The following is a 57,671-nucleotide window of genomic DNA, read 5'->3' as shown; positions in this document are numbered from 1 at the left end:
CGCGCGTCAAATAGCCGTTAATTGTTCGCGTGTATGATGGCGTATTCGCAGCTTGTTTTAGAGAAGAAGGTTAGCTATGGGTGAGATTAGTATTACCAAACTGCTGGTTGTCGCAGCACTGATTATTTTAGTGTTTGGTACCAAAAAATTACGTACGCTGGGTGGAGACCTGGGGTCCGCTATCAAAGGCTTCAAGAAAGCCATGAACGACGATGACGATAGCGCGAAGAAAACCAGTGCGGAAGAAGACGCTCCGGCACAAAAGCTCTCTCATAAAGAGTAATTAAAGGCGCTTTCCCCGACAGCGGGAGGGCGTAACCGACAGGCGAGAGTCTGGACGTTGAAGAGGCTGCAGCGATAAGCGTTGCGGCCTCTTTTTGTTGCCTGCTCGCGAAAATACGGAAAAAATGCAACCAGTTGTTACCAGCGGGCAGGGAAACATCAGACGGGCGGGATAAAAACAGATCGCCGCGCGAAAGCGTTCACGCGGCGATTGGCGGGCAGTGAGATTTACTTCACTTCCATCCCTTTGGCTTGCAAGTCGGCATGATAAGACGAACGAACGAACGGACCGCAGGCGGCATGGGTGAAGCCCATCGCCATCGCTTCGGCTTTCATCTCTTCAAACTCATCCGGGCTAACGTAGCGCTGAACCGGCAGGTGATGACGGCTTGGCTGCAGATACTGGCCCAGGGTGAGCATAGTCACGCCATGGCGACGCAGGTCGCGCATAACTTCGATGATCTCTTCATTGGTCTCGCCGAGACCGACCATCAAACCTGATTTCGTCGGGATCTCCGGATGCGCTTCTTTAAAGCGCTCCAGCAGCTTCAGCGACCAGTTGTAGTCGGCGCCTGGGCGAACCTGACGATACAGACGCGGCACGTTTTCCAGGTTGTGGTTAAACACATCCGGCGGCGTCACCGTGAGGATATCCAGCGCGCGATCCATACGGCCACGGAAGTCAGGGACCAGGGTCTCAATCTTAATCGTCGGGTTTTTCTCACGAATAGCGCTGATGCAATCGGCAAAGTGCTGTGCGCCGCCGTCGCGAAGATCGTCGCGGTCAACGGAGGTCACGACGACGTAACGCAGGCCCATATCGGCGATAGTTTGCGCGAGTTTCTGCGGTTCGTTGGCATCCGGGGTCACCGGACGACCGTGCGCAACGTCACAGAACGGGCAGCGGCGGGTACAAATCGCGCCGAGGATCATAAAGGTGGCCGTTCCGTGGTTGAAGCATTCCGCAAGGTTTGGGCAAGAAGCTTCTTCGCACACGGAGTGCAGACCGTTCTTACGCATCGCTGCTTTGATTCCCTGGATACGGGACGAGTCAGCCGGAAGTTTGATTTTCATCCATTCCGGTTTTCTGAGCAGAGCTTCACGCTCAGTTGCCACGTTTTTCACCGGGATAAGGGCCATTTTATCGGCGTCGCGGTACTTAACACCGCGTTCCATCACAATGGGTTTACTCATAGCGTGCGTGTTCCAGTTGCGAGTCACGAAGGAAAGCGAATCAATTCAAGGAAATGTTGTATTTATCAACTATTTTTGAATTAAGGACAGGCAGTATACCATTGATATGGGACAGAAAGCAGCCTACCTGTTCGGCAAATTGTAAAATAGTTGTTGTTTTATGCTTATCCTCACGTGCTTTATTGTTTAAACGACTGGCAAACGACCTCGATGACCTGATTCAGCAACGGTTCCTGCGCGCTCTGCCGGTTGTAATGCAGTGCAATCTCAATGCGCTCTTCGGGTAATTGAGCGTAGTCGAGCCTTGCCAGCGACCACGTTTGCGCCAGCAGAGAAAACATTCGCTCCGGTATCAGCCCGAGCATATCGCTTTGGCTGATCAGCGCAGCCTGGGCAAACAGGTTGTCGCTGCTGAAGCCACAGCGGCGTTCTCCCTGGCGTTCCTGCCGCTGCCGGTATATTGCCGGATAGCGTTGGCCCGGCGGTAGCTTCAGCGCAAACTCATACTGGCGGAGATTCTCTTCGGTTAACGGCCTTTGCAGCGCCGGATGTTCTTCGCGGCAATACATCACCAGCCGCTCTTCAAACAGCAGGTGATACGCGATGGTCTGGCTACTGTAGGTATCGCTGTCGATCACTAAATCGACCTGGCGTTGGTTAAGCTGACTGCTGGCATCGGTAATGGCGATGTTGTGTAACCGGATCTGGGGGAAACGCGGTTTGAGCGCGTGCGCAATCGTGGGGATGACCAGCGCCCCGATGAGAGGGGAGGTCGCGATGGTGAGGGCGCGTGGCTGAGCCGCCCCGCAGGCCAGGTCAAGGGCGCTGAGGAAGGATTCCATTCCCTGGCTGATGTACTGGTGAAGATGGGTTGCGTAGGCCGTAGGCCTCACCCCCTGGCCTTTACGAATAAACAGTGGGTCGGGGAATACCGCACGCAGTTTGTTAAGCGACTGGCTGATCGCCGATGGTGTAATGTTCAGCACTTTAGCGGCATTTACGATGCCCTTGTGAACATACACCGCTTCAAAAATGGTCAGCAGGTTCAGATCCACATTGCGTAGAATACGCAACACCTGGCGGTCGTGGTGCGGTTCCTGCGGTGCGGGCGACTCTGATGACGGCGTGTTATTTTCCACTCAGCGCTTCCTGTTATCGGAAATAGCGCAAGTATAGCGGCCGGCGGCAGCGTCGTGCGTGACGTTTAATTGCAAATATAATGGCTTAACTATCGATAATGCGAATGTCGCGCCCCGGAGACAGGGGCGCGAGCGGGCGGGAGCTAAGCGGCAGCAATCATCTCGTGGGGCGGGTTGCCGAGCAGGGCCAGCAGGTTGGCAACCAGATGTGGCGCCACCATCTGCGGTTGAATATCCGGCTGCCACTGGCGCATTTGGGTCATCTCCATCCCGGCATAGCCGCAGGGGTTAATCCGCAGGAACGGCGACAGGTCCATCGCAATATTCAGCGCAAGCCCGTGAAACGAACAACCTTTCCGGATACGTAAACCCAGCGAACAGATTTTTTGCTCGCCGACGTAGACGCCGGGCGCATCGGCGCGTGGATGTGATTCAATCGCGTATTCCGCCAGCGTATTGACCACGGTCTGTTCCAGCAGAGTAACCAGTTCGCGCACGCCCAGTTTCCGGCGCTTGAGGTTCAACAGAACATACATCACCTGCTGCCCTGGCCCGTGGTAGGTCACCTGGCCGCCGCGATCGCTTTGAATGACCGGAATGTCCCCCGGAACCAGCACGTGTTCGGCTTTTCCCGCCTGGCCTTGAGTAAAGACCGCAGGGTGCTCTACCAGCCAGATTTCGTCCAGCGTGCTGTCGTCGCGGGTATCGGTAAATTCATGCATCGCCTGCGAGACCGGTTCGTAAGGTTGCAGGCCAAGTTGACGAATAAGGATTTTGTTATGCTGCAAAACAACGTCTCCGCAGAGAGAGAAGTGACTTGAGGGGGGAGTATATCACAGCATAGCGGGGAGAGATGACCCGGCGCAGGACCGGGTCTGGGAATGGGTTACAGCACCATCCGGACGATATCGATATTGCCCAGCTCTTCGTACAGGGTTTCGACCTGCTCGATATGGGTTGCGTTGATGGTGATAGAGACCGAGTGGTAGTTCCCCTTGCTGCTCGGTTTTACCTGTGGAGAGTAATCACCAGGCGCATGGCGCTGTACCACTTCCACCACCTGATCAACCAGCTCAGGCAACGCCTGCCCCATTACTTTGTAAGTAAATGGAGTAGGGAATTCAAGCAGTTCGTTAAGTTTGGTTTTCATGTCAGCTCCGGTGTTACGACAAAAAATAATAACTCCCACGAAGTGTGGGAGTTATCAGGTTACTTTGATGATTAGTATATGGGGATGTAAATCACACTTTCAAGTGTTCGATTTTTAACCAAACCAGTGGTGGAACATTAACTTGATGTAATCAATCATTTTTCCGAAGAAATTGCCTTCAGGAATTTCTTGCAGGACGACCAGCGGGCGCTGATCGATCGTTTTACCGTCCAGCTGGAAGTTAATGGTGCCGACAACCTGATTTTTCTGCAGCGGGGCGTGCAGTTCGGTATTGTTCAGCACATAGCTGGCTTTCAGATCTTTCATGCGGCCACGAGGGATAGTCAGATAAACGTCTTTATCGACACCCAGCGAAGCGCGATCGCTGTCGCCAAACCAGGCTGGTTCGGAAGAGAACTCTTTCCCGGCTTTCAGCGGATTAACGGTTTCGAAGAAGCGGAAGCCCCAGGTCAGCAGCTTTTTGCTTTCGGATTCGCGGCCTTTGTAGGTGCGGCCGCCCATGACGGCGGAGATCAGACGCATCTGGCCTTCGGTCGCCGAGGCCACGAGGTTATAGCCCGCTTTATCGGTATGCCCGGTTTTAATCCCGTCGACGTTCAGGCTGTTATCCCACAGCAGACCGTTACGGTTCAGCTGACGAATGCCGTTAAAGGTGAACTCTTTTTCTTTATAGATGGTGTATTCGTTCGGTACATCGCGGATCAGCGCCTGGCCAATCAGCGCCATATCGCGCGCGGAGCTGTACTGACCGTCGGCATCGAGGCCGTGAACGGTCTGGAAGTGGCTGTTTTTCAGGCCCAGCGCATTGACGTAGCTGTTCATCAGGCTGACGAAGGCATCCTGGCTGCCGGCAACATAGTCGGCCATGGCGACGCAGGCATCGTTACCTGACTGCAGGTTGATGCCGCGGATCAGCTGAGAAACCGGAACCTGCATACCCGGCTTCAGGAACATCAGTGAAGAGCCTTTAAACACCGGGTTACCGGTTGCCCACGCATCGTTACCCACCGTAACCAGGTCGGTTTCTTTAAACTTGCCCGCTTTCATGGCCTGACCGATGACGTAGCTGGTCATCATTTTGGTCAGACTCGCCGGGTCGCGGCGGGAATCGGCGTTATTCTCCGCCAGCACTTTGCCCGAATTGTAATCAATAAGAATCCAGGATTCGGCGTCAATCTGCGGCGCGCCTGGGATCATGGTTTTGAGATTCAGGTCATCGGCGTGGGCAGCGGAGGAGAGCGCTGCAACGGAGAGGGCCGTAACGAGTAAACGTGCGGTGAAAGAGGTCTTCATGGTCAGAACAACGGCATCCGTGATGGAGTTAAAAAAAGTGCCTTACTATAACAAATGCTCTGTGGACCGGCATCCGACATTGCGCATGACTTTGTTAATGACTTTTTCATGCGCATCACAGTACGGACAACGACCCTACCTGTTTAGTTGGCGTGAGTAATAAATGATTGCAGCTGAGCTTCGCTTTGCAGGCGCTGTTGTACCGTGCTGGCCTGCGATTTACTGGCGAATGGCCCTAGCTGAATGCGCCACACTGCGCCGTTCTGCACGACGCGGCCAGGCACGGAAAACTGCTGGCTCAGACGCTGCTGATATTGCTGCGCGCGGGCCCGATCGCTGACGGCGCCGACCTGGACGACAAAATCGCCGCTGGCGCTGGCCGAAGAGGCGGCGACAGCCGTGGTTGCCGCCGCAGCCGGCGCTGCTGGCGTGACGCTGCCTTGCGCAGAACCAGGGGCGGTAACCGGCGCGCTTTGGGTGGCAGTCTGAACCGCAGGCTCGCTGCTTTCCAGTACGCCGCTATTCAGGGGCGTCGGCGCGCCGAGGAAGCCGCTGCTGTTCACCGGAGCGCCAACGTTGTCTTCCGGCTTCAGCGTGGCATTGCTGATCGGGCGAACGTCGGTTGGCGCCGTCGGTTCGCTGGAAACACCTGCGCCGCCGTCAAGATCGGGACGAGCAGGCAGCGCATAGGTCTGTTTGGCAACGGTAGTACAGGCCATGCCCGGGCCGGAAAGCGAACCGTCCGGTGCGACGATGATCGGATCGATACGCACTTTGGTGTTGTTGGAGGTGTTCAGGCGATCGGCGGAGGCGCGAGAAAGCGAAATCACGCGATCGGTGCCGTACGGGCCGCGATCGTTAATGCGCACGACGATCATGCGGCCATTTGCCACGTTCGTCACGCGCACGTAGCTCGGGATCGGCAGCGTCGGGTGTGCTGCGGTCAGCTGCGTCGGGTCGAAGGCTTCGCCGGATGCCGTCAGGTTGCTGTTGGGCTCCGCATCATAAATGGCGGCCAGACCGGTCTGGGTAAAGTTAGACGGATCCTGGACGATTTTATAACTTTTACCCTCGCGCTCGTAATCCTGATTCGCCGTCGCATTTGGCGTCTCATAATGCGGATCGGCGCCGCTGATTTCCACGCTTGGGCCATTACAAACGGCCGGCTGTGGAGTGCTGACCGTCTTCTGTTGAACGTCTTCACCCGAACATGCCGCCAGCAGCCCCGCTGCTATGCAAATCCCCAGCCATTGCTTACGCATCGCAAACCCCTTAAACGCTTTTCGACAACATTTTTCTGTGGGTGTGGATCGACATCACGATACCAAACCCGGCCATCAATACGATCAGGGCTGAGCCCCCGTAGCTGACCAGCGGCAACGGTACCCCCACCACTGGTAAAATACCACTCACCATACCAATATTTACGAAGACATAAACGAATAAAATCAACATTAAACCACCGGCCATGACGCGACCGAAGGTGGTCTGCGCCTGGGCGGCGATCCACAGCCCGCGCATGATGAGCAAAATATAGAGCGCCAGTAGAATCAGCACGCCAATCAGGCCGAGCTCTTCGGCCAGGACCGCAAAGATAAAGTCGGTATGGCGTTCCGGCAGGAATTCAAGCTGCGACTGGGTGCCGTGCAGCCAGCCTTTGCCGCGTAATCCACCGGAGCCAATGGCGATTTTCGACTGGATAATATGATAGCCGGCACCCAGCGGATCGGTTTCCGGGTCGAGCAACATCATGACGCGCTGACGCTGATAATCATGCATCAGGAAGAACCATAAAATCGGAATAAACGCCGCAACCAGCACCACCGCCACGCCGATCAGGCGCCAGCTCAGCCCGGACAGGAACAGCACGAACAGGCCAGACAACGCAATCAGAATCGATGTTCCGAGGTCAGGCTGGGCGGCAACCAGCAGGGTTGGCAGAAAAATCAGCACCAGCGCAATGGCGGTATTCTTCAGCGAGGGTGGGCAAACGTCGCGGTTGATAAAGCGCGCGACCATCAGCGGGACGGCGATTTTAGCAATTTCCGACGGCTGAAAGCGCACAACCCCCAGATCCAGCCAGCGCTGGGCGCCTTTGGAAATCGCGCCGAAAGCGTCAACCGCCACCAGCAAAATGATACAGAAGATATAGAGATAGGGCGCCCAGCCTTCATACACGCGCGGCGGGATTTGCGCCATCACGATCATGATCACCACGCCCATGGCGATCTGGCCTATTTTGCGCTCCATCATCCCGATGTCCTGGCCGCTGGCGCTCCAGATGACCAGCGCGCTGTAGGTCAGCAGCGCCAGCAGAATCAGCACCATGGTCGGATCGAGATGGATTTTATCCCATAGTGATTTTTTGTTCGGATTATCGGTCATTATTGATCCTCACCCGCCGTGACCGCCGGGTTTTCACTCGGCAGGTTTGTGTTGTTATCACCCAGCATAATGTGGTCGAGAATCTGGCGCATAATCGTGCCGACCGCCGGGCCAGCACCGCCGTTCTCAAGAATGATGGCAACAGCAACCTGGGGATTGTTATAAGGGGCAAACGCCGTCATGAGTTTATGGTCACGCAGACGTTCCGCGATTCGGTGCGCGTTATAGGTTTCATTGGCTTTCAGGCCAAATACCTGGGCTGTACCGGATTTCGCCGCAATTTTATAGGGCGCGCTGGCGAAGTATTTATGCGCGGTCCCGTTGCCACGGTTAGCGACGCCGAACATCCCGTCCTTGGCGATTTCCCAGAAGCCGGAATGAATGTCGCCGACCGGCGGCTCGTGCGGTTGAACCCAGGGAACCTGTTTGCCGTCTTCGACGGTGCTTTGCAGCAGATGCGGCACTTTCACCAGACCGTCGTTTATCAGGATCATCAGCGCTTTGTTCATCTGAATCGGCGTGGCGGTCCAGTAGCCCTGGCCGATTCCGACCGGGATGGTGTCGCCCTGATACCAGGGCTTCTTAAAGCGTTTCAGCTTCCATTCGCGGGTCGGCATATTCCCGGAACGCTCTTCCGACAGATCGATACCGGTATAGTGGCCGTAACCGAATTTGCTCATCCACTCAGAGAGGCGGTCGATACCCATATCATAAGCGACCTGATAGAAGTAGGTATCCGCAGACTCCTCGAGCGCTTTGGTCACATTCAGATGCCCGTGACCCCATTTTTTCCAGTCGCGGTAGCGCTTGTCAGAGCCCGGCAGCTGCCACCAGCCCGGGTCGAACAGGCTGGTATTGCGGGTGATGACGTTCGCGCTGAGGGCCGATACGGCGACATAAGGCTTCACCGTCGACGCCGGCGGGTAGACCCCCTGAGTCGCGCGGTTGACCAGCGGAGTATTCGGATCGTTCAGCAGGGCGGAGTAGTCTTTACTGGAGATGCCGTCCACAAACAGGTTCGGGTCGTAGCTCGGCGTGGAGACCAGCGCGAGGATGCTGCCGGTACGCGGGTCGGTGACGACCACGGCAGCGCGGCTGCCGGCGAGCAGGGTCTCAATGTACTGCTGAAGCTTGAGATCGAGGGTCAAATAGATATCGCGCCCGGCCTGCGGCGGCACCTCTTTGAGCTGGCGAATGACGCGGCCGCGGTTGTTGACCTCAACCTCTTCATAGCCGGTCTGACCGTGCAATACGTCTTCGTAATAGCGCTCGATTCCCAGCTTGCCAATATCATGCGTGGAGGCATAGTTGGCCAGCTTGCCCTCTTTATCCAGGCGATCGACGTCTTTATCGTTAATTTTTGAGACGTAGCCGATAACGTGGGTCAGCGCGGAATTATAGGGGTAGTAGCGGCGTTTATAGCCTTTTACTTCGACGCCGGGAAAGCGGTACTGGTTAACCGCAAAACGGGCCACCTGGACTTCGCTCAGGTTGACCTTGACGGGAATCGAGGTGAAGCGATGGGAACGCGAGCGTTCTTTCTTGAAGTTTGCAATATCATCATCGGTCAGATCGATGACGTCGCGTAACGCATCCAGCGTCTGCTGCACGTTATCGACTTTCTCCGGCATCATCTCCAGCTGGTAGATGGTGCGGTTCAGCGCCAGCGGCGTACCGTTGCGGTCATAGATAATGCCGCGACTGGGCGGAATGGGGACCAGCTTAATACGGTTTTCGTTGGAACGCGTTTGATAGTCGGTGTAGCGAACAATCTGCACGTTATAAAGATTGGCAACCAGTATGCCGGTAAGCAGCAAAATCCCCAAAAAAGCGACCAGCGCCCGGCGCACGAACAGCGAGGATTCAGCCGTATAGTCGCGGAAAGAATTCTGTAATTTCATTCGCTGCTTAGTCTACCCTGGTCATCATTATTCACGGTGGTAAGGGTGGTTGGTGGTAATGCTCCACGCACGATACAGGCTCTCAGCGACCAGTACGCGTACCAGCGGGTGAGGCAACGTGAGGGTGGAGAGTGACCAACTCTGTTCCGCTGCTGCTTTACAAGCCGGAGAGAGCCCCTCGGGACCGCCGATAAGCAGGCTGACGTCGCGGCCATCCTGTTTCCAGCGCTCCAGCTCTCGTGCCAGCTGCGGCGTATCCCACGGTTTTCCCGGAATATCCAGGGTCACGATGCGATTTTTGCCTGCGGCTGCCAGCATCATCTCCCCTTCTTTGTCGAGGATTCGCTTGATGTCGGCATTTTTACCGCGTTTACCGGCAGGGATTTCCAGCAGCTCGAACGGCATATCTTTTGGAAAACGGCGCAAATATTCACTAAAGCCGGTCTGAACCCAGTCCGGCATCTTGGTGCCAACGGCCACCAGCTGCAGCTTCACGCATTAACTCCAGAGTTTTTCCAGCTCGTACAGACGACGGCTCTCTTCCTGCATAACGTGAACCATGACGTCGCCAAGGTCGACAACAATCCAGTCAGCGGCGCTTTCACCTTCAACGCCAAGCGGCAGCATTCCTGCGGCGCGAGACTCTTGTACTACGTGGTCGGCGATGGACATTACATGGCGCGTAGAGGTGCCGGTGCAAATAATCATGCAATCTGTAATGCTGGATTTGCCATGAACGTCAATGGCAACGATGTCCTGACCTTTCAGGTCATCAATTTTGTCGATAACAAAATCCTGGAGTGCTTTACCCTGCAAGAGTTCCCCCTGGGTGAGTGAAGATTGATAATAATAAACAGCCTGACAGTATACCTGAACTCGTCGAAAAGTCGGGATAAATGTCGGTCAGCAAGCGATGGCGGCGGCTATCATCCCATCCATCGCCCGTGATTGCATCGCCATTTTTGTAAAACAATTTCTGGAAACATCGTTTAGCCGATACGTCCAGGCTGCGGAGAATAACAGCCTGCTCTGACCTGTCAATGGTCTGCACGGAATTCTTCTTCCTTCTGCCAGCGCGCCTGGCTATTTAATACCCGCAGCGTGGCAAAATCAGCGTGCAGTTCGAGTTCGCTCCATGTGCCATGGGCGACAGGAAAATGCCACATGGCCTCCGCCGGCAGCTTCAGCAACAGCGCGATAAGCAGACTCAGCCCACCTTTATGGCCCACGATCAGCAGATGATCTGGCTGCGGATGGTGCGTCAGCTTCTCGGCAAACGTGCGGACGCGGTGGGCGAAATGCTGAAAACTTTCGCCGTTGGTCGGCGCCGCATGCTGCCAGTCCGCGCACCAGGCGGCATAGTTTTCCGCGTCTTCGAGCTGTAAGTCCCGATGATGGCGCATTTCCCAGTCGCCAAAAAACATCTCGTTGAGTTCGGGGACAATCTGCCGGGGGATATGCCGTGTGCCGAGCAGCAGGTCGGCGGTGATGTGGGTGCGTTCCAGTTCGCTGCAGAGCACGCGATCGAACGTTACCGCCTGCAGCAGCTGGCCGAGCGTTCTCGCCTGCATCATGCCGCGTTCGGTTAGCGGAGTCGGGGCGTGTCCGCTGTAAAGGCCGGCAACATTGGCCTCAGTTTCACCATGTCGAACTAACCATAATTTCACTGAATATACGCCTTCTGACATCATCAAGGGATGAGGGAGAGTATATGCGAATCGGCGCGCTGCTATTGTATCCGGCGTCACCAACGCTGGGGCAACGGCCGGTTAACAGTAGAGTTTTTGCTGATGGATATACGCCAGTACCGCGGCCGGCAGCATGTCAGCGCAGGATTCTCCGCGTTCAAGGCGCTGGCGGATAATCGTTGCCGAAATATCAAACCACGGGGTTTCCGCCAGATAGATGACCCCGGCGGGACGGCTGTGCAGCTGTTCTGCGTCGTGGGTTAAATGTTTGTCCAGCCACCGCTGATCCTCTTCCCGTTTCATCACCAGCGGGTAGCCCGGACGACGGCAAACGATCAGATGGACATTATCCAGAATCGAGGTGTAATTGTGCCAGGTCGGGAAGGTGAGCAGCGAGTCCTGACCAATAATGAACGCCAGCGGCTGGTCCGGCCCTTGTTCCTGTCGCCACTCTTCGAGCGTTTGTGCCGACCAGGACGGCGTCTGACGCCGAAGCTCGCGTTCATCGAGCACGAACAACGGTTTATCGGCAATGGCCAGCGCCAGCATCTGTTTACGCTGGGCGCTGGTGGCTTCAGGCTGCGGGCGGTGTGGCGGAACATTGTTTGGGACGATAATGACTTTGCCAAGACCGATCTGATTCGCCAGAACCTCGACCGGTTTGAGGTGACCATAGTGCACCGGATCGAAGGTGCCGCCGTACATTGCCTGCAACTGAGTCATATCAACCATCAATAAACACGTCTGCCAGCGCTTTATGGCAGAGCAACAAAGAAAGGCTCTCTAATTCCGGCCAGATGGCGCTGCCGTAATCCTGCTTGAAGGTGAGCTCCGCTCGGGTCAGCAGAGTCACGGCCTGGCGTAACTGGTCCGTGCTGAGGCGCGCGAGCGCATCGCTCAACAGCTGTCGACGGTTCTGCCATACCCGATGTTTATCGAACAGCGTACGCAGCGGCGTATGGGCCGACTGGCGTTTCAGGTTAACCAGCAGCAGCAGCTCGCGTTGAAGCGTGCGCAGCAGAATAGCCGGTTCGCTGCCTTCCAGCCGTAACTGCTGCAGGATATGCAGCACCCGTTTGCTTTTGCCAGCCAGCAGCGCATCCACCCAGTGATAGGGCGTGAAGTGGGCGGCATCGTTGACCGCCTGCTCGACGCGCGGCAGCGTGAGCTTGCCATCCGGCCACAGCAGAGAGAGACGTTCCAGCGCCTGCGCCAGCGCCAGCAGGTTGCCTTCGTAGCAGTAGCACAGCAGCTGACTGGCGGCATCATCAAGATGCAAGTGGTGCTGTTTTGCTCGCGCCGCCAGCCATCGTGGCAGCTGCGCATATTCCGGCGTCTGACAGCTCACCTGAACCGCGCGGCTGGCCAGCGCGGTAACCCAGGCGGCATTTTCCTGCGCTTTGCTGAGCTTATTACCGCGAACGATTAACAGCAGGTCGTCATGGAGCATGCTGACCAGGGTGGCAAGCTGTTCGTTAATCGCCGCGTTAGGGCCGTTTTCCGGCAGGACCAGAAGCAGCGTCTGACGGCTGGCGAACAGGCTCATGGCCTGGCTGAGTGAGAAGAGGGCGGGCCAGTCGGTGCTGGCGTCGATGGTCGCGGTATGGTGTTCGGTAAAGCCCTGGGTAGCAGCGGCTTCGCGAATCGCGTCCTGACTTTCCTGCAACAGCAACGGATCGCTACCGAGTAATAAATAGGCCGCGCGCAGCCCTTCGGTGAGCTGCGCGCGGAGTTGCTCTGGGTACAGCCGAATCATCAGTTACCCAGCGTGGTGGAGACGCGGTTGCCGGAGGTGGAAGTGGCGTTAACCGGCTTCTCTTCCCCTTTCGTGGCTTCGACATCAGCAACGTGGACGCTTGGCAGCTTACGAATCAGCTGTTCAGCGGCTTTGTCGTACATCTCCTGGACGATCATATCCTGCTCAGCGTCTTTCGCTAACGCCGCCTGCGGGTTATCGAAGAACGAGCGGTAGACTTTCGTCGAGATCGGATAGATATCATGACCCGGGATTAGCACGCTTGCCTGCACCGTCAGCACCATCTGATATTCAGCGGTACGACCATCCTGGAAAATGGAAGCCGTATCTTTCTGAATGGATGACGCATCCAGACGCAGGGACGGAATATCCTTGCGCAGCGTGCTGCCGTCGACGATCTCGACGCCATTCAGACGCAGCTGATTACGTACCGAACGACTTAACGGACCATTCGGATCGCTCGACTGAAAGATCATGGTTTTCATCGCGGTGGGGACCTGAGTGGTACTCCGCAGATGCCAACCGCATCCGGCGGTGATGAGCACCGCCAGAGATAACAACAATGTTGCCAGATATCGCACGCTTCCTCCTGCGCTTAGCCAACGACCAGGTTGAGCAGTTTACCCGGGACGTAAATCACTTTACGTACGGTTACACCGTCGAGATACTTCGCAACCAGATGTTCCTGGCCCGCACGTGCACGAACCTGTTCTTCGGTTGCATCGACAGGAACGGTAATTTTACCACGGACTTTACCATTAACCTGAACAACAACCAGGGTGGTATTTTCAACCATAGCGCTTTCATCGGCGACCGGCCACGGCGCGTTGTCGATATCGCCTTCACCGCCCAGCTCCTGCCACAGCGTGAAGCAGGCGTGCGGGGTGAACGGATTAAGCATGCGCACAACCGCCAGCAGAGCCTCACGCATCAGCGCGCGATCCTGTTCGTTTTCCTGCGGCGCTTTCGCCAGTTTGTTCATCAGCTCCATGATCGCGGCGATCGCGGTGTTGAAGGTCTGACGACGGCCGATATCATCGGTCACTTTGGCGATCGTTTTGTGGACATCACGACGCAGCGCCTGCTGATCTTCGCTCAGGCTGGCAACGTCCAGCGCGGCAACCGGGCCCTGAGTCGTGTGCTCATAAACCAGTTTCCAGACACGTTTCAGGAAGCGGTTTGCCCCTTCAACGCCGGATTCCTGCCATTCCAGAGTCATATCTGCCGGAGAGGCGAACATCATAAACAGACGTACGGTATCCGCGCCGTAGCGTTCAACCATCACCTGCGGGTCGATGCCGTTGTTCTTCGACTTGGACATTTTGCTCATGCCGGTATACACCAGCTCGCGCCCCTGCGGATCGTAGGCTTTTACGATACGGCCTTTTTCATCGCGCTCCACGGTGGCATCAACCGGAGAAACCCAGTTGCGCTCGCCGTTTTCGCCAACGTAATAGAAGGCGTCAGCCAGAACCATCCCCTGGCACAGCAGCTGTTTCGCCGGCTCGTCAGAGTTAACCATACCCGCGTCGCGCATCAGCTTATGGAAGAAGCGGAAGTACAGCAGGTGCATAATCGCATGTTCGATCCCGCCGATGTAAATATCGACCGGCAGCCAGTAGTTGGCGGCGTTTGGATCCAGCATTCCGTCATTGTACTGCGGGCAGGTATAGCGCGCGTAGTACCAGGAGGATTCCATAAAGGTATCGAAGGTGTCGGTTTCACGCAGCGCAGGCTGACCGTTAACGGTGGTTTTTGCCCACTCCGGATCGGCCTTGATTGGGCTGGTGATGCCGTCCATGACCACATCTTCCGGCAGAATGACCGGCAGCTGATCTTCCGGGGTCGGCATTACGGTACCGTCTTCCAGGGTGACCATTGGAATCGGCGCGCCCCAGTAACGCTGACGGGAAACGCCCCAGTCGCGAAGGCGATAGTTAATTTTGCGCTCGCCAACGCCCATCGCCGCCAGTTTGTCGGCGATAGCGTTAAAGCCCGCTTCGTAGCTCAGGCCATCGAACTCGCCGGAGTTGAAGAGGGTGCCTTTTTCAGTCAGCGCCTGCCCGGAGAGATCCGGTTCTGAGCCGTCTGCCGCCAGAATAACCGGCTTAATGTTCAGGCCATATTTGCTGGCAAATTCGTAGTCGCGCTGATCGTGACCCGGAACGGCCATGACGGCGCCGGTGCCGTATTCCATCAGCACGAAGTTTGCCGCCCAGACCGGAATTTCTTCGCCGGTCAGCGGGTGAATCGCTTTGTAGCCGGTATCGACACCTTTTTTCTCCATCGTCGCCATTTCTGCTTCGGCGACTTTGGTGTTGCGGCATTCGTCGATAAATGCAGCCAGCGCAGGGTTGTTCGCTGCCGCCTGCTGTGCCAGCGGATGACCCGCGGCTACGGCCAGGTAGGTACAGCCCATGAAGGTGTCCGGACGGGTGGTGTAGACGGTCAGCTTGTCGGCATACTCGTTAACGTTGAAGGAGATTTCTACCCCTTCGGAGCGGCCGATCCAGTTGCGCTGCATGGTCTTAACGGTATCAGGCCAGTGATCCAGTTTATCCAGATCGTTCAGCAGTTCGTCGGCGTAGGCGGTGATTTTGATAAACCACTGCGGGATCTCTTTACGCTCAACTTTGGTATCGCAGCGCCAGCAGCAGCCGTCGATAACCTGTTCGTTGGCAAGAACGGTCTGGTCGTTCGGACACCAGTTCACCGCAGACGTTTTTTTGTACACCAGGCCTTTTTTATACAGCTCGGTGAAGAATTTTTGCTCCCAGCGGTAGTATTCCGGGGTGCAGGTCGCCACTTCACGGCTCCAGTCATAGCCAAAGCCCAGCTTTTTCAGCTGGTTTTTCATGTAGGCAATATTGTCGTAGGTCCACGGGGCCGGCGCGGTGTTGTTTTTTACCGCGGCGCCTTCCGCCGGCAGACCAAACGCATCCCAGCCGATCGGCTGCAGAACGTTTTTGCCGAGCATACGCTGGTAGCGGGCAATCACGTCGCCGATGGTGTAGTTACGCACGTGACCCATGTGTAGTCGACCAGAAGGATAAGGAAGCATCGACAGGCAGTAATACTTCTCTTTGCTCTCGTCTTCAGTTACTTCAAATGTACGATGATCGTCCCAGTGAAGCTGGACTTTCGATTCTATCTCTTCCGGGCGGTATTGCTCTTGCATGGCAGCCAGTGGTCCTGTTTTCAATACAGCTACAAAATGTAGCCAATGGATGTGTTATCAGATCGGCATAGCATAGCCCAAACGCCCACGTCAAAACAGCCTTTCGCACATTAACATCGGCAAAAGCGGCGGAGACTATTTCGTGACTCTGTGGGCTAACTGGCAAAGCAGATGGCAAATAAGGTCTATTATTAGAAGAAGTTAACCACACCGGAGGCGAAATGATGAACAAGGTTGCTCAATTCTACCGTGAACTGGTGTCGACGCTCAGTGAACGGCTGCGCAATGGAGAACGTGATATTGACGCGCTGGTGGAACAGGCGCGGATGAAAATTAGCCAGTCTGGTGAGTTAACGCATCGCGAAGTTGAGACGCTGACCAAAGCGGTCAGGCGCGATCTGGAGGAGTTTGCCCGCAGCTATGAAGAGAGCCAGGACGAACTGACGGACAGCGTGTTTATGCGGGTGATAAAAGAGAGCCTGTGGCAGGAGCTGGCGGATATTACCGATAAAACCCAGCTGGAATGGCGCGAAGTGTTCCAGGATCTCAACCACCACGGGGTTTACCATAGTGGCGAAGTGGTGGGGCTGGGAAACCTGGTGTGCGAACACTGCCATTATCACCTGGCGGTCTATACCCCGGATATTCTGCCGCGTTGCCCGAAATGCGGCCATGACCAGTTCCAGCGTCGTCCCTTTGAACCTTGATACGCCGCGCTGAGGTGGCTGAATGAAATCAGGCGCGCACCTGCCGATGCGCGCCTGTAAAGTGACCCGTTAATGCAGAATTTTGGCGAGGAAGTCTTTTGCGCGATCGGATTGCGGATTGGCGAAAAATGCTTCTTTGTCAGAGTCTTCGACAATTTTCCCTTCATCCATAAAGATCACCCGGTTGGCGACCTTACGGGCAAAGCCCATTTCGTGCGTCACCACCATCATCGTCATGCCTTCGTTGGCCAGTTCAACCATGACATCCAGCACTTCGTTGATCATTTCCGGATCCAGTGCGGAAGTCGGTTCGTCAAACAGCATAGCAATGGGATCCATACAGAGCGCACGGGCGATAGCCACGCGCTGCTGCTGGCCGCCGGAGAGCTGGGCCGGATATTTATCGGCATGGGCGGAGAGCCCCACGCGTTCCAGCAGCTTCAGGCCTTTTGTCCGGGAAGCGGCTTTATCGCGGTTAAGCACTTTGACCTGCGCCAGCGTCAGGTTATCGATAATCGACAGATGCGGAAACAGTTCAAAGTGCTGGAACACCATCCCGACGCGGGAACGCAGCCTGGCAAGGTTGGTTTTTTTATCGTTGACCCGGGTACCATCCACGGTGATCTCACCCTGTTGAATAGGCTCCAGGCCGTTGACGGTTTTAATCAACGTTGATTTGCCCGAGCCGGAAGGCCCGCATACCACCACTACTTCACCTTTTTTCACTTCCGTGGAGCAATCGGTCAGCACCTGAAAGTGACCATACCATTTTGAAACGTTTTTCAGGGTAATCATTACACAGTCCTTTTCTTCAACCAGCTGACCAACAGCGATGCGCTGAGACTAATGACAAAATAAACGGCGCCTGCGAACAGGATCATCTCGACCTGGGTTCCGTCGCGCTCGCCGATGGTAGAGGCGGTACGGAAGAAGTCGGCCAGGCTGAGAACGTAAACCAGAGAGGTATCCTGAAACAGTACGATCCCCTGGGTGAGCAGCAGCGGCACCATGGCGCGAAACGCCTGCGGCAGAATAATCAGCTTCATGGATTGCCACTGGGTCATCCCCAGCGCCAGCGCGGCGCTCGACTGGCCGCGAGAGATACTCTGGATACCCGCGCGGATAATTTCCGAATAGTACGCCGCTTCAAACATCGAGAAGGCCACCATCGCGGAGATCAAGCGGATATCGCTCTTCGGCGACAGGCCCAGGACGTTCTGCAGGAAACCGGGAACAATCAGATAAAACCACAGCAGGACCATCACCAGCGGGATCGAGCGGAACACGTTGACGTAGGTCTTCGCAAACCACGCCAGCGGCAGGAAGCTGGACAGACGCATAACCGCCAGCAGGGTGCCCCAGACGATACCAAAAATGATGGCGGTCACGGTGATTTTCAGGGTGATAACCAGCCCGGCCAGCAGGTAGGGCATTGATGGGACGATAGAACTCCAGTCAAAATCGTACATGATTATTTGCCTCCCATATTGCCCGGCAGGCGGACCTTGCGTTCAACCACATACATCACCAGCATAATCACCGCATTAATAAACACATAGGCGAGGGTAATCGCGGTAAAGGATTCCCAGGCGTGGGCTGAGTAATCCAGCAGCTTGCCTGCCTGTGCCGCCATATCCGCCAGCCCGATGGTTGAAGCGATGGCCGAGTTTTTCACCAGGTTCATCATCTCCGAGGTCATCGGCGGCACAATGACCCGATAGGCGTTGGGCAGCAGTACGTAACGATAGGTCTGCGGCAGCGTCAGGCCCATGGCCAGCCCGGCGTTTTTCTGTCCGCGCGGCAGTGACTGAATGGCGGCGCGCACCTGTTCGCATACGCGAGCGGCGGTAAACAGCCCCAGACACATCATCGAAGAGAGGAAGAACTGAATATTCGGATCGAGCTCGGATTTAAACCACATGCCGATGTTTTCCGGCAGGAGCTCCGGCACCACCAGGTACCAGGTGAAGAACTGAACGATCAGCGGGACATTACGGAACAGTTCAACGTAGCAGGTGCCGATGCTGGATAACCAGCGGTTGGGGGCAGTGCGTAAAATGCCGAACAGCGAGCCGACGAAAAAAGCGATAATCCAGGCGCTAATCGACAGTGCGATGGTGACCTGAAAGCCGCTCCAGAGCCAACCCAGATAGGTGGTATTGCCGAACGGGGCCTGTTGCAGGAAGATTCCCCAGTTCCAGTCTATTGACATAAATGACTCCTGGAAAAAAAAGGGTAGCATCGCTACCCTCGAAGATCATTGTGCAGCCTGTTTCGGTATTCGCGGCGGCTGGGGAACGACCAGCCACCGTATAGTCTGTCCGTGCTGTCACAACAATCGGGAGGGCAGGATGTCCTGCCCCTTGTTTTTTTAATTAGTTCAGAGCTTTGTCGTTAGGGGTCTTGAACAGCGCCTTCATGTCGTCGGAGAGTTCGAAGTTCATATTCAGATTTTTCGGCGGGATGGGGTTTTTAAACCACTTATCAAACCATTTTTCCGCTTCGCCGGAGGTCTGGGCCGTGGCGACGGTGTCATCAATCAGCTTTTTAAACTGCGGATCGTCTTTGCGCAGCATACAGCCGTAGGCTTCTTTCGACTGGGCCGTGCCGACGATCTCCCAGTTATCCGGCTTCTTCGCTTTCGCACGTTCGCCGGCCAGCAGCGCATCGTCCATCATAAAGGCCACCGCGCGACCGCTTTCCAGAGTACGGAAGGAGTCGCCGTGGTCTTTGGCGCTGATAATGCGCATGTTCATTTTCTTCTCGTCATTCAACTTATGCAGCAGAACTTCGGAAGTGGTACCGGACGTGACGACAACCGCTTTGTCTTTCAGGTCCGGGAAATCTTTAATTGCACCGCCTTTTTTCACCAGCAGGCGGGTACCCACGACGAAAATGGTATCGGAGAAGGCGGCTTGTTTCTGACGTTCAAGGTTATTGGTCGTGGATCCACACTCGAAGTCGTAAGTACCGTTCTGCAGCAGCGGAATACGGTTTTGCGAGGTCACCGGAACCAGTTTTACCTGCAGGTCAGGCTTATTCAGCTGTTTCTTGATGGCGTCAACGATAGCGTTGGAGTAGTCCTGAGAGTAACCGACCACTTTTTGTTGATTGTCGTAGTAAGAGAACGGAACGGAGGATTCACGGTGGCCGACGACGATGACGCCGTTTTTAGCGATTTTGTCCAGCGTGCTGCCTGCTGCCGGGGCGGCATCTTCCGCATGCGCCAGACCGGCGGTCATACCCATGACCAGCATCGCTGTGGCCAGTTTACGTAATTGCATATCCAACTCCTTATCCTCAGCGTCATTGACGCTTTTGATACCCATTGTGAATGTGTGTGTGCGTTATTATGGCTGCGACACTGACACGCAGCATTTGTATGTGTTTGTTAGCATTTAGTTTGGCTTAATGTAAAGATTTTGCTGCTTTATTGTTTATTTTTGCGAAGTGCTCCGCACCATTTAAAGGCAAAAATCGTCCATTGCACCATGTTAGTGCCTGAGGTGAGCGATGCTGGTGCAACCGGGTTATACCAACAATAAATGTCGCCGCGACCTGAGAATATTAAGCAATGCTCGTGCCAGGTTGGCGAGTAGAGAGAGGTCAGAATGGTCAGAATAGAGAGAAGGGCGGCCCCGGCGACGGCTGCCGGCCGGGGCTATGCGGATCGACAATAAGATCCGCAGGCTATAACGATTAGCGACGACGCTGGCGCAGGCTCATGATCAGCGCGCCAAAACCCAACAGCGCGGTCAGCGCCCACAGCGGCCAGTTACCGGTACGGGCGTACGGGGTCAGGCCGGAAGTCGGAGTGACTTTCGTGGTCAGCACTGCGCGGGTGAACTGCGGGATCATGTCCTGAATTTCCCCACGCGGGCCGATGACGGCGGTAATACCGTTATTGGTGCTGCGCAGCAGCGGACGCGCCAGCTCCAGGGCGCGCATCCGCGCCATCTGGAAATGCTGCCACGGACCGATGGACTTGCCAAACCAGGCATCGTTGGAGATGGTCAGCAGGTAGTCGGTATCCGGGCGGAAGTTATCCCGCACCTGCTCGCCGAGAATAATCTCGTAGCAGATAGCCGCCGTCAGCTTCATGTTATGCGCCACCAGCTGCGGCTGCACGTACGGACCGCGGCTGAAAGAGGACATCGGTAAATCGAAGAACGGAGCCAGCGGGCGTAGAATGGACTCCAGCGGCACGAATTCACCGAACGGCACCAGATGATTCTTGTTGTAGCGATCTTTGGAGTCGTAACTGTAGGGGTTATCTTTGCCCAGCGTAATGATGGTGTTGTAGGTATTGTAACGGTTCTGCTTGTTAAGCCGGGCGTCGACAATACCGGTAATCAACGAGCTGTCTTTCGCCCGCAGCAGGTCGTCCATCATACTCAGGAAATTCTGCTGGTTGATTTCCAGATCCGGGATCGCCGACTCGGGCCAGACGATTAGCTGGGATGAACCCATATGCGGCTGCGTCAAATCCAGATAGATTTTCAGCGTATTCACCAGCTGATTTTCATCCCATTTCAGCGCCTGGGGAATATCACCCTGTACCAAAGATACCTGGGTAGCCCGTTCCGGCAGCAGTTGATACCACTGGATGTAGCGCAGCGGGAAGGGCAGCGCGAACAGCACGATAGCGGCAACCAACGGTTTCCAGCTGCGGTGAATGAGCGCAAGGACCAGCAGGCCGCTGACCACCATCAACAGGAAGTTAATGGCTTCAACGCCCATTACCGGCGCTAGCCCTTTCAACGGGCCGTCAATCTGGCTGTAGCCAAACTGCAGCCACGGGAAGCCGGTCAGCACCCAGCCGCGCAGGAATTCGGTGATTTGCCAGACAACCGGGGCAGCGACGGCGACGCGTATCCAGTTTGTTTTGGGCCACAGGCGCGACAGCAGACCGGCGAACAGTCCGGTATACAGCGACATATAAGCCGCCAGCAGTACCACGAGGAATACGTTGACCGGGCCGGGCATGCCACCGAACTGGGCAATGCTGACATAGACCCAGTTGATGCCGGAACCGAACAGTCCCAGGCCCCAGAAAAAGCCGATCCAGGCGCTTTGCAGCGGACGTCGGTTGAGGGTTAACCCCTGCAGGCCGATTAACGAAACAATCGCCGCAGGCCAGATGTCATAAGGAGAAAAAGCCAGCGTTCCGCTGGCTCCGAATAATAGCGCCAGCAGCAGACGTACGCGCTGGCGTTCGATGAGAGAGGCAAATACCATTTAGGTTAATCGTCCCGTGTAATTAATCTTCCAGCTTCGGCTGTGGCGCGTCATCAGGAAGTTTGACATGTACCTGGATGATACGTCGGCTATCGGCCATGGCGACTTTGAATTGGTAACCATCGATGTCAATAGACTCACCGCGCGCCGGCAGATGGCCGAAGGCCTGCATCACCAGCCCGCCAATGGTATCCACCTCTTCATCGCTGAAGTGAGTGCCATAGGCTTCGTTGAAGTCTTCAATGGAGGCCAGGGCGCGCACCGTCCAGGTGTGGCGGCTCAGCTGACGAAAATCGATATCTTCTTCTTCATCGTATTCGTCTTCGATCTCGCCGACGATAAGCTCGAGAATGTCTTCAATGGTCACCAGACCGGAGACACCGCCGAACTCATCGATCACGATAGCCATATGGTAACGCTGGGAGCGGAACTCTTTCAGCATGCGGTCAACCCGCTTACTTTCAGGCACGACAACCGCCGGGCGTAACACTTTTTCCATGCTGAATGCTTCGGAATCGCTGCGCATAAACGGCAGCAGGTCCTTGGCCATCAGAATCCCTTCAATGTGATCTTTATCTTCGCTGATGACCGGGAAACGCGAGTGGGCGGACTCGATGATCACATCGAGGCATTCGTCCAGGGTCTGATTGCGTTTCAGGGTAATCATCTGCGAGCGGGGGATCATGATATCGCGGACGCGCTGGTCGGCGATGTCCATTACCCCTTCGAGCATATCGCGCGTATCTTCGTCGATAAGGTCGTTTTGCCCGGAATCACGGATCAGCTCCAGCAGTTCATCACGGTTTTTCGGTTCCCCGTGAAAAAGCTGGCTGAGTAACAGGGAGAAGAATCCCTTTTTGCTGTTTACTGTGTCACTACTGTGTGAATTGTCGTCGCTCATGGCGTCGTGTGGGTTCTCATGTCAGTTAATTTGTCGCTCGTCGCGCGTGTGTTCAGCGCCGGACGGCATGGGGGCCGCTCGCCGGTTAAACCGGCGGCAGGCTATTCCTTCTCGGCAATGTACGGATCCTCATAGCCCAGAGCAAGCATTATCTCTGTTTCGAGGCCTTCCATCTCTTCCGCTTCTTCATCAATGATATGGTCATAGCCCAGCAGGTGCAGACTGCCGTGAATCACCATATGCGCCCAGTGCGCCTCCAGCGGTTTGTCTTGCTCTTTGGCTTCCTGTTCAACGACCTGACGGCAGATGATCAGGTCGCCAAGCAGCGGCAGTTCGATACCCGGCGGAGCTTCAAACGGGAACGACAGCACGTTGGTCGGCTTATCCTTGCCGCGATAGGTCAGATTCAGCTCATGGCTTTCGGCTTCGTCTACCAGCCGCACGGTCACTTCTGACTCCTCCTGGAACTGAGGAATGACGGCATCGACCCAGCGTTGAAACTGGGCTTCATCCGGTAACCCGGCGTTATCTTCGCAAGCCAGCTGTAAATCGAGAATAACCTGACTCATTTCTGCTCCTGTTCTTGGGCTTCGCGTTTGCGCTCGGCGGCCAGCTCTGCTTTACGTTTTTGGTCAGCTTCTTCCCACGCTTCATACGCATTCACGATGCGGGCTACCACCGGGTGGCGTACCACATCTTCGCTATGGAAGAAATTGAAGCTGATTTCATCGACTTCCGCCAGCACCTCAATGGCGTGGCGCAGACCGGATTTGGTGCTGCGCGGCAGGTCTATCTGAGTGACGTCGCCGGTGATCACCGCTTTTGAGTTAAAACCGATACGGGTCAGGAACATCTTCATCTGTTCGATGGTGGTGTTCTGGCTTTCATCGAGAATAATAAACGCATCGTTCAGCGTACGGCCGCGCATATAGGCCAGCGGCGCGACTTCGATCACGTTGCGCTCAATCAGCTTCTCGACCTTCTCAAAGCCGAGCATTTCGAACAACGCATCGTACAGCGGGCGCAGGTACGGATCGACTTTCTGGCTCAGGTCGCCGGGCAGGAAGCCGAGCTTTTCCCCGGCTTCGACGGCAGGGCGGGTCAGCAGAATACGGCGTACGTCCTGGCGTTCGAGCGCGTCGACCGCTGCGGCTACCGCAAGATAGGTTTTCCCGGTCCCGGCAGGGCCGACGCCGAAGGTAATATCATGATCGAGAATGTTGGCGATGTACTGCGCCTGGTTTGGCGTACGCGGCTTAATCACGCCACGCCGGGTCTTGATATTGACGGCCTTACCGTACTCCGGCACGCTTTCGGCGCTTTGTTCCAGCACCCGCGCCTCTTTGATGGCCAGATGAATCTGTTCCGGTTCAATATCCTGAATCTGTCCGCGCATCGGCGCAGTATCGACGTACAGGCTGCGCAGGATATCGGCTGCCGCGTTCACGCATATCATGCGCCCGGTCAGTTTAAAGTGATTGTCACGGCGATTAATTTCGATGCCTAATCGGCGTTCCAGCTGTTTGATGTTGTCGTCAAACGGGCCACACAGCCCCAGCAGGCGTGCGTTATCCGCTGGCTCCAGGGTAATTTCACGGGTTTCTATGTTCAAGCTGTTCCTCTTTACGCGTTTTGCCGGACAGCGAACGTCTCCGGCCAGTAAGGAAATTATTCACGTCATGGGAATATGGCGCAAGCATTGCGATGAATATTGGGTCGGGGAGAGGAAATACAAGGCCTGCCGGGGCGGCAGGCCTGAACGGATCACGGCTGATAGGTTCCGACGCCGAGGTCGTTTTCTTTGCGGGTGCGGGCGATAACGGATTCCGGAGATTCCGCGATACGCAGCCCCATTTCCTCTTCGGTACGCACAATTTTACCGCGCAGCGAGTTGGTGTAGACGTCAACGATTTCGACATCGACGAACTTACCGACCATATCCGGGGTGCCTTCGAAGTTGACTACCCGGTTGTTCTCGGTGCGTCCTGAGAGCTCCATGATGCTTTTACGGGAGGTGCCTTCAACCAGAATGCGCTGGGTGGTGCCAAGCATGCGGCGGCTCCACGCCATCGCCTGCTGGTTGATGCGCTCCTGCAGAATATACAGGCGCTGCTTCTTGTCCTTTTCCGGGACGTCGTCGACCATATCCGCCGCCGGAGTGCCCGGACGGGCAGAGAAGATAAAGCTGTAGCTCATGTCATGATTGACATCGGCAATCAGCTTCATGGTCTTCTCGAAATCTTCATTGGTTTCGCCAGGGAAGCCAACGATAAAGTCGGAGCTAATCTGGATATTCGGGCGCGCTTCGTACAGCTTGCGGATAATCGCTTTGTATTCCAGCGCCGTGTGGGTACGTCCCATCAGGTTCAGCACCCGATCGGAACCGCTCTGCACCGGCAAGTGCAGGAAGCTCACCAGCTCCGGCGTATCGCGATAAACATCGATGATGTCATCGGTAAACTCGATCGGGTGGCTGGTGGTAAAGCGAATGCGGTCGATACCGTCGATCGCCGCCACCAGACGCAGCAGATCGGCAAAACTGCCGGTCGTTCCGTCGTAGTTCTCGCCACGCCATGCATTGACGTTTTGACCCAGCAGGTTGACTTCACGGACCCCCTGAGCGGCCAGCTGAGCGATTTCAAACAGAATATCGTCGCAGGGGCGGCTGACTTCTTCACCGCGGGTGTAAGGCACCACGCAGTAAGTACAGTATTTATTGCAGCCTTCCATGATGGAGACGAATGCCGTTGGGCCTTCGGCGCGCGGTTCCGGCAGGCGGTCGAATTTTTCGATTTCGGGGAAACTGACGTCTACAACCGGACTGCGGTTGCCGCGAACGGAGTTGATCATCTCCGGCAGGCGATGGAGCGTCTGCGGCCCGAAAATAATATCGACGTAGTGGGCGCGTTGGCGAATATGGTGGCCTTCCTGAGAGGCGACACAACCGCCGACGCCAATAATCAGGTCGGGATTCTTCTCTTTCAGTAGCTTCCAGCGGCCTAACTGATGGAAGACTTTTTCCTGAGCCTTCTCACGGATTGAGCAGGTATTGAGCAGCAGCACATCCGCTTCTTCCGCCACTTCGGTCAGTTGATACCCGTGCGTGGCATCCAGCAGATCGGCCATCTTTGATGAATCATATTCGTTCATCTGACAGCCCCAGGTTTTAATATGGAGTTTTTTTGTCATCGACTTGCTCATGCTTAAGTATATATACCCAAAGCTATTTTCTTCACCGGGAATGACTCTGCAATGTGAAGGATAGCGGGTATAAAGCCAGGATTGCAGGGCGCGTATTGTAATGCTTTGGTCGCGCCCTGACCAGTGCGAGCGTTATCACCACGAGGTGGGAAAAAATCCGGTAAACTTAACGGATTCAGGTTTAAGGATAATTGCCATGACAATTCATGCAATAGATGTCGCCATTGTGGGTGGCGGAATGGTTGGCGGAGCCCTGGCGCTGGGGCTGGCGCAGCACGGTTTTACGGTAACGGTTATCGAGACATCGGCACCGCCGGCATTTGCGCCTTCAGCGCCGCCGGATGTGCGTATTTCGGCAATTAGCGCCGCTTCTGTCGGGTTACTAAAAAGCCTCGGCGTCTGGGATGCGGTGCGCGGCATGCGTGCGCATCCCTATCGCCGGCTGGAGACCTGGGAATGGGAGGATGCGCATGTGACCTTTGATGCCGCCGAGCTGAAGCTGCCTGAGCTGGGTTATATGGTGGAGAACAATGTTCTGCAGCTCGCCCTATGGCAGGCGCTGATGGCGCATGAGCGCATCACGCTCGAGGTTGGCGCATCGTTACAGGAGATGCAGCGAGAGGAGACCTGTACGACATTGCGTCTGAGCGACGGTGGCGAGTGCGCAGCCAGCCTGGTTATCGGCGCCGATGGCGCCAACTCGCAGGTGCGCCAGTTGGCCGGAATTGGCGTTCACGCATGGCAGTATCAGCAATCCTGCATGTTGATTAGCGTGCAGTGCGCAGAGGAGCCTGGCAACAGCACCTGGCAGCAGTTTACGCCATCGGGCCCGCGCGCATTTCTGCCGTTGTTCGACAATTGGGCATCGCTGGTGTGGTATGACACGCCCGCGCGTATTCGCCAGCTGCAGGGGATGAGTATGCCGCAGCTACAGCAGGAGATTGGGCGCCACTTCCCGTCCCGACTGGGGCAGGTCACGCCGCTGAGTGCCGGAGCGTTTCCACTAACCCGTCGCCATGCGCTGCAGTATGTACAGCCGGGGCTGGCGCTGGTGGGAGATGCTGCGCATACCATTCATCCGCTGGCGGGGCAGGGGGTGAATCTGGGCTATCGCGATGTTGACGCGCTGCTGGATATTTTGAGCGAGGCGAAAAGCCAGGGTGAAGCATGGGCCAGTCTTCCGGTGCTGAAACGCTACCAGGCGCGACGCAGGGCGGATAATTTTATTATGCAGTCGGGTATGGATCTGTTTTATGCCGGCTTCACCAACGATCTGGCGCCGGTGCGCGTGCTGCGCAATATCGGCTTAATGGCTGCGGCACATGCGGGCGTTTTAAAGCGTCAGGCGCTGAAGTACGCCCTGGGATTGTAAGCGCAGTTCCCGGCTGGCGCGTCGCTTAGCCGGGATATTAGCGCTAAGCGTTGTCCGTCGTCGCCTGAGTATAGCGTTAACGTCGCGATCCGGATTGAACCGAATACAGAAAACAAAAAAGCTCGCCGAAGCGAGCTTTTTTGCTATTAAGTGGCTGGGGTACGAGGATTCGAACCTCGGAATGCTGGTATCAGAAACCAGAGCCTTACCGCTTGGCGATACCCCAACGGGTGCGTCCACAGTGTGAACGACTTTTTAAAATTGGCTGGGGTACGAGGATTCGAACCTCGGAATGCCGGAATCAGAATCCGGTGCCTTACCGCTTGGCGATACCCCAACAATTCTTTCTGGATTTATCGAAATGAATCAATAATTCCTTTTATATGGTGGCTACGACGGGATTCGAACCTGTGACCCCATCATTATGAGTGATGTGCTCTAACCAGCTGAGCTACGTAGCCAATTTTATCATATTCTTCGATGGCTGGGGTACCTGGATTCGAACCAGGGAATGCCGGTATCAAAAACCGGTGCCTTACCGCTTGGCGATACCCCAATAACCGTCGCGGTGAACCGCAAACATCGAAGAAAATGGCTGGGGTACCTGGATTCGAACCAGGGAATGCCGGTATCAAAAACCGGTGCCTTACCGCTTGGCGATACCCCAACAAAAAATCTTTTACTTCCAGAAGAGGTTATCTACAAACTTATTACGGCAGCCTTTATGGCCATCTTACAGCCTGGATATACCCCATCCGTGCAACGCTTTGGGTGAATGGTGCGGGAGGCGAGACTTGAACTCGCACACCTTGCGGCGCCAGAACCTAAATCTGGTGCGTCTACCAATTTCGCCACTCCCGCAAAAAAAGATGGTGGCTACGACGGGATTCGAACCTGTGACCCCATCATTATGAGTGATGTGCTCTAACCAGCTGAGCTACGTAGCCATCTTTTTTTCGCGTTACCTTATCGGCGTTGCGGGGCGCATTATGCGTATTGGGCCTGCGAGCGTCAACCCCTTTTTCAATGAAAATCGCCGGAATGTGACTGTTTGGTTAGGTTGCGAACAGCGTGATGGAATAATCGGCAATTATTGGTTATTTATCGTTTTTCTGCGGTAAAAAAAGCAATAAAAAAACGGACCCCGAGGGGTCCGCCGATCGTACAAATTGGTTATTTATAAGCTGACTGGTGAACGCCAACGGCGCGTCCTGATGGATCGTTCATGGTTTTGAACGCTTCGTCCCACTCAATCGCCTTAGCCGATGAACAGGCTACTGACGGGCCGCCAGGTACGCATTCGGCAGCGCTAGGAACCGGGAACAGCTCCTCGAAGATTTCACGATACAGGTACGCTTCTTTGGAAGACGGCGTGTTGTACGGGAAACGGAAGCTGGCGGTTTCCAACTGCTGATCGGAGACCTGTTTCGCCGCAACCTCTTTTAACGTATCGATCCAGCTGTAGCCTACGCCGTCAGAGAACTGCTCTTTCTGGCGCCATGCGACGCTGGCCGGCAGATAGGATTCAAAACATTCACGCAGGATATGCTTTTCCATTTTACCGTTGCCGCACATCTTATCCTGCGGGTTGATGCGCATGGCGACGTCGAGGAACTGCTTGTCGAGGAACGGCACGCGGGCTTCCACGCCCCACGCCGACATCGCTTTGTTGGCACGGGCGCAGTCAAACATATGCAGAGCCTGCAGCTTACGCACGGTCTCTTCATGCAGCTCTTTAGCGTTTGGCGCTTTATGGAAATAGAGATAGCCGCCGAACACTTCATCAGAACCTTCGCCTGACAACACCATTTTGATGCCCATCGCTTTGATTTTACGCGACATTAAATACATCGGCGTCGAGGCGCGGATGGTGGTCACATCATAGGTTTCGATGTGATAGATAACGTCGCGAATGGCATCAAGGCCTTCCTGCACGGTGAAGTGGATCTCGTGGTGGACGGTACCCAGATGGTTTGCCACTTCCTGCGCGGCTTTCAGGTCCGGCGAGCCCTGCAGGCCGACGGCGAAAGAGTGCAGCTGCGGCCACCAGGCTTCGCTGCGTTCCTGATCTTCAACCCGGCGAGCGGCGAATTTTTTGGTGATGGCGGAGATAACCGACGAATCGAGGCCACCGGACAGCAGCACGCCATACGGCACATCAGACATCAGATGGCTTTTGACGGACTCTTCCAGCGCCTGACGCAGTTCGTTTTTATCCGTGACGTTGTCTTTAACCGCATCATAGTCGAACCAGTCGCGCTGGTAGTACTGGCGGATTTCGCCATCTTTGCTCCACAGGTAGCTACCTGCCGGGAACTCTTTGATTGTCCGGCAGACCGGTACCAGCGCTTTCATTTCTGAGGCGACGTAGAAGTTGCCGTGCTCGTCGTGGCCCATATACAGCGGAATGATGCCGATATGGTCGCGACCAATCAGATAGGCGTCCTGCTCGCTATCGTACAGCGCGAAGGCGAACATCCCCTGCAGATCGTCGAGGAATGCCGGGCCTTTTTCCTGGTACAGGGCAAGGATGACTTCGCAGTCGGAGCCGGTCTGGAAGGTATAGCGGTCGCCGTATTCCGCACGCAGCGCCTGATGGTTGTAAATTTCGCCGTTTACCGCCAGCGCGTGGGTTTTTTGCGCGTTGTACAACGGCTGGGCCCCGGCGTTCACGTCGACGATAGACAGACGCTCATGGACCAAAATGGCTTTATCGCTGGCGTAAACGCCGGACCAGTCCGGACCGCGGTGGCGCATCAGGCGGGAAAGTTCCAGTGCCTTTTTACGCAGCTCGACCGCGTCAGTTTTAATATCCAGTACGCCGAAAATTGAACACATAACCTTCTCCATTACCCTGTCGTGTTGTGATGTTGTGCAGACGTCGTCTTATCGCGAGGTCTCAGTGCATGTCTAAGAAAATGCCGCAAAGGAGAGGGAGGCGCAAGAGATTTACGGTCAGTAAAAGAAAAAACGCAATGACGATTGCTGAATATTAAAAAAAGAACATGTTTTGAGCGTCTTTATTGATGAATGTGCAGTGATAAGCCATTTCTATTAGATGAGGTTCTTTTTTCAGGTGCGATAAATGAAAAACCACGCCCTGGGACGTGGTTTTATTCAGAAAATATCAATTTCGGCAACGGACGGATAGATCCACGACGGTCGGAACGGCAGGCTGTCGATATCGTCGAGCGTCGAGACGCCGGAGAGAACCAAAATAGTTTCCAGACCAGCCTGGAAACCGGCCAGGATATCGGTACGCAGGTTGTCGCCAACGATAACCGTCTGCTCGGAGTGCGCCTGCATCTTATTCAGCGCAGAGCGGATGATCCACGGACTGGGTTTTCCCACGTAGAACGGCTTGCGGCCGGAGATCTTCTCAATTCCGGCACAGAGAGCGCCGCAGGCCGGGTAGAAGCCGCGGCCGTGAGTATCCGGGTTGGTGGCAATGAAGCGTGCGCCGTTGGCGACAAAGAAGGCCGCTTTATGCATCATCTCCCAGTTAAAGGAGCGGGTTTCACCGACGATAACAAAATCCGGATTGACGTCGGTAATGGTAAAGCCGGCTTTATAAAGCTCGTGAATCAGTGCGCCTTCACCGACCACGTAGGCTTTCTTGCCTTCCTGGCGGCGCAGGAAATCAGCGGTGGCCATCGCGGAGGTATAAAAGGCGCTATCCGGCACGTCGATGCCGGCGGTCGCAAAGCGGTTTGCCAGGTCCTGCCCGGTCTGGGAAGGGTAGTTGGTCAACATCACCAACGGCATATCTTTCTCAAGAATGCGTTTGATAAATTCGGCAGCGCCCGGCACGGCCACATTGTCGTGCATCAGCACGCCGTCAATATCACAGATTACGTTTTGAATGGTCATGGACAGTCCGACATTTTTGAAGAAAGGCGAAACTATATAGCCGCGTTAGCTTTCCAGCAAACGCTGGAGCAGTATACCGTTGAGCATGGCGCGCTTCACCAGCGCAAAAGCGCCGATTGCGGAGCGGTGATCTAACGTCGAACGCACCACCGGCAGGTTCTTGCGAAACGCCTTCAGTGCCTGAGCGTTAATGCAGCCTTCAATCGCGGGTAACAGTACCTTCTCTGCTTCGACAATTTCGCCGGCGATCACCACTTTTTGCGGATTAAACAGGTTAATGGCGATAGCAATGGTTTTGCCCAGGTGACGTCCCACATATTCGATGACCTCGCAGGCCAGGGCGTCGCCTTTGTTGGCCGCTTTGCAGATAGCTTTGATCGTGCATTCATCCGCAGTCAGTTTACTCTGGTAGCCCTGCTCAAGAAGGTGACGCACGCGTTGTTCGATGGCGGCGTTCGCCGCGACGGTCTCCAGGCAGCCAAAATTCCCGCAGTGACAGCGTTCGCCCAGCGGGTCGACCTGAATATGGCCTATCTCGCCGACGTTGCCGTTACGACCGATAAAAATGCGTCCGTTGGAGATGATTCCCGCGCCGGTACCGCGATGGACGCGCACCAGAATAGAGTCTTCGCAATCCTGACTTGCACCAAAATAGTGCTCTGCCAGCGCAAGGCTGCGAATATCGTGACCAACAAAACAGGTGACTTTAAAGCGTTTTTCCAGCGCTTCAACCAGCCCCCAGTTCTCAACCTGAATATGCGGCATATAGCGAATCACGCCGCTTTCCGGGTCAACGAGTCCGGGTAAGATCACGGAGATGGCGATGAGTTCGCGGATCTTGCGCTGGCAGCGTTCAGTAAAGGCCGCAATGATGTTCAGCAGCGCATGTTCCAGCGTCTCCTGGGTGCGTTCAGGCAGCGGAAAATGTTCTTCTTCCAGCGTCTTACTGCTTAAATCATACAGGGTCAGCGTCGCGTCGTAGCGACCAAGGCGTACGCCGATAGCATGGAAGTTGCGGGTTTCCGCAATAATAGAGATGGCGCGGCGGCCCCCGGTGGAGGCCTGCTGATCGACTTCTTTGATCAGCCCGCGTTCAATCAGTTGGCGCGTGATTTTGGTCACGCTGGCAGGGGCAAGCTGGCTTTGTTCCGCGATCTGAATGCGCGAAATGGGGCCGTGCTGGTCAATGAGCCGATACACGGCCGCGCTGTTCAGCTGTTTTACGAGATCAACGTTACCAATTTGAGCATGTCCGCCTGCTGTCATTCTTTACTTACTCAGTGACGACCTCGTTACCATTAACGATGGTCTTGATGATTTTATAATCGCGGGTAAAGGCGGTCAGGTTAGCGACCATTCCCGGTGCGATGCTGCCAAGCTGTTTCTCTACGCCAATGGCGCGTGCGGGATAGAGGGTTGCCATACGCAACACTTCGTCCAGTGCGATACCGCAATGCTCGACGAGATTGCGGACACCTTCAATCATGGTCAGCGAAGAACCGCTGAGGGTACCATTTTCATCCACGCACAGCCCGTTACGGTAGTATATTGTTTTACCAGCAAAAATGAACTGGTCAATATGCGCGCCGGCGGGGGCGGTTGCGTCAGTGACGAGGCACAGCTTGTCGCCTTTCAGGCGTTTTGCATTCCGCACGTTAGCATAATCCACATGCATACCGTCGACGATAATACCGCAGTAAACGTCCGGTTCGTCGAAAATCGCGCCTGCCAGGCCCGGTTCGCGCCCGGTGATGTACGGCATGGCGTTGTACAGATGGGTCGCGAAGGTGATGCCCGCGCGAAAACCGATTTTCGCCTCTTTCAGCGTGGCATTGGAGTGGCCTGCGGAAACAACGATCCCGGCAGCCACCAGTTTACGAATCACCTCGGTACTGACGCGCTCAGGGGCGAGAGTCACTTTGGTGATCACATCGGCGTTTTCACACAGAAAATCGACCAGCGCAGCGTCCGGCTTACGCACGTAGTCCGGGTTGTGGGTGCCTTTTTTCACGATGTTCAGCCACGGGCCTTCAAGGTGCAGACCCAGCGCCTGGTTCGGATGTTTTTGCAGGTACTCGCGCATGACGCGCACGCCCTGTTTCATCAATTCATCGCTGGAGGTAATCAGCGTCGGCAGATAGCTGGTGCAGCCGGAACGTTCGTTGGCCTTCTGCATAATTTCCAGCGTTTCGACGGTGACGGCGTCAGGGCTGTCGTTAAACTGCACGCCGCCACAGCCGTTCAGCTGTACGTCGATAAAACCGGGGGCAAGAATGGCGCCATTGACCGAGCGTTGCTCAATCTCAGACGGCAAATCAGCCAGTGAACAGATACGTTCGATAAGGCCATCAGCGATGATAATCGCATGGTCATCCAGAATTTCATGACCGGTATAAATCCGGCCTTGGGTTAATGCATACATTACGACCCCCGGTTCACACACGCTCCGCGGCAGGCTGGCTTCTAAGGGTTGGTCTGATGCCGCCTGGCGGAGCTGGTGTAGCAAAAAAATGAAATGTCCCGCGGACAAGCCGCAGGACGAGACTACCTTACAGCCCTTTGACGTTTTCGGCTTCTAATTCATTGAAGTATTTCAACGTCTTCACTTTCAGCTCCATGGTGGACGGCTCGTCGCAGACGATCACCGCTTTCGGGTGCAGCTGCAGACAGGTAATGGTCCACATATGGTTAACGTTGCCTTCAACCGCCGCCTGCAGCGCCAGCGCTTTCTGGTGACCCAGTACCAGAATCATCACTTCTTCCGCATCCAGCAGGGTGCCCACGCCCACGGTCAGCGCATATTTCGGCACCAGATCCACATCGCCGTCGAAGAAACGGGAGTTCGCTACGCGGGTTTCATGGGTCAGGGTTTTAATACGGGTACGAGAGGCCAGTGAAGAGGCGGGTTCGTTGAACGCGATATGCCCGTCGTTGCCAACGCCGCCCATAAACAGGTTGATTTTACCGTAGGAGCGGATTTTTTCTTCATAGCGGCGGCATTCTGCATCGATATCTGGCGCATTGCCGTTCAGCAGGTTAATGTTTTCCGCCGGAATATCAACGTGATCAAAGAAATTACGATGCATGAAGCTATGATAGCTTTCCGGATGCTCTTTCGGCAGACCGACATATTCGTCCATGTTGAAGGTCACAACATGTTTAAAGCTAACCTGGCCTGATTTGTGCATTTCAACCAGCGCTTTGTAAGCGGTCAGAGGCGTACCACCGGTAGGCAGACCCAGGACAAACGGACGGTCCGCCGTCGGTTTGAACGCGTTAATGCGGTTAACGATGTGGCGAGCGGCCCATTTGCCGACTTGTTCAGCAGTTACCAGGGGGATCAGTCTCATTCTTCACCTCTATAGTTAAATTAGAACCTGGCGGATTGGCGCCGGCATACTATTAAGAGTATTACAGTCACTACGACGAGCGGGGTCAATCCGTGTTGATTTTTTGAATGATAAAATAAGTTTTCGATGTTAGCCAGTCGCAGGGAGGGGTTAATACGATATTTGGTGATTATAGTCACAAAAAATACGCATTTAATTTGCGATACGAATTAATTTTCCACACACTTTGCAAGTAAGTTAAAAAACCAACCTGGTTACACAATAAAAAAGTGGCTTTGAATGAGCCTTATCGGGGTCTCATAGGGGGAATAAAGTGAGTATTCTAGGTTATCTACAAAAGGTTGGCCGCGCGCTTATGGTGCCGGTCGCCACGCTGCCGGCGGCAGCGATATTAATGGGTGTCGGTTACTGGATTGACCCGGTAGGCTGGGGTGGAAGCAACGCGCTGGCCGCGTTCTTCATTAAATCCGGTTCCGCGATCATCGACAATATGTCCGTACTATTCGCTATTGGTGTGGCTTATGGTATGTCGAAAGATAAAGATGGCGCTGCGGCGTTAACCGGCTTTGTGGGCTTCCTCGTGTTGACCACGCTCTGCTCTCCGGCTGCGGTTTCCATGATCCAGAAGATTCCGGCGGATCAGGTTCCTGCAGCATTCGGTAAGATCAGCAACCAGTTCGTGGGTATCCTCGTGGGGATCATTTCCGCGGAGCTGTATAACCGCTTCAGCAGCGTTGAACTGCCGAAAGCGCTCTCCTTCTTTAGCGGTCGCCGTCTGGTGCCGATTCTCACCTCTTTTGTGATGATCGCCGTCGCGTTCATCATGATGTATATCTGGCCGGTTATCTTCGACGGTCTGGTAAACTTCGGTGAGCATATCCAGAAACTGGGTTCCGTCGGTGCGGGCGTGTATGCGTTCTTCAACCGTCTGCTCATTCCGGTCGGTCTGCACCACGCGCTGAACTCCGTGTTCTGGTTTGACGTTGCTGGTATTAACGATATTCCTAACTTCCTCGGTGGCGCTCAGTCTATCGAAGCAGGTAAAGCGGTTGTGGGGATCACCGGTCGTTACCAGGCGGGCTTCTTCCCGATTATGATGTTCGGTTTACCGGGTGCGGCGCTGGCTATCTACCACTGCGCGCGTCCTGAGAACAAGGCAAAAGTGCTGGGTATTATGATGGCGGGCGCCTTTGCCGCCTTCTTTACCGGGATCACTGAACCGCTGGAGTTCTCCTTCATGTTCGTGGCGCCGGTGCTGTATGTCATTCACGCCGTGTTGACCGGTATCTCCGTGTTCATCGCTGCCAGCATGCACTGGATTGCCGGTTTCGGCTTCAGCGCCGGTCTGGTGGATATGGTGCTGTCGTCCCGTAACCCGCTGGCGGTCCACTGGTGGATGCTGATCCCGCAGGGTCTGGTCTTCTTCGTTATTTACTACGTGGTCTTCCGCTTCACCATCACCAAATTCAACCTGATGACCCCGGGTCGCGAACTGGCCGTTGCCGGTAGCGAAGCGGATGGTCAGGATGTGAATGTCAGCAGCGGCAAAGAGCAGGATGTTGCAGGTCTGGCACGTCAGTACATCGCTGCAGTCGGCGGTTCTGACAACCTGACCGGTATCGATGCCTGCATCACCCGTTTGCGTCTGAACGTTAAAGACTCTTCTCTGGTGAACGAAGCGCTGGCGAAACGTCTGGGCGCGTCAGGCGTTATTCGCCTGAACAAAACGAGCGTACAGATCATTGTCGGCTTCGTGGCGGAAAAAATCGCTAACGCGATGAAAACGACGGGACCAGTAGCCGCAGCAGAAGGCAACGCTGCACCTGCCGCCGCCGCTCCGACTGCAAAACCGCAGGCCGTGGCTAACGCCAAAACCATCGCGGCGCTGGTATCGCCGATTACCGGTGATATCGTTGCGCTGGAGCAGGTGCCTGATGAAGCCTTCGCCAGCAAAGCGGTCGGCGATGGCGTGGCGGTGAAACCGACCGACAAAACCGTCGTAGCTCCGGCTGCCGGTACCGTCGTGAAGATCTTCAACACCAACCATGCGTTCTGCCTGGAAACGGAAAATGGCGCGGAAATCGTCGTCCATATGGGCATTGATACCGTGGCGCTGAACGGCCAGGGCTTCAAACGACTGGTTGAAGAAGGTGCGGAAGTGCAGGCTGGCCAGCCGATTCTGGAAATGGATCTGGACTACCTGAATGCCAATGCCCGTTCAATGATCAGCCCCGTCGTGTGCAGCAACAGCGACGATTACAGTGCGCTGGTGATTCTGGCAACCGGTAAGGTGGTGGCAGGTCAGACGCCGCTGTATGAGATTAAAGGCAAGTAAGGCTCCTGAGTAGCGTTTATGCCTGAGCGGCGGGGGGAAACCTCCGCCGCTTTTTTTTAGCCCATCTGACCCCATAATCTTCTTCAGATACGTATTTTCAGTAACTAATAGTTGTCTCTACGCCCCGCTTGTAAGATCATGTGCCGTTATACGTTGTTTACGCTTTGAGGAACCCACGATGAGTGAGGCAGAAGCCCGCCCGACTAACTTTATTCGTCAGATCATTGATGAAGATCTGGCTACTGGTAAGCACACCACCGTTCATACTCGTTTCCCGCCGGAACCGAACGGTTATCTGCACATTGGCCATGCGAAGTCTATTTGCCTGAACTTTGGTATTGCTCAGGATTATCAGGGCCAATGCAACCTGCGTTTCGATGACACCAACCCGGTGAAAGAAGATATCGAATACGTGGAGTCGATTAAAAACGACGTGCAGTGGTTAGGTTTCCACTGGTCCGGGGATGTTTGCTACTCGTCTGATTACTTTGACCAGCTGCACCAGTATGCCATTGAGCTGATCAACAAAGGCCTGGCCTATGTTGACGAACTGTCGGCGGATGAAATTCGCGAATACCGCGGTTCGCTGAAAGCGCCGGGTAAAAACAGCCCGTATCGCGATCGCAGCGTGGAAGAGAACCTGGCGCTGTTTGAAAAAATGCGTGCCGGTGGTTTTGAAGAGGGGAAAGCCTGCCTGCGTGCAAAAATCGATATGGCCTCGCCGTTTATCGTCATGCGCGATCCGGTGCTGTACCGCATTAAATTTGCCGATCATCATCAGACCGGCAGCAAGTGGTGCATCTATCCGATGTACGACTTCACGCACTGCATTAGCGATGCGCTGGAAGGCATTACGCACTCCCTGTGTACCCTCGAGTTCCAGGACAACCGTCGCCTGTATGATTGGGTGCTGGACAACATCAGCATCCCGGTTCACCCGCGTCAGTATGAATTCTCCCGTCTGAATCTCGAATATACCGTGATGTCCAAGCGTAAGCTGAACCAGCTGGTTACCGAGAAGCACGTAGAAGGCTGGGATGACCCGCGTATGCCGACCATTTCCGGTCTGCGTCGTCGCGGCTATACCGCCAGTTCTATTCGTGAATTCTGCAAGCGCATTGGCGTGACCAAGCAGGACAACACCATTGAGATGGCGTCACTGGAATCCTGCATCCGCGAAGATCTCAATGAAAACGCGCCGCGCGCCATGGCCGTTATCGACCCGGTTAAGCTGGTCATTGAAAACTACCCGCAGGGTGCAAGCGAAATGGTGACGATGCCGAATCATCCGAACAAACCGGAGATGGGCAGCCGTGAAGTACCGTTTAGCGCGGAGATCTGGATTGACCGCGCCGACTTCCGTGAAGAGGCGAATAAGCAGTACAAGCGCCTGGTGCTGGGTAAAGAAGTTCGCCTGCGTAATGCCTACGTGATCAAGGCCGAGCGTGTAGAGAAGGACGAAGAGGGGACGATCACCACGATCTTCTGTACCTATGACGCCGATACGCTGAGCAAAGATCCTGCCGATGGTCGTAAGGTCAAGGGCGTTATCCATTGGGTCAGCGCGGCACACGCGCTGCCGGTGGAGATTCGTCTGTACGATCGGCTGTTCAGCGTGCCGAATCCGGGCGCGGAAGAAGACTTCCTGACGGTGATGAACCCTGAATCGTTGGTGATCAAGCAGGGCTTCGCTGAACCGAGCCTGGCCACTGCGGAAGCCAGCAAAGCCTATCAGTTTGAGCGTGAAGGTTATTTCTGTCTCGATAGCCGCTATGCAACCGCAACGCATCTGGTGTTTAACCGCACCGTGGGTCTGCGTGATACCTGGGCTAAAGTCGGCGAGTAAATTTTTCGTCGCGGCCCGGCCGTCGTCTCTGTGTCAAAACGCCGCATTTAGCGGCGTTTTTTTTTATTTTGGAATCAGTGAATTAAGTTCGTTATTTTCGCGATGCGAATTAATCTTGTTTACTGTTTGTCATATCTGTCAGCTCTGCCACTCCTCCCACCGGTACACAAAACGGCTGTAAGCGCTTTCATTCTGTATTTTCTTTCTATTTAGTAATTACTTACGTATAAAAAAGGATGAGGCCTGATATTGTTACAAAAAGAAATAGAATATGTGCGCTTTGTCATAATCTTAAGCTTTGATCGGCGAAAGAGATTGATAATTCGCGTCACGAAAAATAGTCTATCAACAGTGGTTACGCGGCTTTTACCGCTCCACCTTTTTAGCAGTCTTATTTATTTTTTCGCGGCTTGCCTTTGGCTCCGCGTTTTTAAAACGTCAAAGAGGATATGCACATGCGTACGTTTAGTGGCAAACGTAGTACGCTGGCGCTGGCTATTGCCGCCGTCACCGCGATGTCGGGCTGGATCGTTGTTCCGCAGGCCAGCGCAGCAGGTTTTATTGATGATTCCACCTTAACCGGCGGCATCTACTACTGGCAGCGTGAGCGCGACCGGAAAGATGTGACCGACGGCGATAAATACAAAACCAACCTTTCCCATTCGACCTGGAACGCCAATCTGGATTTCCAGTCCGGCTATGCCGCTGATATGTTTGGTATTGACGTGGCTGCCTTCACCGCAATTGAAATGGCGGAAAGCAGCGAAAGCGGTCACCCGAACGAAATTGCCTTCTCCTCAAAGAATAAAGCCTACGACGAAGATTACTCTGGCGATAAGAGCGGAATCAGCCTGTATAAAGCTGCGGCGAAATTTAAATATGGCCCGGTGTGGGCTCGCGGCGGTTATATCCAGCCAACCGGGCAAACGCTGCTGGCTCCGCACTGGAGCTTTATGCCGGGTACTTACCAGGGGGCTGAAGCCGGCGCCAACTTTGATTACGGTGATGCCGGCGCGCTGAGTTTCTCCTATATGTGGACGAACGAATACAAAGCGCCATGGCACATCGAGATGGATAATTTCTACCAGAACGACAAGAAAACCAAAGTCGATTATCTGCACTCCCTGGGCGCCAAATACGATTTTAAAAATGACCTCGTGCTGGAAGCGGCGTTTGGCCAGGCTGAAGGCTATATCGACCAGTATTTTGCCAAGGCCAGCTACAAATTTGATATCGCGGGTACGCCGTTAAACACCAGCTACCAGTTCTATGGTACGCGCGACAAAGTCAGTAACGGCGGCACGAACGATATCTACGACGGTACTGCCTGGCTGCAGGCGCTGACCTTTGGCTACAAGGTTGCTGATGTCCTCGACCTGCGTCTGGAAGGCACCTGGGTGAAAGCTGAAGGCCAGCAGGGCTACTTCCTGCAGCGTATGACCCCAACCTATGCCTCTTCCAACGGTCGTCTTGATGTATGGTGGGATAACCGTTCTGACTTCAACGCCAACGGTGAAAAAGCGGTGTTCTTCGGCGCGATGTATGACATGAAAAACTGGAATATGCCGGGCTGGGCGTTTGGCGCCTCTTACGTCTACGCATGGGATGCCAAACCGGGCAGAATGTCCACGCCGGACGCCTATTACAATCCGGACAAACGGCTGGAAGAGTCCGCGTATAGCCTCGATGCCATGTACACCGTACAGGACGGCCGGGCAAAAGGAACGCTGTTTAAACTGCACTTTACCCAATACGACAACCACTCCGACATCCCGAGCTGGAGCGGTGGCTATGGCAATATCTTCCAGGATGAGCGTGACGTGAAGTTCATGGTTATTGCTCCGTTCACTATTTTCTGATGCCGCGGCGGCAGGCGTAAACCTGCCGCAAACCTGAGAGGTCAATTATGAAGAAGCTATTGCTCATCGCGGTTATGGCATCGGGCCTGGTAGCCTGTACGCAGTCCCCCGCGCCAAAAGAAGATACGAAACTAAAAGATGCTTACAGCGCCTGTATCAATACGGCGGAAGGGAATCCGGATAAGGTTCAGGCCTGCCAGAGCGTTCTCGACGTGCTGAAAGAAGATAAACAGCATCAGGCGTTTGCCAACCAGGAAAGCGTGCGCGTTCTGGATTACCAACAGTGTATTCAGGCGACCCGTACCGGCAATGACCAGGCGGTGAAAGCGCGTTGCGATCGTATCTGGAAAGAGATTCGCAGCAACAACACCAGGCCCTGATCGCGGGCGCCAGATCCTGTCAGTAAAAACGCCTGATGTTAACCATCAGGCGTTTTTCATGGCGCGCAATCCTGTGGCGATGTTCAGGCACTGATTGCCGTGGCTGCCCGGGGCTACTCATTCCCCACCAATCTTGATACCGACCCACCATTAGGTGGAATGGTACCGAAAACCCAACAGGCTCTGGTACGAGAAGCGCTGGCAAACCGCTGGGATGAGGAACCGTTTACCCGTGCTCTCGACGAGCATACCGCGCGCAGAAAAGGGTAGGCGTTTGCACATAAAAAAGCCAACCGTCAGGTTGGCTTTTTGTGGTCCACGCGGTGGGAAATTACTTTTCCAGCGCGTCGTGTGCATGTTCATCTTCGCGGCAGTCGCCTTCCGCACAGTGACCGTAAAGGTACAGACTGTGGTTGGTCAGACGGATGCCGTGGCGGTGGGCGATTTCACGCTGACGCGCTTCGATAGACTCATCGCTGAATTCGATCACTTTGCCACAATCGAGGCAAATAAGATGATCGTGATGGTGCTGCTGGGTCAGTTCGAAAACAGATTTACCGCCTTCGAAGTTGTGGCGAGTCACAATGCCAGCATCATCAAACTGGTTCAGCACGCGATAAACAGTAGCGAGACCAATCTCTTCACCCATGTCGATCAGGCGCTTGTATAAATCTTCCGCACTGACGTGATGGTTATCCGGTTCCTGCAGGACTTCCAGGATTTTTAATCGTGGAAGTGTGACTTTCAGGCCAGCCTTCTTTAATGCGGTATTGTTGTCAGTCATGCGGAATCTGTCCTGTTGCTAAACGATCTACTTCCATCAGCGGAAGTAATACAGAGAATCACCCGATGCAATGCGTCTCATTATAGAACTGCCATCGTTAAATGAAAACTGCAAGTATCGGGCCTTGTATGCTGTCAAAAACGAGGTCCCAGCTACAAACTACGTCACCTGACCTCGTTAAATCAGAGGACATTGTACAGATATGTGATTAAAAGTTAAAAACTTGTAGCTATTAGTTTGATTGCTTCTATCTATTAATGCGGCGAAACTTAACGGTAACGCCGCACAATCATCAGGCGTTTTTGATTTCTTCGAGGTGCAGCTCTTCAGAGACCTGCTTAACCCACTGAGTCACGCGTTCGTTGGTCAGTTCCGGCTGGCGGTCTTCATCGATAGCCAGGCCGACGAAGTGATCGTCATCCGCCAGGCCTTTAGAGGCTTCAAAATGATAGCCCGCGGTCGGCCAGTGGCCAACGATGGTGGCGCCGCGCGGTTCAATGATGTCGCGGATGGTGCCCAGCGCGTCACAGAAGTATTCCGCGTAGTCTTCCTGATCGCCGCAGCCAAACAGCGCAACCAGTTTACCGTTAAAGTCGACCTCTTCCAGCGTCGGGAAAAAGTCATCCCAGTCGCACTGAGCTTCACCGTAGTACCAGGTCGGAATGCCGAGCAGCAGGATGTCGTAGGCTTCCAGATCTTCTTTGCTGCTCTTGGCAATGTCGTGAACATCAGCAACATCTTTACCAAGCTGCTTCTGAATCATTTTTGCAATATTCTCGGTGTTGCCCGTGTCGCTGCCAAAAAAGATGCCGATGATTGCCATGAGTAAAATAACCTCTTGAAACTTAATGATGTGGTAGTGGCGTAATGCCCGCAGATAACGGCAATCATAGCAGAACAGGGGAGGGCGCGGAAACAGCAATCACGCCCGACTGCACACTCTGCTACATGAAAGTGTTTTTTTGAGGATTTTCAGGCTTTATCCCGGCTGTGCAGGGTTGCCAGCTGGTTCATCAGCATCTCTTCGATCAAATCGCTGCGGTTCATATTGCGAGCTTCCGCCAGCTCGTTGAGCGCATCAACCGCTTCAGCGTTGAGTTTTAACTCCACACGCTTCAGGCCGCGAACTTTGTCGCGTTTGAGCTGATTGCGTTTATTTATGCGCAGTTGTTCATCGCGCGAAAGCGGATTGGTCTTTGGTCTACCCGGGCGACGCTCGGTTGCGAACAAATCTAATGTCGTACGGTCCGTTTGTTCTTTTGCCATGATTCAGAGTGACTTCGGGGAAACAAGTTGCCGGGCTATAGCCGACACAGATAGCGCGCCATAATACATCAGGCGAACCGCTGCGCCAACGACCGCGGGCATTCTGCAGCGCGGTCGGGCAGTTTTTAGCCAGTTAAGCCTGCAAAGCGGTCAGATAGCGACGAATGGCGCGCAGGACGGCTTCCGGTTTCTCCGCATGCACCCAGTGGCCGGCGCCGGCGATGACGTGCGCTCGCGCCTGTGGGAACTGGGCGAGCAGGGTATCGCGATACTCATCGGTGACGTACGGCGAGTTGCCTCCCGGGATGAACAGGGTCGGATGAGGCCAGGCAGGAACCGTTTGCCAGCCCACGATGTGCGGATATTGATCCCATAATACCGGTACGTTGAAGCGCCACTGGCCATCAACGAAGGATTTCAGCAGAAACTGAATCACGCCTTCTTCCTGCAGATGTTGGCGCATCACCGTGGCCGCCTGCTGACGGGACGCGGCGCCGGCGTCGGTGACGGCATTGATGGCGTTGAAAATTTCATCATGACGGCGCACGTGATAGTCCACCGGGGCAATATCAATGGCGACCAGGCCAGCGATGCGCTCCGGCGCCAGTGCGGTAAGCGCCATGACCGCTTTCCCCCCCATCGAATGACCAATAAAGGTGGCTTTCTCTATCTGCCGATCGTCAAGAGTATCGATCAGATCCTGCGCCATCGCCGCGTAGGTCATCTCCGGCGAACGGGGGGAAAGACCGTGGTTGCGCATATCAACCTGCAAAATATCGTAGTCGTTCACCAGGTCGCGGGCGAGGATGCCCAGGTTGTCGAGACTACCAAACAGACCGTGAACCAGGACAACAGGGGAATTATTGTGCGGATTTTGTGCAGATTGCGTGCGGCTATTTAATTTCATGGCAAAGTTCTTTTTTTCGCTTCGTCGGGTTAGGGTATTATGTTGGACATTCTGCCATCCGGCTGCAAGACCCAGAGCTATCTGAGTTTTACCGCCATCCTGGTTTGACGCTATCCGCGGTCAGGATTTGTCCTTATAATCCTGACAACTTGTATTCAGAATAAGATATCGCACTGGATTAAGATGAAAACAATTGAAGTTGATGATGATCTCTATCGCTATATTGCCAGCCACACCCAGCATATTGGCGAGAGTGCATCCGACATTTTACGGCGCATGCTGAAATTTTCCGCCGTTTCCCAGACTGCCGCACCGGTCGTAAAAGCTGCGCCGGCGCCGGCTGCGACGCCTGCCGTCGAAGCGAAGCCCGTGAATCCGGCAAAAGATAAAGTCCGCGCGATGCGCGAGCTGCTGTTATCTGATGAATACGCCGAACAAAAACGCGCGGTAAACCGCTTCATGCTGGTCCTGACCACGCTGTACTCCTTAGATAACAAAGCGTTTGCTGAGGCCACCGAGTCTCTGCACGGGCGCACCCGCGTGTACTTTGCCGAAGATTCGCGGATCCTGCTAAAAAGCGGTAACCAGACCAAACCGAAACAGGTTCCTGGTACTCCGTGGTGGGTTATCACCAATACCAATACCGGTCGTAAGTGCAGCATGATCGAACACATCATGCAGTCGATGCAGTTCCCAGCGGAATTAATTGAGAAGGTCTGCGGCACGATCTAGTTTTATTCACCTTGCATCAGAAGGATCAGGCAATGGCAATCGATAAGCGTGCGGGTCAGCCTGCACAACAGAGTGATTTGATTAACGTCGCTCAGCTGACCGCGCAGTACTACGTACTGAAGCCGGAAGCGGGCAACGCGGAGCATGCGGTGAAGTTTGGCACCTCTGGCCATCGTGGCAGTGCAGGGCGCCATAACTTCAATGAGCAGCATATTCTGGCGATCGCTCAGGCGATTGCGGAAGACCGCGCGAAGAACGGGATTACCGGTCCCTGCTACGTGGGTAAAGATACCCACGCGCTCTCCGAACCGGCCTTTATTTCCGTACTGGAAGTGCTGGCGGCCAACGGCGTTGATGTTATCGTGCAGGAAAACAACGGTTTCACCCCGACGCCGGCCATTTCCAATGCCATCCTGGTGCACAACAAAAAAGGTGGTCCGCTGGCGGACGGCATCGTGATTACGCCGTCTCATAACCCGCCGGAAGATGGCGGTATTAAGTACAACCCGCCGAACGGCGGCCCGGCTGATACCAACGTCACCAAAGTGGTAGAGAATCGCGCTAACGAACTGCTGGCCTCGGGTCTGCAGGGCGTCAAGCGCATCTCCCTCGATGCGGCACTGGCATCCGGTCATGTTAAAGAGCAGGATCTGGTGCAACCGTTTATCGAAGGGCTGGCGGATATCGTCGACATGGCGGCGATTCAGAAAGCCGGTCTGAAGCTCGGGGTCGATCCGTTGGGAGGTTCCGGTATCGAATACTGGAAACGTATTGCCGAGTACTACAAACTCGACCTGACTATCGTCAACGATCACGTCGATCAAACCTTCCGCTTTATGCACCTCGATAAAGACGGCGCCATTCGCATGGACTGCTCTTCTGAGTGTGCGATGGCAGGGCTGCTGGCGCTGCGCGATAAGTTCGATCTGGCTTTTGCTAACGATCCGGATTATGACCGTCACGGCATCGTCACGCCGGCGGGTCTGATGAACCCGAACCACTATCTGGCGGTGGCGATTAACTACCTGTTCCAGCATCGTCCGCAGTGGGGCCAGGATGTCGCCGTTGGTAAGACGCTGGTCTCCTCCGCGATGATCGATCGCGTGGTTAACGACCTGGGCCGCAAGCTGGTGGAAGTGCCGGTGGGCTTTAAATGGTTTGTTGACGGTCTGTTCGATGGCAGCTTCGGTTTTGGCGGCGAAGAGAGCGCGGGCGCATCGTTCCTGCGTTTTGACGGAACCCCGTGGTCGACCGACAAAGACGGTATCATCATGTGCCTGCTGGCGGCGGAAATCACCGCCGTCACCGGTAAAAACCCGCAGGAGCACTACGACGAACTGGCTGCCCGCTTCGGCGCGCCGAGCTATAACCGTCTGCAGGCTTCGGCTACATCCGCACAGAAAGCGGCGCTGTCTAAGCTGTCGCCGGAAATGGTCAGCGCCAGCCAGTTGGCCGGCGATCCGATCACCGCACGTCTGACCGCCGCGCCGGGCAACGGCGCATCGATTGGTGGCCTGAAAGTGATGACCGACAACGGCTGGTTCGCCGCGCGTCCGTCAGGTACGGAAGATGCTTACAAGATCTACTGCGAGAGCTTCCTGGGTGAAGAACATCGTAAGCAGATCGAGAAAGAAGCGGTGGAAATCGTCAGCGAAGTGCTGAAAAACGCCTGAGTCAGGTGAAACGAACAGGCATTCTCAGAGGAGCGTCGTCCCGGTAAGGCGCGGTTGTTCCTGTTGAGTGGCACAGAAGGGTTCCATGGTCATCATGGGACCCTTTTTTATTGCCCCCACTCATCGGTTCGCTGTTTTTAATCGGTGGTGCCCGCATGATGACGACAGGCGTCGCGCTATGGCATAAACCGATAGCCGATCCCCGTTTCGGTCAGTAAATGCTGCGGGCGCGCCGGGTCAACTTCCAGCTTTTGCCGCAGATGCCCCATATAAATGCGTAAATAATGGCTGTGTTCCACCGCATTTGGCCCCCACACCTGATTGAGCAGCTGGCGCTGGGTGAGGACCTTGCCGGGATTATTTAACAGCACCGCCAGCAGACGGAATTCAATCGGCGTCAGGTGGAGCTCTTCGTCACCGCGGACGATGCGGCGGGCGGGAATATCGACTTCAATATCGGCGAAGCGCACCAGCGGCTCGTCGGCTTGCGCGCCGGCATGTCGGCGCATCGCAACTCTCAATCTCGCCTGCAGTTCGCCAATGCCAAAGGGCTTACTAAGATAGTCATCGGCGCCGGCGTCAAGCGCGGCAATTTTATCGTGCTCCTCGGTGCGAGCCGACAGCACGATAATTGGCATCTGACTCCACTGGCGCACGTCGCGAATAAATTCATTACCGTCGCCGTCGGGTAGCCCAAGATCGAGGATGACTAAATCAGGTTTGCGGGTTGCAGCTTCAATAAGACCCCGCTGCAGGGTATCGGCTTCAAATACGCGCATACCGTCGGCTTCCAGCGCGGTGCGCAGAAAGCGACGGATTGCATGTTCATCTTCAATAATCAGTACGTTTATCACCCGTTCTTCCCGTTCAGACAGATAGGACCCTCTCCTTCAGAAACGCCTCCCGGGCTACTCGCGCGCAAGACCGGTAGCCCGGGCAGGCGCACAGCAGCGCCGCGCGGGCATCTGGCCGGGGCAGCGTTACGCCGCTCCGCTCCATTCATCCAGCCCCGGGGCCGTTTCCCTGGGGAGTGTAACACGGAAGCAGGCACCGCCCTCTGGCCGCGTATAGGCGCCGATCGTACCGCCGTGCACTTCAACGATCGCCCGACAGATGGCCAGACCCAGCCCGACGCCAGGGATCGCCGACTCTTTATGTCCGCGGGCGAACTTATCAAAGATAGCCTGTTCCTGGCCCGTTGGGATCCCGGGGCCATTATCCCACACCTCTAAGCGCAGCTGCTGCTCATCGGCCTGCGCCGCAATGCCGATCTGCGCTTTCGAGCCGGCATATTTCAGCGCATTCTCCAGCAGATTAATCAGCACTCGTTCAAACAGCGGGCCGTCGACGTGAACCAGCAGCAGCGGATCGGGTAGCGCCAGCTGAATATGCTGCCCGCCGAGCCCCGGTTCCAGCATCCGCAGGGCGCTGCCGATCACCTCTTCGAGCGTCAGCCACTCTTTATGTAAGTTAAATCCGCCGGACTGAATGCGCGCCATATCCAGCAGATTATTGACCAGCCGGGTCGTATTCAGCACGTGTTGACGAATCTCATTTGCCTGCGGAGCATGTTTCGAGCCTTCGCTGGCGAGGTCGAGCGTCAGAATTTCCGCCTGTCCGAAGAGAACGGTCAACGGCGTACGCAAATCATGGGAGAGTGCCGCCAGCAGCGAGTTGCGCAGGCTTTCCCGCTCACTGTTAAATCGGGCCTGCTCTTCGCTGGCGGTGAGGGTCAGCCGTTCCAGCGCGCTGGCGACCAGTAGCGTAAAGGTTTCCAGCAGGCGCTGCTGTTCAGGAATCATCAGCTGACGCAGGTTTTCGGGTTCCACCACCAGCAGTCCCCAGGTCCGGGCGGCGCTTTTCAGCGGTAAGATTTGATAGGGAACGCCGGGCAGCGTATCGGTGCCGGCGCCGGCGGGCTGGCCCTTATCGAAGCTCCAGCGGGCGATGGCATCGTCCCATGAGGTCAGCCCCGGCTGGTGGGTGAGCGGGTGCAGTTTGCCGCTACTGTCGGGGAGCAGCAGCTGCCCGCGGGCCTGGAAGGTGGAGGCGATAAAGCGCTCGCTGGTCGCGGCAATGTCATCCTCGCTGCGTCCGACCGCCAGCGCTTTTGACATCTCATACAGATGGCGGGTGCGCTGCTCACGATAACGCGCCACGCGGGCCTGATAGCGGACGCCGGCAGTAAGATTCCCGATCAGCAGACCGACGGTCAGCATGACGCCAAAGGTCAGCAGGTATTGTACGTCGGAAACCGCCAGCGTACCGCGCGGCGACACAAAGAACAGGTCGAAGCTGACCACGTTGATAACCGTCGCCAGCACCGACGGCCAGCGGCCGTATAGCAGCGCAATAATCACCACGCCAAGCAGATAGAGCATGACCAGGTTGGCCGCTTCAAAGGCCACCAGCCACTGCATCGCCACCAGCGTAATGATCGCGCAGAGCGCCAGCGCCACGAAGCAGCCCTGGATTTGCACGCGCCACTTCTCCATAGCGGTACGGCTATCGCTGGCCCGCGTGGGCAGAGGGGCGCTTTTCTCATCAAGGGCGATGACCACCAGATCGAGGTCGGGCGCGTCGCGCGCCAGGCGATCGGCGAATCCGCTGCGGTTCCACCAGCGGCGTTTTCCCTGACGGCCAATCACGATTTTGCCCAGATTATGCTCGCGGGCGTAGTGCAGTACGGCTTTCTCTTCGGACGGGTTGGAGAGCGTGGCGGTTTCCGCCCCTAACTCCTGCGCGAGCCGCAGGGCGGCGAGAATGGCCCGCCGCCTGGCTTCCGGCAGACGGTGCAGGGAAGGGGTTTCGACATAAACCGCATGCCAGATACTGCCAAATCGTGCGGCCAGTCGCGCGGCGGCGCGTACCAGTTTTTCACTGCCGGTATTATGGCCGATGCATAGCAGGAGGGTGTCGCGGGTATGCCAGACTTTTTCCTGCCCCTGACGGTCGCGCCAGGCGCGCATCTGTTCATCGACCCGATCGGCGGTCCGGCGCAAAGCCAGTTCACGCAGGGCAATCAGATTTCCCTTGCGGAAAAAGTTTTCGATAGCCCGCTCCGCCTGGCCGCCGATATAGACCTTGCCTTCATTCAGGCGCTGACGGAGATCGTCAGGAGGCAGGTCGACCAGCACAACATCGTCGGCGGCGTCAAAAAAGGGGTCGGGGACGGTTTCGCGCACCTGAACGCCGGTAATGCCGCTGACGACATCGTTCAGGCTTTCGAGGTGCTGGACGTTTACGGTGGTAAACACGTCGATACCGGCATCGAGAAGCTCTTCGACATCCTGCCAGCGTTTGGGGTGGCGCGAGCCTGGCGCATTGCTGTGCGCCAGTTCATCAACCAGGATCAGCGCCGGCCGGCGCGCCAGCGCGGCATCGAGATCGAATTCGTGGACGTAGCGTCCACGATGAGAGAGGCGGCGCTGGGGGAGGGTACTGAGCCCTTCCAGCATCGCCGCGGTCTCTTTCCGACCGTGGGTTTCCGCCACGCCGATCAGAATATCCAGCCCCTGGGCGCGCAGCCGCTGCGCTTCCGCCAACATTGCCCAGGTTTTACCGACGCCCGCACAGGCGCCAAAGAACACTTTTAGCTTGCCGCGATGCGGCTCGCTGGTATGTTGCAGCAGGCGGTCCGGGTCCGGGCGCAGCGGCTCGTCACTCATTTTACTTATCCTTCAGGGCATCCAGCGCCATATTCAGTTGCACTATATTTACCACAGGCTGTCCGAGAAAACTGGCCAGCGGCGTTTGCGTCGCCTCATTCACCAGGCGGGTGACTTGCTCAATACTCAGATTGCGGGCCTTCGCGACGCGAGGGATCTGCCAGAGCGCGGCCGTCGGCGTGAGGTTATTATCCAGCCCGCTTGCCGATGTCGTCACCAGCTCTACCGGAACGCGCGGGTCAGCGTCCGGGTTGGCGAGACGTAGCGCCTGCACGCGTTCGCTGACGGCCTTATCCAGCGCCGGGTTGCTGGCGGCCAGATTACTGCCGCCGGAGGCGAGGGGATTGTACGGCGTTTCAGCGGTCGCCGAAGGGCGTCCCTGGAAATAACCCGCCGCGGTAAAATTCTGGCCAATCAGGCTGGAGCCGCGGACTTCGCCGGCGATGCGGATCAGTGAGCCGTTTGCCTGCTGCGGGAACCACCACTGCCCAAGCGCCGTCGTCAGCAGCGGATAGACGCCACCGGTGAGGAGCGTTAACAGAATAAATAGCACAAGTGCCGGTCGAATGAATGACATGGTATTTTCCTCACAGCAGCCCGGTCAGGGTCAGTAACAGATCGATAGCTTTAATACCGATAAACGGCACCAGCAGCCCACCCAGGCCATAGACCCACAGATTACGGCGCAGCATGGCCGAAGCCGACAGCGGGCGATAGCTCACGCCCTTCAGCGCCAGCGGGATCAGGAAGACGATAATCAGCGCGTTAAAGATAACCGCACTCAGAATCGCCGAGGCAGGCGAATGCAGGTGCATGACGTTGAGCATGGCCAGCTGCGGGTAAACGGCGGCAAAGGCGGCCGGAATAATGGCAAAGTACTTCGCCACGTCGTTGGCAATACTGAAGGTGGTCAACGACCCGCGGGTCATCAGCATCTGCTTACCGATGTGCACCACTTCGATCAGTTTGGTCGGGTTGGAGTCGAGGTCCACCATGTTGCCCGCCTCTTTTGCCGCCTGGGTACCGGAGTTCATCGCCACCGCGACATCGGCCTGAGCCAGCGCCGGGGCATCATTAGTACCGTCGCCGGTCATCGCCACCAGACGACCTTCGGACTGGTACTGACGGATCAGCGCCAGTTTGGCTTCCGGCGTCGCTTCGGCAAGGAAATCATCGACCCCCGCTTCAGCGGCAATCGCCGCTGCGGTGAGGCGGTTATCGCCGGTAATCATGACCGTTTTAATGCCCATCTTGCGCAGTTGAGCAAAGCGCTCCTTAATTCCGCCTTTAACGATATCTTTCAGCGAAATAACGCCCAGCACGTGTTTGCCTTCCGCGACCACCAGCGGTGTCGCCCCCTGGCGGGCAACATCTTCCACCTGTTTGTCGACGTCCGCCGGGAAGTGGCCGCCGTTGGCCTCGACATGGCGACGAATGGCGTCGACGGAGCCTTTGCGGATCATCCGCCGATCGATATTAATCCCGCTCATGCGCGTCTGGGCGGTGAAGGGGACGAAGGTCGCTTGCAGCGACTGCAGATCCCGCTCGCGCAGGTTAAAGCGCTGTTTTGCCAGTATCACGATGCTGCGACCTTCCGGCGTTTCATCGGCCAGAGATGAGAGCTGGGCGGCGTCGGCAAGGGTTTTTTCTTCTACGCCTTCCGCAGGTAAAAACGCGGAGGCCTGGCGGTTACCGAGGGTAATCGTCCCGGTTTTATCCAGCAGTAAGACGTCAACGTCGCCGGCGGCTTCTACCGCGCGTCCGCTGGTGGCGATGACGTTGGCGCCCAGCATACGGCTCATCCCGGCGACGCCGATCGCCGAGAGCAGTCCGCCGATCGTGGTCGGAATCAGGCACACCAGCAGCGCCACCAGCACCGTCACGCTGACCGCATTGCCGCTCCAGGCGGAGAACGGCCAGATGGTGGCGGTGGCCAGCAGGAACACCAGCGTGAGGGCGATCAGCAGGATCGTCAGCGCAATTTCATTCGGCGTTTTGCGGCGCTGAGCGCCTTCGACCATGGCGATCATCCGATCAAGGAACGTTTCACCGGGGTTCACGCTACAGCGGATCACCAGCCAGTCAGAAAGAATGCGCGTCCCGCCGGTAACCGATGCAAAGTCGCCGCCGGATTCGCGGATCACCGGAGCGGATTCACCGGTGATGGCGCTTTCGTCCACCGAGGCGCCGCCTTCAATGACCTCCCCGTCGCAGGGAATAATATCGCCTGCTTCCACCAGCACCACATCGCCTTTGCGTAGGTCATCGGCCGGAATATGGTCGACAGGCGCGTCATGCTGCGGCGCGCGCAGCTTGCGAGCAAAAGCGGTTTTTTTCACCCCTTTCAGACTGTTGGCCTGCGCTTTGCTGCGGCCTTCAGCCATCGCTTCGGCGAAGTTGGCGAACAGTACGGTAAACCACAGCCAGATACTCACGGCGGCGGTAAAAGCGGCGCTGCCGGCGAGATGCCCGCTGGCCATCGCCACGGCCAGCAGCGTGGTTATCAGGCTACCCGTCCAGACGATGAACATCACCGGGTTGCGCCACTGCACCGTCGGGCTCAGTTTTTTCACTGCATCCAGCAGCGCCTGGCGCACCAGCGTCGGCTCGAGCAGGGCTAATTGTTTGCGACTCATAACAGGGTGCTCCGCATCACTTAAAGTAAGGAGAAGTGTTCCGCCAACGGGCCGAGCGCCAGGGCAGGAATAAAGGTCAGGGCGCCAACCAGCAGCACGGTACCGATCAGCAGACCGATAAACAGCACATCGTGGGTGGCAAGGGTGCCGGAACTGGTCGGCTGGATCTTTTTACTCACCAGAGAACCGGCGATAGCCATCACCGGCACGATGACCGCGAAACGACCGAACAGCATGCAAAACGCCAGCAGCAGGTTCCAGAATGGCGTTGCTGCGCCGAGGCCGGCGAAGGCGCTGCCGTTGTTATTGGCGGCGGAGGTGACGGCATACAGCACTTCGCTAAAGCCGTGCGGTCCCGGGTTAAACATCCCCGCGCGTCCGGCCTCGGTCATCATCGCCAGCGCGGTACCCAGCAGGACCAGAGTGGGCGTCACGAGGATGGCCAGGGCGATCATTTTCATTTCGCGCACATCGATCTTCTTGCCGAGATATTCCGGCGTCCGGCCGATCATCAGCCCGGCGATAAAGACCGCCAGCATGACGAACAGCAGCATGCCGTACAGCCCCGATCCCACGCCACCGAAGACCACTTCGCCGATCTGCATCAGCCACATGGGAACCATGCCGCCCAGCGCAGTGAAGGAGTCGTGCATGGCGTTGACCGCGCCGCAGGAGGCGGCGGTGGTGACAACCGCGAACAGGCTGCTGGCGAGAATGCCAAAGCGACTCTCTTTGCCTTCCATATTCAGGCTGCTGTCCGCCCCCAGCTGCAGCAGGTGAGGGTTACCGTGGGTTTCTGCCCACATCACCACCGCGACGCAGACGATAAAGATCAGCGTCATGGCCCACAAAATCGCGTGTCCCTGGCGGCGATCGCCGACGACGTCGCCAAAGGCAAAGCACAGCGCGGCCGGGATCAAAAAGATCGCCAGCATTTGCACTATGTTGCTCAGCGCCGTCGGGTTTTCAAACGGGTGCGATGAGTTGGCGTTAAAGAACCCGCCGCCGTTAGTACCCAGCATTTTGATCGCTTCCTGCGAAGCGACCGGCCCCATTGGCAGCGACTGATGCACGCCTTCCAGCGTGGTGAAGGCCTGATACGGCAGAAAGTTTTGCGGCACGCCCTGCTGAATAAAGAACACGGCGATCAGCAGTGAAATCGGCAGCAGCAGCCATAGGGTTATGCGGGTGAGATCGACCCAGGCGTTGCCAAGGGTGCTGACCTGCTGACGCGACCAGGCGCGGGTGAAGGCAAAAATCACCGCGATACCGGTTGCCGCCGACAGGAAGTTTTGCACCGTCAGACCGGCCATCTGGCTGAGGTAGCTCAGGGTACTTTCTCCGGCATAGGCCTGCCAGTTGGTGTTGCTGACGAAACTCACCGCCGTATTCAGCGCCAGGTCCCATGAGAGGCCGGGAAGATGCTGAGGGTTGAGCGGCAGTGCGCCCTGAGACATCAGCAGGGCGAACAGCCCCACCAGCCCTACGCCATTAAACAGCAGAATGGCGAGCAGATACTGGCACCAGTTCATCTCCTGGGGACGAATCCCCGAGAGCCGCCAAATGCCTCGCTCAATGCCGGCAAGCACCGGCAGCGGGGTATCGTTGATCATTCTGGCCAGCAACGTCCCGGTCGGGCGAGCCAGCACCATCAGCAGCAGAAGAAAACTGGCGATAAGTAAAAATCCTTGTGCGGCCATCAGAATGCCTCCGCATTTATCAGGGCATAGACCAAATAGGCCAGCAACAGGAATACCAGCGCCACGCCAGCAATTACGCCTGCACTCACAATCCACCTCCGGGTGTTTTTACGATTTACCCGGAGGATAGAAATTCTGGTGCAAAGATTTTGCAAAAATCAGAACCGGCGGTGTAAAAAAAATATAAAAATCAGCAAAACCACAAATTAACCAATGATTAGTATTAATTTAACTTTTTTGTAACTCAATTACCGGATGAATGTAAATAAAGACGAAACGAGCTGTTTTTAGTGGTCGGATGAGTAGTAAAATTACATACAAAGCGGTATTATTTTAGCCAGAGATACATTGACACTTTACCGGCGTCGCTTGCCGGCCTGACTAAGGGAGAGAAATTATGGCGTTGTATAAAACTTATCCTGCTCACGTTGTCTTTTTACGTCGTGCTTTCGCCGTCGTGGCTGGCGTAGCAGCACTTCCGGTGATGCTGTTCTGGAAAGACCGGGCCCGCTATTACAGCTGGCTGCACCGCGTATGGGCAAAAACCAGCGAACAGCCGGTGTGGATGGCGCAGGCTGAAAAAGCCGCCGCTGACTTTTACTGATCGCGCCTCCCAGACTGCATAACCGCCGGTTCTCCGGCGGTTTTTTTTTGCCCGGTCAGACGACCTCTGCTTGCGCCTGCGTGCCTCCTGCAACACTCTATATCTGAATTTCCTGATGCTTCCCTCGCGGGCTACGTACCCGGCCGGGAGGTATCGAATCCATGAATGTTACTGATTGCAGGAGTTTTATGGCCACTCATCTGGTTTGGTTTCGCGCTGACCTACGTATCCATGACAACCTGGCGCTTGCCGCCGCCTGTCGCGATCCGCATGCCCGCGTGCTGGCGCTGTTTATCGCCACGCCGGGCCAGTGGCATCAGCACGGTATGGCGCCGCGGCAGGCGGCATTTATCGTCCGCCATCTGCGTAGCCTGCAGTCAGCTCTTGCCGAGCGAGGAATTGCGTTGCAGGTGGCGGAGGCGGCGGATTTTTCGGCCAGCGTCCAGCTGCTGGCTGACTATTGCGCGCAGCAGCAGGTCAGCCACCTGTTTTATAACTACCAGTACGAAATCAACGAGCGTCAGCGCGATGCGGCGGTGGAAAAGCGGCTGAGCGGCGTGGTATGTCACGGGTTTGACGATGCGCTTTTACTGTCCCCAGGCAGCGTGCTGACCGGGAATCACGAAATGTATAAGGTGTTTACGCCCTTTAAAAATGCCTTTCTCCGTCGACTGCGCGAGGCGCTGCCGGAGTGCGTGGCCGCACCGACGGTACGTGGTCACGGCCCCCTGACACCAGCGCCGCTGCCGGAGATCCGCTATCCGCAGGAGGCTTTTGATCCCCACCTTTTTGCCGACGATGAGAAAACGGCTATCGCCCGACTGCGCCGTTTCTGCCAGCAAAAAGCCGCCGATTATGACCAGCAGCGTGATTTCCCCGCCAGGGAAGGCACCAGCCGGCTGTCGCCATGTCTGGCCGTAGGCGTTCTTTCCCCGCGCCAGTGCCTGCATCGACTGCTGGCTGAGCAGCCGGCGGCGCTCGACGGTGAAGCAGGCTCCGTCTGGCTAAACGAACTGATCTGGCGGGAGTTTTACCGACATTTGATGGTGTTCTACCCGGACTTATGCAAAGGTCGCCCGTTCATTGCCTGGACCGATAACGTGACATGGCGTGACGATGTGCAAGGATTAGAGGCGTGGCAAGCCGGGAAAACGGGTTTTCCGATCGTCGATGCCGCGATGCGCCAGCTCAATGCCACGGGCTGGATGCATAACCGGCTGCGGATGATTGCCGCCAGTTTTCTGGTCAAGGACCTGCGTATCGACTGGCGCGCGGGCGAGCGCTATTTTATCAACCAGCTGATTGATGGCGACCTGGCGGCGAATAACGGCGGGTGGCAGTGGGCAGCGTCGACAGGCACCGACGCCGCCCCTTATTTTCGTATATTTAATCCGACCACCCAGGGAGAGAAGTTCGATAAGGCCGGGACATTTATTCGGCAGTGGCTGCCAGAGCTGGCCGATGTCCCTGATAACGCGCTGCATCAGCCGTGGATCTGGGCCGATAAACAGAAGGTGAGCCTGAACTATCCGCGTCCGCTGGTCGATCACAAGCAGGCGCGACTGGAGACGTTGGCGGCCTGGGAGGCCGCCAGTAAAAGCCTTACTCCACGGCCAGGGCGCGGGTCCTGACCCGCAGGGCGTGATACAGCCAGATTATCAGCACCAGGCCGACACAGGCTAAAGCCCCCCAGGTGATTTGGCTGAACACGTTGATATAGGCATCAATGGCGTAGCTGGTCGCACCGGCTTCATCGAACGCACCCTGTGCTGTCTGGTCGGCAATCACGCCGGCCAGATAGTTGGCGATGGCGCCGGAGAGCAGCATATAGATGCCGGTCAGCACGCCGGTCACGCCGGGGATTTCGATACGGGTGATTTGCGACATCGCCACCGGGTCGATAAACAGTTCGGCAAAGCCCATTACCGCGAGGCCCAGTACCATCAGCGGCATCGACGATTGTCCGTAGGCGGCCGACCAGCGTGCGCTCAGGGTCAGAATGCAGAAGCCGGCGCTCATCAGCCCCAGACCCAGCGCAAATTTACCCCAGATCCGCACGGTACGGTTGCCGTTGATATTCTCTTTCACCAGCCAGGCCAGCACCATTCCGCAGAGCATGACCGCAAAGGCGTTCACCGACTGGAACATCGCGGTCGGGACCTCATAACTCATGATATGCCGGTTCACGAAGCGGTCGATATACAGGCTGATGGAGCTGCCGCCCTGCTGAGCGAAAGCCCAGAACAGCAGGCTGAATCCGGTCAGGACGATAATGAGTCGCAGGTCTCGACGCTGTTTGGCCGTCTCTGCCCGCCGATAAATTCTGGCCAGTACCACCAGGCCGACAATCGTCGCCACGATCAGCGCATAGACCGACCACTCCTGCCAGAACAGCACGGTGATCAGCAGCGGGGCCACGATTAGCAGAACCAGCAGCCAGCCCCAGTTGGGCAGCATAAAGCGGCGCGCGCAGAGCGCCTGGCGATTGACGCCCGAGGTGTGACGGAAATGGCGACTGCCGCAGAGGAAAATCACCAGTCCGGCAATCATCCCGACGGCGGCGAGGGCGAAGCCCATGGCCCAGCTGTACTCTTCCTGCACATATCCGCAGGCGATGGGGGCGACGATCGAGCCGATATTCCCCGCCGCATACAT

General features: G+C 55.9%; 51 protein-coding genes and 7 tRNA genes (1 of these 58 running past the window's edge). 11 read left to right on the top strand and 47 right to left on the bottom strand.

The genetic code is table 11. The features are described 5' to 3' along the window. Positions 1-76 precede the first annotated feature (76 nt). Positions 77-283 (top strand): twin-arginine translocase subunit TatE, encoded by a 207-nt coding sequence (gene tatE, locus AC236I_RS17700; protein ID WP_004859519.1) that lies wholly within the window; start codon positions 77-79, stop codon positions 281-283. Between the two features lie 227 nt (positions 284-510). On the opposite strand, the gene lipA is transcribed toward tatE, so the two are convergent. From lipA to leuS, 15 genes are all read right to left on the bottom strand, one after another. Continuing rightward, the gene (gene lipA / locus AC236I_RS17695; RefSeq protein ID WP_004859521.1) at positions 511-1,476 is read right to left on the bottom strand and encodes a lipoyl synthase; all 966 of its coding nucleotides are present in this window, start codon (positions 1,474-1,476) and stop codon (positions 511-513) included. Between the two features lie 179 nt (positions 1,477-1,655). Then, positions 1,656-2,615 (bottom strand): YbeF family transcriptional regulator, encoded by a 960-nt coding sequence (locus AC236I_RS17690; RefSeq protein ID WP_487608563.1) that lies wholly within the window; start codon positions 2,613-2,615, stop codon positions 1,656-1,658. Positions 2,616-2,758: 143 nt separating this feature from the next. Continuing rightward, a complete protein-coding gene (lipB, locus tag AC236I_RS17685) occupies positions 2,759-3,403 on the bottom strand; it encodes a lipoyl(octanoyl) transferase LipB (RefSeq protein ID WP_015584897.1) in 645 nt (214 codons plus the stop codon). 98 nt (positions 3,404-3,501) lie between these two features. Further along, positions 3,502-3,765: a DUF493 family protein YbeD gene (gene ybeD, locus AC236I_RS17680; RefSeq protein ID WP_004859527.1), complete on the bottom strand. Its 264-nt coding sequence runs from the start codon at positions 3,763-3,765 to the stop codon at positions 3,502-3,504. Between the two features lie 114 nt (positions 3,766-3,879). Continuing rightward, entirely contained in the window at positions 3,880-5,079 is a 1,200-nt protein-coding gene (gene dacA, locus AC236I_RS17675) for a D-alanyl-D-alanine carboxypeptidase DacA (protein WP_015584896.1), read from the bottom strand. Positions 5,080-5,222: 143 nt separating this feature from the next. After that, positions 5,223-6,341, bottom strand: a complete 1,119-nt coding sequence (rlpA, locus tag AC236I_RS17670) for an endolytic peptidoglycan transglycosylase RlpA (RefSeq protein WP_165458496.1) — start codon at positions 6,339-6,341, stop codon at positions 5,223-5,225. 10 nt (positions 6,342-6,351) lie between these two features. Next, a complete protein-coding gene (mrdB, locus tag AC236I_RS17665) occupies positions 6,352-7,464 on the bottom strand; it encodes a peptidoglycan glycosyltransferase MrdB (protein WP_004859537.1) in 1,113 nt (370 codons plus the stop codon). Then, a complete protein-coding gene (mrdA, locus tag AC236I_RS17660) occupies positions 7,464-9,365 on the bottom strand; it encodes a peptidoglycan DD-transpeptidase MrdA (RefSeq protein WP_004859539.1) in 1,902 nt (633 codons plus the stop codon). Before mrdA ends, mrdB begins: the two co-directional genes overlap by 1 nt. Before the next feature lie 27 nt (positions 9,366-9,392). After that, on the bottom strand, positions 9,393-9,860 hold the full coding sequence (rlmH, locus tag AC236I_RS17655) for a 23S rRNA (pseudouridine(1915)-N(3))-methyltransferase RlmH (RefSeq protein ID WP_015584895.1): 468 nt from the start codon (positions 9,858-9,860) through the stop codon (positions 9,393-9,395). Positions 9,861-9,863: 3 nt separating this feature from the next. Then, positions 9,864-10,181 (bottom strand): ribosome silencing factor, encoded by a 318-nt coding sequence (gene rsfS / locus AC236I_RS17650; RefSeq protein WP_004859547.1) that lies wholly within the window; start codon positions 10,179-10,181, stop codon positions 9,864-9,866. A gap of 221 nt (positions 10,182-10,402) precedes the next feature. Further along, positions 10,403-11,032 (bottom strand): adenosylcobalamin/alpha-ribazole phosphatase, encoded by a 630-nt coding sequence (locus tag AC236I_RS17645; RefSeq protein ID WP_032716886.1) that lies wholly within the window; start codon positions 11,030-11,032, stop codon positions 10,403-10,405. A 102-nt stretch (positions 11,033-11,134) separates the two neighbouring features. Further along, positions 11,135-11,785 (bottom strand): nicotinate-nucleotide adenylyltransferase, encoded by a 651-nt coding sequence (nadD, locus tag AC236I_RS17640; RefSeq protein ID WP_004859552.1) that lies wholly within the window; start codon positions 11,783-11,785, stop codon positions 11,135-11,137. Beyond that, a complete protein-coding gene (gene holA, locus AC236I_RS17635) occupies positions 11,778-12,809 on the bottom strand; it encodes a DNA polymerase III subunit delta (protein ID WP_015584892.1) in 1,032 nt (343 codons plus the stop codon). The genes nadD and holA overlap by 8 nt, the downstream gene beginning before the upstream one ends. Beyond that, the gene (gene lptE, locus AC236I_RS17630) at positions 12,809-13,390 is read right to left on the bottom strand and encodes an LPS assembly lipoprotein LptE (protein WP_004859556.1); all 582 of its coding nucleotides are present in this window, start codon (positions 13,388-13,390) and stop codon (positions 12,809-12,811) included. Before lptE ends, holA begins: the two co-directional genes overlap by 1 nt. A 14-nt stretch (positions 13,391-13,404) precedes the next feature. Continuing rightward, a complete protein-coding gene (gene leuS, locus AC236I_RS17625; RefSeq protein WP_086817059.1) occupies positions 13,405-15,987 on the bottom strand; it encodes a leucine--tRNA ligase in 2,583 nt (860 codons plus the stop codon). A gap of 224 nt (positions 15,988-16,211) precedes the next feature. On the opposite strand from leuS, the gene AC236I_RS17620 reads away from it, so the two are divergent. After that, complete coding sequence (locus AC236I_RS17620) at positions 16,212-16,694, top strand: zinc ribbon-containing protein (protein ID WP_015584891.1); 483 nt, start codon at positions 16,212-16,214, stop codon at positions 16,692-16,694. Positions 16,695-16,763: 69 nt separating this feature from the next. Here AC236I_RS17620 and AC236I_RS17615 read toward each other — a convergent pair whose 3' ends face one another. The 9 genes from AC236I_RS17615 to miaB all read right to left on the bottom strand — a co-directional run bounded on the left by AC236I_RS17615 (position 16,764) and on the right by miaB (position 26,022). Next, positions 16,764-17,489, bottom strand: coding sequence for an amino acid ABC transporter ATP-binding protein (locus AC236I_RS17615; protein ID WP_487608562.1), 726 nt, complete (start codon positions 17,487-17,489; stop codon positions 16,764-16,766). Further along, complete coding sequence (gene gltK, locus AC236I_RS17610; protein WP_004859564.1) at positions 17,489-18,163, bottom strand: glutamate/aspartate ABC transporter permease GltK; 675 nt, start codon at positions 18,161-18,163, stop codon at positions 17,489-17,491. The genes AC236I_RS17615 and gltK overlap by 1 nt, the downstream gene beginning before the upstream one ends. 2 nt (positions 18,164-18,165) lie before the next feature. Next, the gene (locus AC236I_RS17605; RefSeq protein ID WP_004859566.1) at positions 18,166-18,906 is read right to left on the bottom strand and encodes an amino acid ABC transporter permease; all 741 of its coding nucleotides are present in this window, start codon (positions 18,904-18,906) and stop codon (positions 18,166-18,168) included. A 163-nt stretch (positions 18,907-19,069) separates the two neighbouring features. Beyond that, a complete protein-coding gene (locus AC236I_RS17600; RefSeq protein ID WP_015584889.1) occupies positions 19,070-19,978 on the bottom strand; it encodes an amino acid ABC transporter substrate-binding protein in 909 nt (302 codons plus the stop codon). Between the two features lie 415 nt (positions 19,979-20,393). Continuing rightward, a complete protein-coding gene (gene lnt, locus AC236I_RS17595) occupies positions 20,394-21,932 on the bottom strand; it encodes an apolipoprotein N-acyltransferase (RefSeq protein WP_004859570.1) in 1,539 nt (512 codons plus the stop codon). Positions 21,933-21,954: 22 nt separating this feature from the next. Further along, on the bottom strand, positions 21,955-22,833 hold the full coding sequence (gene corC, locus AC236I_RS17590; RefSeq protein ID WP_004859572.1) for a CNNM family magnesium/cobalt transport protein CorC: 879 nt from the start codon (positions 22,831-22,833) through the stop codon (positions 21,955-21,957). Between the two features lie 101 nt (positions 22,834-22,934). Then, positions 22,935-23,402, bottom strand: a complete 468-nt coding sequence (ybeY, locus tag AC236I_RS17585; RefSeq protein ID WP_032688862.1) for an rRNA maturation RNase YbeY — start codon at positions 23,400-23,402, stop codon at positions 22,935-22,937. Further along, on the bottom strand, positions 23,399-24,445 hold the full coding sequence (locus AC236I_RS17580; RefSeq protein ID WP_004859576.1) for a PhoH family protein: 1,047 nt from the start codon (positions 24,443-24,445) through the stop codon (positions 23,399-23,401). Before AC236I_RS17580 ends, ybeY begins: the two co-directional genes overlap by 4 nt. Before the next feature lie 152 nt (positions 24,446-24,597). Next, positions 24,598-26,022 carry a tRNA (N6-isopentenyl adenosine(37)-C2)-methylthiotransferase MiaB gene (gene miaB / locus AC236I_RS17575; protein ID WP_004859577.1) on the bottom strand — a complete coding sequence of 475 codons (1,425 nt, stop codon included), beginning with the start codon at positions 26,020-26,022 and terminating at the stop codon, positions 24,598-24,600. Positions 26,023-26,230: 208 nt separating this feature from the next. On the opposite strand from miaB, the gene ubiF reads away from it, so the two are divergent. Beyond that, positions 26,231-27,406 (top strand): 3-demethoxyubiquinol 3-hydroxylase, encoded by a 1,176-nt coding sequence (ubiF, locus tag AC236I_RS17570; RefSeq protein ID WP_064359733.1) that lies wholly within the window; start codon positions 26,231-26,233, stop codon positions 27,404-27,406. A gap of 151 nt (positions 27,407-27,557) precedes the next feature. On the opposite strand, the gene AC236I_RS17565 is transcribed toward ubiF, so the two are convergent. From AC236I_RS17565 to nagB, 12 genes are all read right to left on the bottom strand, one after another. Continuing rightward, a tRNA-Gln gene (locus tag AC236I_RS17565) sits at positions 27,558-27,632 on the bottom strand. A 36-nt stretch (positions 27,633-27,668) separates the two neighbouring features. Continuing rightward, positions 27,669-27,743, bottom strand: a tRNA-Gln gene (locus AC236I_RS17560). Between the two features lie 47 nt (positions 27,744-27,790). Continuing rightward, positions 27,791-27,867 (bottom strand) — tRNA-Met (locus AC236I_RS17555). A gap of 20 nt (positions 27,868-27,887) precedes the next feature. After that, a tRNA-Gln gene (locus AC236I_RS17550) sits at positions 27,888-27,962 on the bottom strand. A gap of 36 nt (positions 27,963-27,998) precedes the next feature. Beyond that, positions 27,999-28,073: transfer RNA gene (locus AC236I_RS17545), tRNA-Gln, on the bottom strand. 109 nt (positions 28,074-28,182) lie between these two features. Next, positions 28,183-28,267: transfer RNA gene (locus AC236I_RS17540), tRNA-Leu, on the bottom strand. A 9-nt stretch (positions 28,268-28,276) separates the two neighbouring features. After that, positions 28,277-28,353, bottom strand: a tRNA-Met gene (locus tag AC236I_RS17535). Positions 28,354-28,579: 226 nt separating this feature from the next. Further along, positions 28,580-30,244: an asparagine synthase B gene (gene asnB, locus AC236I_RS17530; protein WP_004859583.1), complete on the bottom strand. Its 1,665-nt coding sequence runs from the start codon at positions 30,242-30,244 to the stop codon at positions 28,580-28,582. Between the two features lie 279 nt (positions 30,245-30,523). Beyond that, positions 30,524-31,276, bottom strand: coding sequence for an HAD-IIA family hydrolase (locus tag AC236I_RS17525; protein WP_015584887.1), 753 nt, complete (start codon positions 31,274-31,276; stop codon positions 30,524-30,526). A gap of 45 nt (positions 31,277-31,321) precedes the next feature. Beyond that, on the bottom strand, positions 31,322-32,542 hold the full coding sequence (gene nagC / locus AC236I_RS17520; RefSeq protein ID WP_004859587.1) for a DNA-binding transcriptional regulator NagC: 1,221 nt from the start codon (positions 32,540-32,542) through the stop codon (positions 31,322-31,324). Positions 32,543-32,549: 7 nt separating this feature from the next. Next, positions 32,550-33,698 carry an N-acetylglucosamine-6-phosphate deacetylase gene (gene nagA / locus AC236I_RS17515; RefSeq protein WP_015584886.1) on the bottom strand — a complete coding sequence of 383 codons (1,149 nt, stop codon included), beginning with the start codon at positions 33,696-33,698 and terminating at the stop codon, positions 32,550-32,552. A gap of 127 nt (positions 33,699-33,825) precedes the next feature. After that, the gene (gene nagB / locus AC236I_RS17510; RefSeq protein ID WP_004859594.1) at positions 33,826-34,626 is read right to left on the bottom strand and encodes a glucosamine-6-phosphate deaminase; all 801 of its coding nucleotides are present in this window, start codon (positions 34,624-34,626) and stop codon (positions 33,826-33,828) included. Between the two features lie 313 nt (positions 34,627-34,939). Between nagB and nagE the strand changes: the two genes are divergently transcribed. The 4 genes from nagE to AC236I_RS17490 all read left to right on the top strand — a co-directional run bounded on the left by nagE (position 34,940) and on the right by AC236I_RS17490 (position 41,046). Then, positions 34,940-36,961, top strand: coding sequence for an N-acetylglucosamine-specific PTS transporter subunit IIBC (nagE, locus tag AC236I_RS17505; protein ID WP_015584885.1), 2,022 nt, complete (start codon positions 34,940-34,942; stop codon positions 36,959-36,961). Positions 36,962-37,139: 178 nt separating this feature from the next. Further along, positions 37,140-38,807 (top strand): glutamine--tRNA ligase, encoded by a 1,668-nt coding sequence (glnS, locus tag AC236I_RS17500; protein ID WP_015584884.1) that lies wholly within the window; start codon positions 37,140-37,142, stop codon positions 38,805-38,807. 455 nt (positions 38,808-39,262) lie between these two features. Next, positions 39,263-40,666, top strand: a complete 1,404-nt coding sequence (gene chiP, locus AC236I_RS17495; RefSeq protein WP_004859598.1) for a chitoporin ChiP — start codon at positions 39,263-39,265, stop codon at positions 40,664-40,666. Positions 40,667-40,713: 47 nt separating this feature from the next. Next, positions 40,714-41,046, top strand: a complete 333-nt coding sequence (locus AC236I_RS17490; RefSeq protein WP_015584883.1) for a ChiQ/YbfN family lipoprotein — start codon at positions 40,714-40,716, stop codon at positions 41,044-41,046. 331 nt (positions 41,047-41,377) lie between these two features. Here the strand turns inward: AC236I_RS17490 and fur are convergent, their stop codons facing one another. The 4 genes from fur to ybfF form a co-directional block, all read right to left on the bottom strand. Then, on the bottom strand, positions 41,378-41,830 hold the full coding sequence (fur, locus tag AC236I_RS17485) for a ferric iron uptake transcriptional regulator (protein WP_015584881.1): 453 nt from the start codon (positions 41,828-41,830) through the stop codon (positions 41,378-41,380). A gap of 292 nt (positions 41,831-42,122) precedes the next feature. Continuing rightward, a complete protein-coding gene (gene fldA / locus AC236I_RS17480; protein ID WP_004859605.1) occupies positions 42,123-42,653 on the bottom strand; it encodes a flavodoxin FldA in 531 nt (176 codons plus the stop codon). A 149-nt stretch (positions 42,654-42,802) separates the two neighbouring features. Beyond that, positions 42,803-43,096, bottom strand: a complete 294-nt coding sequence (gene ybfE, locus AC236I_RS17475; protein ID WP_004859608.1) for a LexA regulated protein — start codon at positions 43,094-43,096, stop codon at positions 42,803-42,805. Positions 43,097-43,229: 133 nt separating this feature from the next. Further along, the gene (ybfF, locus tag AC236I_RS17470) at positions 43,230-44,003 is read right to left on the bottom strand and encodes an esterase (RefSeq protein WP_004859610.1); all 774 of its coding nucleotides are present in this window, start codon (positions 44,001-44,003) and stop codon (positions 43,230-43,232) included. 183 nt (positions 44,004-44,186) lie between these two features. On the opposite strand from ybfF, the gene seqA reads away from it, so the two are divergent. Both seqA and pgm read left to right on the top strand, forming a co-directional pair. Continuing rightward, positions 44,187-44,735: a replication initiation negative regulator SeqA gene (gene seqA / locus AC236I_RS17465; protein ID WP_015584879.1), complete on the top strand. Its 549-nt coding sequence runs from the start codon at positions 44,187-44,189 to the stop codon at positions 44,733-44,735. Between the two features lie 32 nt (positions 44,736-44,767). Next, positions 44,768-46,408: a phosphoglucomutase (alpha-D-glucose-1,6-bisphosphate-dependent) gene (gene pgm / locus AC236I_RS17460; RefSeq protein ID WP_004859615.1), complete on the top strand. Its 1,641-nt coding sequence runs from the start codon at positions 44,768-44,770 to the stop codon at positions 46,406-46,408. A 176-nt stretch (positions 46,409-46,584) separates the two neighbouring features. Here pgm and kdpE read toward each other — a convergent pair whose 3' ends face one another. From kdpE to kdpF, 6 genes are all read right to left on the bottom strand, one after another. After that, positions 46,585-47,262 (bottom strand): two-component system response regulator KdpE, encoded by a 678-nt coding sequence (gene kdpE / locus AC236I_RS17455; protein ID WP_004859617.1) that lies wholly within the window; start codon positions 47,260-47,262, stop codon positions 46,585-46,587. A 126-nt stretch (positions 47,263-47,388) separates the two neighbouring features. Continuing rightward, positions 47,389-50,076: a two-component system sensor histidine kinase KdpD gene (kdpD, locus tag AC236I_RS17450; RefSeq protein WP_004859619.1), complete on the bottom strand. Its 2,688-nt coding sequence runs from the start codon at positions 50,074-50,076 to the stop codon at positions 47,389-47,391. Between the two features lies 1 nt (position 50,077). After that, positions 50,078-50,653, bottom strand: coding sequence for a potassium-transporting ATPase subunit KdpC (gene kdpC, locus AC236I_RS17445; RefSeq protein ID WP_118859826.1), 576 nt, complete (start codon positions 50,651-50,653; stop codon positions 50,078-50,080). A gap of 10 nt (positions 50,654-50,663) precedes the next feature. Next, entirely contained in the window at positions 50,664-52,712 is a 2,049-nt protein-coding gene (gene kdpB, locus AC236I_RS17440) for a potassium-transporting ATPase subunit KdpB (protein WP_015584876.1), read from the bottom strand. 20 nt (positions 52,713-52,732) lie between these two features. Next, positions 52,733-54,412 carry a potassium-transporting ATPase subunit KdpA gene (gene kdpA / locus AC236I_RS17435; RefSeq protein ID WP_015584875.1) on the bottom strand — a complete coding sequence of 560 codons (1,680 nt, stop codon included), beginning with the start codon at positions 54,410-54,412 and terminating at the stop codon, positions 52,733-52,735. After that, complete coding sequence (gene kdpF / locus AC236I_RS17430) at positions 54,412-54,501, bottom strand: K(+)-transporting ATPase subunit F (RefSeq protein ID WP_015584874.1); 90 nt, start codon at positions 54,499-54,501, stop codon at positions 54,412-54,414. Before kdpF ends, kdpA begins: the two co-directional genes overlap by 1 nt. A 308-nt stretch (positions 54,502-54,809) precedes the next feature. On the opposite strand from kdpF, the gene AC236I_RS17425 reads away from it, so the two are divergent. Both AC236I_RS17425 and phrB read left to right on the top strand, forming a co-directional pair. Next, complete coding sequence (locus tag AC236I_RS17425) at positions 54,810-55,016, top strand: DUF2517 family protein (protein WP_004859627.1); 207 nt, start codon at positions 54,810-54,812, stop codon at positions 55,014-55,016. Between the two features lie 188 nt (positions 55,017-55,204). Further along, positions 55,205-56,647: a deoxyribodipyrimidine photo-lyase gene (gene phrB / locus AC236I_RS17420; protein WP_071359241.1), complete on the top strand. Its 1,443-nt coding sequence runs from the start codon at positions 55,205-55,207 to the stop codon at positions 56,645-56,647. Here the strand turns inward: phrB and dtpD are convergent. Further along, positions 56,619-57,671: the 3' portion of a dipeptide permease DtpD gene (gene dtpD, locus AC236I_RS17415; protein WP_004859642.1), read on the bottom strand. 426 nt of this gene lie beyond the right edge of the window; only the last 1,053 of its 1,479 coding nucleotides appear in the window; the start codon falls outside the window, past its right edge; its stop codon occupies positions 56,619-56,621. The two genes, phrB and dtpD, sit on opposite strands and share 29 nt — an antisense overlap.

The sequence above is a fragment of the Klebsiella sp. Sb-30 genome, assembly GCF_057652795.1.
Note: the sequence above shows the minus strand (reverse complement) of the source record. Positions and strands in the feature narration are given on the sequence as shown.

Coding starts and splice junctions, on each gene's coding strand:
- ubiF (WP_064359733.1), top strand. CDS start 26,231: ATGACAATTCATGCAATAGATGTCGCCATTGTGGGTGGCGGAATGGTT.
- lipA (WP_004859521.1), bottom strand. CDS start 1,476: ATGAGTAAACCCATTGTGATGGAACGCGGTGTTAAGTACCGCGACGCC.
- miaB (WP_004859577.1), bottom strand. CDS start 26,022: ATGACAAAAAAACTCCATATTAAAACCTGGGGCTGTCAGATGAACGAA.
- kdpD (WP_004859619.1), bottom strand. CDS start 50,076: ATGAGTGACGAGCCGCTGCGCCCGGACCCGGACCGCCTGCTGCAACAT.
- kdpC (WP_118859826.1), bottom strand. CDS start 50,653: ATGTCATTCATTCGACCGGCACTTGTGCTATTTATTCTGTTAACGCTC.
- ybfE (WP_004859608.1), bottom strand. CDS start 43,096: ATGGCAAAAGAACAAACGGACCGTACGACATTAGATTTGTTCGCAACC.
- fur (WP_015584881.1), bottom strand. CDS start 41,830: ATGACTGACAACAATACCGCATTAAAGAAGGCTGGCCTGAAAGTCACA.
- ybeD (WP_004859527.1), bottom strand. CDS start 3,765: ATGAAAACCAAACTTAACGAACTGCTTGAATTCCCTACTCCATTTACT.
- nadD (WP_004859552.1), bottom strand. CDS start 11,785: ATGGTTGATATGACTCAGTTGCAGGCAATGTACGGCGGCACCTTCGAT.
- ybeY (WP_032688862.1), bottom strand. CDS start 23,402: ATGAGTCAGGTTATTCTCGATTTACAGCTGGCTTGCGAAGATAACGCC.
- AC236I_RS17425 (WP_004859627.1), top strand. CDS start 54,810: ATGGCGTTGTATAAAACTTATCCTGCTCACGTTGTCTTTTTACGTCGT.
- asnB (WP_004859583.1), bottom strand. CDS start 30,244: ATGTGTTCAATTTTCGGCGTACTGGATATTAAAACTGACGCGGTCGAG.
- rlpA (WP_165458496.1), bottom strand. CDS start 6,341: ATGCGTAAGCAATGGCTGGGGATTTGCATAGCAGCGGGGCTGCTGGCG.
- mrdB (WP_004859537.1), bottom strand. CDS start 7,464: ATGACCGATAATCCGAACAAAAAATCACTATGGGATAAAATCCATCTC.
- holA (WP_015584892.1), bottom strand. CDS start 12,809: ATGATTCGGCTGTACCCAGAGCAACTCCGCGCGCAGCTCACCGAAGGG.
- pgm (WP_004859615.1), top strand. CDS start 44,768: ATGGCAATCGATAAGCGTGCGGGTCAGCCTGCACAACAGAGTGATTTG.
- ybfF (WP_004859610.1), bottom strand. CDS start 44,003: ATGAAATTAAATAGCCGCACGCAATCTGCACAAAATCCGCACAATAAT.
- chiP (WP_004859598.1), top strand. CDS start 39,263: ATGCGTACGTTTAGTGGCAAACGTAGTACGCTGGCGCTGGCTATTGCC.
- AC236I_RS17600 (WP_015584889.1), bottom strand. CDS start 19,978: ATGCAATTACGTAAACTGGCCACAGCGATGCTGGTCATGGGTATGACC.
- nagB (WP_004859594.1), bottom strand. CDS start 34,626: ATGAGACTGATCCCCCTGGTAACTGCTGAACAAGTCGGCAAATGGGCC.
- nagA (WP_015584886.1), bottom strand. CDS start 33,698: ATGTATGCATTAACCCAAGGCCGGATTTATACCGGTCATGAAATTCTG.
- AC236I_RS17490 (WP_015584883.1), top strand. CDS start 40,714: ATGAAGAAGCTATTGCTCATCGCGGTTATGGCATCGGGCCTGGTAGCC.
- seqA (WP_015584879.1), top strand. CDS start 44,187: ATGAAAACAATTGAAGTTGATGATGATCTCTATCGCTATATTGCCAGC.
- leuS (WP_086817059.1), bottom strand. CDS start 15,987: ATGCAAGAGCAATACCGCCCGGAAGAGATAGAATCGAAAGTCCAGCTT.
- dacA (WP_015584896.1), bottom strand. CDS start 5,079: ATGAAGACCTCTTTCACCGCACGTTTACTCGTTACGGCCCTCTCCGTT.
- AC236I_RS17605 (WP_004859566.1), bottom strand. CDS start 18,906: ATGTCAATAGACTGGAACTGGGGAATCTTCCTGCAACAGGCCCCGTTC.
- AC236I_RS17620 (WP_015584891.1), top strand. CDS start 16,212: ATGAACAAGGTTGCTCAATTCTACCGTGAACTGGTGTCGACGCTCAGT.
- AC236I_RS17525 (WP_015584887.1), bottom strand. CDS start 31,276: ATGACCATTCAAAACGTAATCTGTGATATTGACGGCGTGCTGATGCAC.
- lnt (WP_004859570.1), bottom strand. CDS start 21,932: ATGGTATTTGCCTCTCTCATCGAACGCCAGCGCGTACGTCTGCTGCTG.
- kdpB (WP_015584876.1), bottom strand. CDS start 52,712: ATGAGTCGCAAACAATTAGCCCTGCTCGAGCCGACGCTGGTGCGCCAG.
- tatE (WP_004859519.1), top strand. CDS start 77: ATGGGTGAGATTAGTATTACCAAACTGCTGGTTGTCGCAGCACTGATT.
- AC236I_RS17615 (WP_487608562.1), bottom strand. CDS start 17,489: ATGATTACCCTGAAAAACGTTTCAAAATGGTATGGTCACTTTCAGGTG.
- gltK (WP_004859564.1), bottom strand. CDS start 18,163: ATGTACGATTTTGACTGGAGTTCTATCGTCCCATCAATGCCCTACCTG.
- mrdA (WP_004859539.1), bottom strand. CDS start 9,365: ATGAAATTACAGAATTCTTTCCGCGACTATACGGCTGAATCCTCGCTG.
- glnS (WP_015584884.1), top strand. CDS start 37,140: ATGAGTGAGGCAGAAGCCCGCCCGACTAACTTTATTCGTCAGATCATT.
- kdpA (WP_015584875.1), bottom strand. CDS start 54,412: ATGGCCGCACAAGGATTTTTACTTATCGCCAGTTTTCTTCTGCTGCTG.
- fldA (WP_004859605.1), bottom strand. CDS start 42,653: ATGGCAATCATCGGCATCTTTTTTGGCAGCGACACGGGCAACACCGAG.
- corC (WP_004859572.1), bottom strand. CDS start 22,833: ATGAGCGACGACAATTCACACAGTAGTGACACAGTAAACAGCAAAAAG.
- phrB (WP_071359241.1), top strand. CDS start 55,205: ATGGCCACTCATCTGGTTTGGTTTCGCGCTGACCTACGTATCCATGAC.
- nagC (WP_004859587.1), bottom strand. CDS start 32,542: ATGACAGCAGGCGGACATGCTCAAATTGGTAACGTTGATCTCGTAAAA.